General features: G+C 61.7%; 50 protein-coding genes (2 of these 50 only partly in view). 20 read left to right on the forward strand and 30 right to left on the reverse strand.

The window, feature by feature from the left end; genetic code table 11:
* On the reverse strand, positions 1 to 17 hold the 5' end (the start) of the coding sequence (gene urtB, locus NTD84_RS29335) for an urea ABC transporter permease subunit UrtB (RefSeq protein ID WP_262172550.1). The gene continues 1486 nt to the left of window position 1, outside the view; the window shows 17 of its 1503 coding nt (coding positions 1-17); the start codon lies at positions 15 to 17; its stop codon lies off the left edge, out of view.
* Between the two features lie 158 nt (positions 18 to 175).
* Entirely contained in the window at positions 176 to 1441 is a 1266-nt protein-coding gene (gene urtA, locus NTD84_RS29340) for an urea ABC transporter substrate-binding protein (RefSeq protein ID WP_059405752.1), read from the reverse strand.
* 322 nt (positions 1442 to 1763) lie between these two features.
* Between urtA and NTD84_RS29345 the strand changes: the two genes are divergently transcribed.
* Positions 1764 to 7706: a DUF4329 domain-containing protein gene (locus NTD84_RS29345; RefSeq protein ID WP_262172551.1), complete on the forward strand. Its 5943-nt coding sequence runs from the start codon at positions 1764 to 1766 to the stop codon at positions 7704 to 7706.
* Between the two features lie 224 nt (positions 7707 to 7930).
* On the opposite strand, the gene NTD84_RS29350 is transcribed toward NTD84_RS29345, so the two are convergent.
* From NTD84_RS29350 to cbiE, 13 genes are all read right to left on the reverse strand, one after another.
* The gene (locus NTD84_RS29350) at positions 7931 to 8941 is read right to left on the reverse strand and encodes a FecCD family ABC transporter permease (protein ID WP_262172552.1); all 1011 of its coding nucleotides are present in this window, start codon (positions 8939 to 8941) and stop codon (positions 7931 to 7933) included.
* On the reverse strand, positions 8938 to 9885 hold the full coding sequence (locus NTD84_RS29355) for an ABC transporter substrate-binding protein (protein ID WP_262172553.1): 948 nt from the start codon (positions 9883 to 9885) through the stop codon (positions 8938 to 8940). The genes NTD84_RS29350 and NTD84_RS29355 overlap by 4 nt, the downstream gene beginning before the upstream one ends.
* Positions 9882 to 10670, reverse strand: coding sequence for an ABC transporter ATP-binding protein (locus NTD84_RS29360; protein ID WP_262172554.1), 789 nt, complete (start codon positions 10668 to 10670; stop codon positions 9882 to 9884). The genes NTD84_RS29355 and NTD84_RS29360 overlap by 4 nt, the downstream gene beginning before the upstream one ends.
* A 109-nt stretch (positions 10671 to 10779) precedes the next feature.
* Entirely contained in the window at positions 10780 to 12159 is a 1380-nt protein-coding gene (locus NTD84_RS29365) for a PepSY-associated TM helix domain-containing protein (RefSeq protein ID WP_262172555.1), read from the reverse strand.
* A gap of 166 nt (positions 12160 to 12325) precedes the next feature.
* A complete protein-coding gene (locus NTD84_RS29370) occupies positions 12326 to 14443 on the reverse strand; it encodes a TonB-dependent copper receptor (protein ID WP_262172556.1) in 2118 nt (705 codons plus the stop codon).
* Positions 14444 to 14633: 190 nt separating this feature from the next.
* Complete coding sequence (locus NTD84_RS29375) at positions 14634 to 15083, reverse strand: DUF2946 domain-containing protein (protein WP_262172557.1); 450 nt, start codon at positions 15081 to 15083, stop codon at positions 14634 to 14636.
* A gap of 21 nt (positions 15084 to 15104) precedes the next feature.
* Positions 15105 to 15584, reverse strand: coding sequence for a copper chaperone PCu(A)C (locus NTD84_RS29380; RefSeq protein WP_262172558.1), 480 nt, complete (start codon positions 15582 to 15584; stop codon positions 15105 to 15107).
* Between the two features lie 47 nt (positions 15585 to 15631).
* Entirely contained in the window at positions 15632 to 16030 is a 399-nt protein-coding gene (locus NTD84_RS29385) for a DUF2946 domain-containing protein (protein ID WP_262172559.1), read from the reverse strand.
* A 117-nt stretch (positions 16031 to 16147) separates the two neighbouring features.
* A complete protein-coding gene (locus NTD84_RS29390) occupies positions 16148 to 16471 on the reverse strand; it encodes a DNA-binding protein (RefSeq protein ID WP_262172560.1) in 324 nt (107 codons plus the stop codon).
* 4 nt (positions 16472 to 16475) lie between these two features.
* On the reverse strand, positions 16476 to 16811 hold the full coding sequence (locus NTD84_RS29395) for a type II toxin-antitoxin system RelE/ParE family toxin (RefSeq protein ID WP_262172561.1): 336 nt from the start codon (positions 16809 to 16811) through the stop codon (positions 16476 to 16478).
* Positions 16812 to 16867: 56 nt separating this feature from the next.
* Positions 16868 to 17593, reverse strand: a complete 726-nt coding sequence (locus NTD84_RS29400) for a cobalt-precorrin-6A reductase (RefSeq protein ID WP_262172562.1) — start codon at positions 17591 to 17593, stop codon at positions 16868 to 16870.
* Complete coding sequence (locus NTD84_RS29405) at positions 17590 to 18687, reverse strand: cobalt-precorrin-5B (C(1))-methyltransferase (RefSeq protein ID WP_262172563.1); 1098 nt, start codon at positions 18685 to 18687, stop codon at positions 17590 to 17592. The genes NTD84_RS29400 and NTD84_RS29405 overlap by 4 nt, the downstream gene beginning before the upstream one ends.
* A complete protein-coding gene (gene cbiE, locus NTD84_RS29410) occupies positions 18680 to 19891 on the reverse strand; it encodes a precorrin-6y C5,15-methyltransferase (decarboxylating) subunit CbiE (protein WP_262172564.1) in 1212 nt (403 codons plus the stop codon). Before cbiE ends, NTD84_RS29405 begins: the two co-directional genes overlap by 8 nt.
* Before the next feature lie 173 nt (positions 19892 to 20064).
* Between cbiE and NTD84_RS29415 the strand changes: the two genes are divergently transcribed.
* The 7 genes from NTD84_RS29415 to NTD84_RS29445 all read left to right on the forward strand — a co-directional run bounded on the left by NTD84_RS29415 (position 20065) and on the right by NTD84_RS29445 (position 26935).
* Positions 20065 to 20742: a hypothetical protein gene (locus NTD84_RS29415; protein WP_262172565.1), complete on the forward strand. Its 678-nt coding sequence runs from the start codon at positions 20065 to 20067 to the stop codon at positions 20740 to 20742.
* A gap of 142 nt (positions 20743 to 20884) precedes the next feature.
* Positions 20885 to 22192, forward strand: coding sequence for a precorrin-3B synthase (cobG, locus tag NTD84_RS29420; protein WP_262172660.1), 1308 nt, complete (start codon positions 20885 to 20887; stop codon positions 22190 to 22192).
* Positions 22185 to 22811, forward strand: a complete 627-nt coding sequence (locus NTD84_RS29425) for a precorrin-8X methylmutase (protein ID WP_262172566.1) — start codon at positions 22185 to 22187, stop codon at positions 22809 to 22811. The genes cobG and NTD84_RS29425 overlap by 8 nt, the downstream gene beginning before the upstream one ends.
* Complete coding sequence (locus NTD84_RS29430; protein WP_262172661.1) at positions 22811 to 23542, forward strand: precorrin-2 C(20)-methyltransferase; 732 nt, start codon at positions 22811 to 22813, stop codon at positions 23540 to 23542. Before NTD84_RS29425 ends, NTD84_RS29430 begins: the two co-directional genes overlap by 1 nt.
* Positions 23542 to 25239 carry a precorrin-3B C(17)-methyltransferase gene (gene cobJ / locus NTD84_RS29435; RefSeq protein WP_262172567.1) on the forward strand — a complete coding sequence of 566 codons (1698 nt, stop codon included), beginning with the start codon at positions 23542 to 23544 and terminating at the stop codon, positions 25237 to 25239. The genes NTD84_RS29430 and cobJ overlap by 1 nt, the downstream gene beginning before the upstream one ends.
* A gap of 166 nt (positions 25240 to 25405) precedes the next feature.
* Positions 25406 to 26161, forward strand: a complete 756-nt coding sequence (locus NTD84_RS29440) for a hypothetical protein (RefSeq protein WP_262172568.1) — start codon at positions 25406 to 25408, stop codon at positions 26159 to 26161.
* Positions 26162 to 26179: 18 nt separating this feature from the next.
* The gene (locus NTD84_RS29445; protein ID WP_262172569.1) at positions 26180 to 26935 is read left to right on the forward strand and encodes a hypothetical protein; all 756 of its coding nucleotides are present in this window, start codon (positions 26180 to 26182) and stop codon (positions 26933 to 26935) included.
* Here the strand turns inward: NTD84_RS29445 and NTD84_RS29450 are convergent.
* The 14 genes from NTD84_RS29450 to gcbA form a co-directional block, all read right to left on the reverse strand.
* Entirely contained in the window at positions 26904 to 27500 is a 597-nt protein-coding gene (locus NTD84_RS29450; protein ID WP_262172570.1) for a MarC family protein, read from the reverse strand. The genes NTD84_RS29445 and NTD84_RS29450 overlap by 32 nt on opposite strands.
* A gap of 64 nt (positions 27501 to 27564) precedes the next feature.
* Positions 27565 to 30342 carry a hybrid sensor histidine kinase/response regulator gene (locus NTD84_RS29455; protein ID WP_262172571.1) on the reverse strand — a complete coding sequence of 926 codons (2778 nt, stop codon included), beginning with the start codon at positions 30340 to 30342 and terminating at the stop codon, positions 27565 to 27567.
* Positions 30343 to 30441: 99 nt separating this feature from the next.
* On the reverse strand, positions 30442 to 31737 hold the full coding sequence (gene purD, locus NTD84_RS29460) for a phosphoribosylamine--glycine ligase (protein ID WP_262172572.1): 1296 nt from the start codon (positions 31735 to 31737) through the stop codon (positions 30442 to 30444).
* A 154-nt stretch (positions 31738 to 31891) separates the two neighbouring features.
* The gene (purH, locus tag NTD84_RS29465; RefSeq protein ID WP_140669636.1) at positions 31892 to 33499 is read right to left on the reverse strand and encodes a bifunctional phosphoribosylaminoimidazolecarboxamide formyltransferase/IMP cyclohydrolase; all 1608 of its coding nucleotides are present in this window, start codon (positions 33497 to 33499) and stop codon (positions 31892 to 31894) included.
* 81 nt (positions 33500 to 33580) lie between these two features.
* Positions 33581 to 33901 (reverse strand): DNA-binding transcriptional regulator Fis, encoded by a 321-nt coding sequence (gene fis / locus NTD84_RS29470; protein WP_007907419.1) that lies wholly within the window; start codon positions 33899 to 33901, stop codon positions 33581 to 33583.
* Complete coding sequence (gene dusB, locus NTD84_RS29475) at positions 33898 to 34908, reverse strand: tRNA dihydrouridine synthase DusB (RefSeq protein ID WP_010463890.1); 1011 nt, start codon at positions 34906 to 34908, stop codon at positions 33898 to 33900. Before dusB ends, fis begins: the two co-directional genes overlap by 4 nt.
* A gap of 185 nt (positions 34909 to 35093) precedes the next feature.
* Complete coding sequence (locus NTD84_RS29480) at positions 35094 to 36314, reverse strand: DUF3426 domain-containing protein (protein WP_262172574.1); 1221 nt, start codon at positions 36312 to 36314, stop codon at positions 35094 to 35096.
* Positions 36315 to 36344: 30 nt separating this feature from the next.
* On the reverse strand, positions 36345 to 37223 hold the full coding sequence (gene prmA / locus NTD84_RS29485) for a 50S ribosomal protein L11 methyltransferase (RefSeq protein ID WP_262172575.1): 879 nt from the start codon (positions 37221 to 37223) through the stop codon (positions 36345 to 36347).
* A 210-nt stretch (positions 37224 to 37433) separates the two neighbouring features.
* On the reverse strand, positions 37434 to 38792 hold the full coding sequence (gene accC / locus NTD84_RS29490; protein ID WP_262172576.1) for an acetyl-CoA carboxylase biotin carboxylase subunit: 1359 nt from the start codon (positions 38790 to 38792) through the stop codon (positions 37434 to 37436).
* A 17-nt stretch (positions 38793 to 38809) separates the two neighbouring features.
* Positions 38810 to 39271, reverse strand: a complete 462-nt coding sequence (gene accB / locus NTD84_RS29495; RefSeq protein ID WP_262172577.1) for an acetyl-CoA carboxylase biotin carboxyl carrier protein — start codon at positions 39269 to 39271, stop codon at positions 38810 to 38812.
* Positions 39272 to 39319: 48 nt separating this feature from the next.
* The gene (gene aroQ / locus NTD84_RS29500; protein ID WP_085727425.1) at positions 39320 to 39772 is read right to left on the reverse strand and encodes a type II 3-dehydroquinate dehydratase; all 453 of its coding nucleotides are present in this window, start codon (positions 39770 to 39772) and stop codon (positions 39320 to 39322) included.
* A 131-nt stretch (positions 39773 to 39903) separates the two neighbouring features.
* On the reverse strand, positions 39904 to 41643 hold the full coding sequence (locus tag NTD84_RS29505) for a protein-disulfide reductase DsbD (RefSeq protein ID WP_262172578.1): 1740 nt from the start codon (positions 41641 to 41643) through the stop codon (positions 39904 to 39906).
* A 159-nt stretch (positions 41644 to 41802) separates the two neighbouring features.
* The gene (locus NTD84_RS29510; protein ID WP_262172579.1) at positions 41803 to 43752 is read right to left on the reverse strand and encodes a methyl-accepting chemotaxis protein; all 1950 of its coding nucleotides are present in this window, start codon (positions 43750 to 43752) and stop codon (positions 41803 to 41805) included.
* 52 nt (positions 43753 to 43804) lie between these two features.
* Positions 43805 to 45475, reverse strand: coding sequence for a diguanylate cyclase GcbA (gene gcbA / locus NTD84_RS29515; protein WP_262172580.1), 1671 nt, complete (start codon positions 45473 to 45475; stop codon positions 43805 to 43807).
* A 363-nt stretch (positions 45476 to 45838) separates the two neighbouring features.
* On the opposite strand from gcbA, the gene NTD84_RS29520 reads away from it, so the two are divergent.
* The 12 genes from NTD84_RS29520 (at position 45839) to NTD84_RS29575 (ending at position 57143) form a co-directional block, all read left to right on the forward strand.
* A complete protein-coding gene (locus NTD84_RS29520) occupies positions 45839 to 46351 on the forward strand; it encodes a hypothetical protein (RefSeq protein WP_315975583.1) in 513 nt (170 codons plus the stop codon).
* Between the two features lie 122 nt (positions 46352 to 46473).
* Complete coding sequence (locus NTD84_RS29525) at positions 46474 to 47625, forward strand: DUF2515 family protein (protein WP_262172583.1); 1152 nt, start codon at positions 46474 to 46476, stop codon at positions 47623 to 47625.
* Positions 47622 to 48308 carry a hypothetical protein gene (locus tag NTD84_RS29530; protein WP_262172584.1) on the forward strand — a complete coding sequence of 229 codons (687 nt, stop codon included), beginning with the start codon at positions 47622 to 47624 and terminating at the stop codon, positions 48306 to 48308. Before NTD84_RS29525 ends, NTD84_RS29530 begins: the two co-directional genes overlap by 4 nt.
* Before the next feature lie 12 nt (positions 48309 to 48320).
* Entirely contained in the window at positions 48321 to 48824 is a 504-nt protein-coding gene (locus tag NTD84_RS29535; RefSeq protein ID WP_262172585.1) for an Hcp family type VI secretion system effector, read from the forward strand.
* Complete coding sequence (locus tag NTD84_RS29540; RefSeq protein ID WP_262172586.1) at positions 48821 to 49297, forward strand: hypothetical protein; 477 nt, start codon at positions 48821 to 48823, stop codon at positions 49295 to 49297. Before NTD84_RS29535 ends, NTD84_RS29540 begins: the two co-directional genes overlap by 4 nt.
* A 152-nt stretch (positions 49298 to 49449) precedes the next feature.
* Positions 49450 to 50517, forward strand: coding sequence for a DUF2333 family protein (locus tag NTD84_RS29545; RefSeq protein ID WP_262172587.1), 1068 nt, complete (start codon positions 49450 to 49452; stop codon positions 50515 to 50517).
* 3 nt (positions 50518 to 50520) lie between these two features.
* Complete coding sequence (locus NTD84_RS29550) at positions 50521 to 51078, forward strand: NUDIX hydrolase (protein ID WP_262172588.1); 558 nt, start codon at positions 50521 to 50523, stop codon at positions 51076 to 51078.
* Between the two features lie 335 nt (positions 51079 to 51413).
* Positions 51414 to 51785 carry a translation initiation factor Sui1 gene (locus tag NTD84_RS29555; RefSeq protein WP_262172589.1) on the forward strand — a complete coding sequence of 124 codons (372 nt, stop codon included), beginning with the start codon at positions 51414 to 51416 and terminating at the stop codon, positions 51783 to 51785.
* A gap of 218 nt (positions 51786 to 52003) precedes the next feature.
* On the forward strand, positions 52004 to 53917 hold the full coding sequence (gene speA / locus NTD84_RS29560) for an arginine decarboxylase (protein ID WP_262172590.1): 1914 nt from the start codon (positions 52004 to 52006) through the stop codon (positions 53915 to 53917).
* A 233-nt stretch (positions 53918 to 54150) separates the two neighbouring features.
* Positions 54151 to 55458: a contractile injection system protein, VgrG/Pvc8 family gene (locus NTD84_RS29565; RefSeq protein ID WP_262172591.1), complete on the forward strand. Its 1308-nt coding sequence runs from the start codon at positions 54151 to 54153 to the stop codon at positions 55456 to 55458.
* Positions 55455 to 56237, forward strand: coding sequence for a DUF4123 domain-containing protein (locus NTD84_RS29570; protein WP_262172592.1), 783 nt, complete (start codon positions 55455 to 55457; stop codon positions 56235 to 56237). Before NTD84_RS29565 ends, NTD84_RS29570 begins: the two co-directional genes overlap by 4 nt.
* Positions 56238 to 56255: 18 nt before the next feature.
* Positions 56256 to 57143 carry an alpha/beta hydrolase gene (locus NTD84_RS29575; protein WP_262172593.1) on the forward strand — a complete coding sequence of 296 codons (888 nt, stop codon included), beginning with the start codon at positions 56256 to 56258 and terminating at the stop codon, positions 57141 to 57143.
* Here the strand turns inward: NTD84_RS29575 and NTD84_RS29580 are convergent.
* A protein-coding gene (locus NTD84_RS29580; protein WP_262172594.1) for an MATE family efflux transporter crosses the window boundary here: on the reverse strand, positions 57124 to 57671 show its end. Its footprint extends 802 nt past the window's final position; 548 of the gene's 1350 nt are visible here — the last part of the coding sequence; the start codon falls outside the window, past its right edge — the gene reads right to left on this strand; its stop codon occupies positions 57124 to 57126. The two genes, NTD84_RS29575 and NTD84_RS29580, sit on opposite strands and share 20 nt — an antisense overlap.

Genomic DNA, 57671 nt, shown 5'->3' on the forward strand with positions numbered 1-57671 from the left:
TAGAGGGCGGTGGGCATATGTTCGGCCTTGCGCGGACTAAATGTGGGAGCGGGCTTGCTCGCGAAGAGGCCAGCACATTCGATAGCTCTGCTGGCTGACACGCTGCATTCGCGAGCAAGCCCGCTCCCACAGGGATTTGTGTCGGGCCCGAGTGCCAGGCCCGACATCCAGTGGCTTAGTTGCTCTTCACCGCATACTCCGGCTTCTTGTCGTTGCCCGGGATGAACGGGCTCCACGGCTGGGCGCGGATCGGGCCTTCGGTCTGCCAGACCACGTTGAACTGACCGTCCGCCTGGATCTCGCCGATCATCACCGGCTTGTGCAGGTGGTGGTTGGTCTTGTCCATGGTCAGGGTGTAGCCGGACGGCGCGGCGAAGGTCTGGCCGGCGAGGGCTTCGCGGACTTTGTCGACGTCGGTGGACTTGGCTTTTTCCGCCGCTTGCGCCCACATGTGGATGCCGACGTAGGTGGCTTCCATCGGGTCGTTGGTCACCGCTTTGTCGGCGCCCGGCAGGTTGTGTTTCTTCGCGTAGGCTTTCCAGTCGGCGACGAACTTCTTGTTCGCCGGGTTCTCCACCGACTCAAAGTAGTTCCACGCCGCGAGGTTGCCCACCAGCGGTTTGGTGTCGATGCCGCGCAGTTCTTCTTCACCGACCGAGAACGCCACGACCGGCACGTCGGTGGCTTTCAGGCCCTGGTTGGCCAGTTCTTTGTAGAACGGCACGTTGGAGTCACCGTTGACGGTGGAGATGACCGCGGTCTTGCCGCCCGCCGAGAACTTCTTGATGTTGGCGACAATGGTTTGATAGTCGCTGTGGCCGAACGGGGTGTAGACCTCTTCGATGTCCTTGTCCGCCACGCCTTTGGAATGCAGGAACGAACGCAGGATCTTGTTGGTGGTGCGCGGGTAGACGTAGTCGGTGCCGAGCAGGAAGTAGCGCTTGGCGCTGCCGCCTTCTTCGCTCATCAAATATTCCACCGCCGGGATCGCCTGCTGGTTCGGCGCGGCACCGGTGTAGAACACGTTCGGCGACATCTCTTCGCCTTCGTATTGCACCGGGTAGAACAGCAAACCGTTGAGCTCTTCGAACACCGGCAGTACCGATTTACGCGACACCGAGGTCCAGCAACCGAACACCACTGCGACCTTGTCCTGGGTCAGCAGCTGACGACCCTTTTCCGCGAACAGCGGCCAGTTCGACGCCGGGTCGACCACCACCGGTTCGAGCATCTTGCCGTTCACGCCGCCCTTGGCGTTGATCTCGTCGATGGTCATCAACGCCATGTCTTTGAGCGAGGTCTCGGAGATCGCCATGGTGCCGGACAACGAATGCAGAATACCGACCTTGATGGTCTCGGCGGCCTGGACCGTCCAGGTCATGCCCATCGCGGCAATGGATGCCGTGAGTGTGAAAGCCTTGATCAAGCTGCGACGTTTCATTGTGCGATCTCCGTGAACGTTAGATTTTTTCTTGGTGGGCCGATACGAACGCTGAAGCAGCTTTAGCAAGGGTTGTGCCCAAGTCTTCGCGGGCAGTATTTCAAGGGCCGAAGGCCGCGTAGATCGGGGGCTACGCACCACGTTGGCGCCGAAACGGGGGGTGGGTGCGCGCGTTGCGCCGATGTGGTGCCGACGCGGAATATTTGCCGGTGAATACATATGTACCGCGGGCGCCGGCGACGAATGTCGATCATGCGCAGTGCGACGCCCTCAAGGATCAAGGGGCGTCATCAGGATTTTCTACATTCACGGAAGAGACGTTATGGATAAATTTAAGAGCCCGCCTGAGCTGCCGGAACTCAGCCCGCCATTTATCAGCGCGGACGACGCGGCGCGGTTTGCCCATGAGGCGATTGGCAATAAACGGGACAAGGAATATGGCGGGCTGATTCTGCAGGGCGAAGGCGGACGATTTTTTGCGACGCAGCCTATCGCTGGCGACGAGATGCGTTTCGACGTCAAGGCGTTGCTGGCGACCGATGCAAAAGGGCTGCTCATGCATCCTGCCGGGTTCAAGTGCCAGGGGATTTATCACTCGCACCCGGACGGGCGTGAGTATGTAAAAAAAATGAGCCCGAATTTCACTGACCGGCAAGCCGAGTTGGTGGTGAGTTTTTTCTCCGACCCCGACAAACTGTTCATGATCCGGCACCAGTATTTTTGTCCGGCCTTTTACCTTTCCGGGAGCCCGGGTTGCCTGCTCAAATACCAGCCCAGTGGCTCGCTTGCTGAGACTCAGTTGCTGCAGAGACTCGAAGAGGGCCGCGCGCCCGATTCACTTGTCTACACCGAAGAAGTTGTCGACGAACTGGCCAAAGTGGGCGTGTTGAGCCTGATCGTCCCTAATGAATTATGGGGCAACCGCCGCGGACAGTTCGACGGCGACTGGGCCATCAATCATCCGGTGAACACGTTGACGGTCGCGACCGAGCAGCCGTTCTACACGCCGATATTCGATCAGGCGACCAAGGCGATCGACGAGGTGATGAACGCCAACAGCGCCAACGCCGGTTTTGAGTTCATGGGCTTCATCCTCAAGGCGCTGGGCAAGGAAGAATACGTCGCCACCTTGCCGTGGCGAGACGGCACGTCGATGGGTTTTGGGCTCGACGAATTCCCTGCCCGAGAGACCGGCGGCCCGCGGTTGCCTTCCGGTTTACGGATTGACGGCGTTTACTCCGTGTCGCAGGCGAAACCGGCCCAGGTGCCGGCCAGGCAAGCCTGGTTGTACAAGAATTTCTTCTCCCCGGTCGAGCTGGCGGAGGTGATCGCCCAGTCGCGCAAGAACATCTATCTGCAGGACCCACAGCGCGGGTTGACCGTCTACCGCCGCACGGCAAGCAAGGCTTTGCTGAGTTACACCTGCTCCGGGTCCGCTGCCGAAACCGCGTTGATGGCGGCGGGGGGCGACACGACCCAGAAAGCCTTGAAAGCCGGCACCCTGCTGCCCTTTGAGTTCGTGCAGCAGGTCGCGGCAGCAGGCCGCCTGACCGTTCTGCAAACCGGTAATGTATGGGACAAGGTCGGGATCGTCGGGCCGGCCTGGCGACCCTTCGAACGCATCCATCAATCCTTCAGCCCGGCATTTCTGACGGCCGATGATGCGGTTCGTCATGTGCATTACCAGATGGCCGCCAATCGCGACATTGACCAACTGGGCTATGTGCTTGAACGCCACGACGGCAAGTTCTTCGCCACGGCTCCGGTCGCTGGCGACCAGTGGCGAAAAGACGGGAACCTGCCTTTCGCGGGCGGGGTTTCCGACAAGAAGGTCGAGCTTCCGGGCTACCGCTATGTCGCGATCTATGTCGCCAGGGCGGACGCCCAGGCGAAGCTGCGAGCCGAGCAGCCTGGCTGGTCGCGTGACCGTGTCACGCTGCACACCGCGGTGCCCAGCCTTCAGCACTTGGAGGTGGTCACTTCAGGGCGGGAGTCCATCACGGCGCTGTACAACTCCGGCCCCGATGAGTCGCTCGTGCGGTACGTGAGGTCGGGCTCCCAGCAAGAACGTAACTTCAGCGCCTTGCTTGCCAGCGCCCTGAAAACCGGCGAGATAAACCCGCAGTTCGACGGGTTCGATGGGCAGGCGGAAACGCTGGTGACGAAGCTCGTCAGCCTCGGCGAGTTCAAGGTCCTTATTTCCAGCCCGGTCTGGAAGGGCTCGCGCGGTAAGGTGCCGGGCAATTGGGTTGCCTATCAACCGTTTGTCCCGGCCGCCCCGGTGAACCCTGCGCTTAGCTGGGTATTCAAGGGGGCAGAGGCGGGGGCGGACTGGGCACATGACCTGATGCGGGCGAAGCCGGAGGTCAGGCAGATCGCTTTCATTCTCAAGAGTGCAAAGGCAGACGAATACGTGGTCACCGATCCCGTTGCTGTCGATTCTGGGGTCTCGTTGTTTTCGGCGATGCAGGCTTTCGCGGCGAATGACCGCGGCCACCCCGCACTGCCTGATGGCTACGAGATCCAGGGGGTGTGTTACCTGTCCTTGCCGGAGCGCGAATCTTCGCTCAAGGACAAATGGCTTCAGGAATGTTTTGTCTCACCAACGGATCTTGCTCTGGCGATCGGCACTTATCGAGCGAAAAGAACCAGCGGTTTTGAGCTGTACCTGAGCACCCGGGATGACGCGCAGTTGAAGTACGTGTTCTCCCGCTCGCCCCAGGAGAATCAACTGTATACCGTCGATCCCCTTGGCCAGGTCACGGACAACGGTGATCAGGGCGAGCTGGCCACGGGCAAGCTGGCCCCGGCCGCGTTTGTCCGGCGCGTGGCGGCGGCCGGTGCGTTGTCGGTCGTTCGCACGGGCAAGCTGTGGGATGTCGAGGGAGACGTGGGCCAGTCATGGGTGCCGTTCGCCCGTTACCCGAAACCGGTTTTGAGCCCGGCGTTTCTGACCGCGGACGATGCCGCCCGTTATGCCCATGAGCGCATCGGCCATCAGCGTGACACAGAATTCAGCGGCTACATTCTGCAGCGTGAGGATCAGCGCTTCGTCGTCACCGAACCTCTCGACAACTACGCGTTCGGGCGCTTTGCCCTGGGTCACATCTACCCTGAGGACGTCAGCGGCAGTCCGCTGTTGCCGCAGCAGCATGTGCTGCACGCGGTGTATGCCTCGCGTAAGGCGTTCTCGCTGTACGACCCGGCGCGAATGAAGCGCCACGGGTGGGACCGCGAACAGGCGAGCATCGATGCGCAGCTGTTTTCCGATCGGGATCTGCACACCGTTCTGCAGAATCGCCAGCGCGTGCCGTTGGTCTACCTGTCCAGCGCCGAAGACGCCTTGATCGCCTACGACACCAGCGGTTCGGCGGCCGAGCTCGAGCTGCTCAAGCAGGTGACCCCAGGGCCAGCGGGCAGCCAGATGGCACAGGATCTGGCCAGCGGCGCCGTGAAGCCCGAGGACGTGGTCAAGCAGTTGGCCCACGCCGGCAGTTTGCGGGTGGTGATCGCCAGCGAGCTATGGGGCGCGCGGGGAATGGTGCCGCGGCACTGGAGCGCCTATCCTGCCTCTCGCGGTTTTGAAACCCCGGAGCAAGTGGCCTTTGGTGCGGTGTTTGCCGACGCGGATGCGGCGGCTCGCGACGCCCATGAACGCGTCCGCCGTTGCGGTCCGGACCAGACCTGTTTCGGTTTTGTCCTCAAGCACCTGAGCAACGAGGAATACGTCGTCAGCGAAACGGTAGCCGCCAGCGATGAGCAGCCGCTGTTTTCGCTGGCCAGCCTGTTCCAGACCCATCACTCCGGCGAGTTCGTGTACCCGGCCTCATTCAAGCTGTTCGGCTTGTTTTACGCCCGGCAATGGATGCCGAAAAAACTCGGCGCGACCGAGCAATGGCTGGGCCGGCACTTCATTTCTTCCAAGGATTTGTACGAAGGCTTTTTCGTTGCCCGCCGTTTGCGCCCGGAAGGCAGTGCTATGGGCCTGCCGGTTTACCTGTCGACCCTGGAGCGCGCGCTGCTGAAATATCAGTCGCCCAACACAACGACGTTGTTCGACGCGCGGATTCAGCCCTCGGGCGTGGCCGAGGATGTGCACACGCGGCTGAACAGCGGTCAGTTGCTGGCCAGGGACTTCGTCACCCAAGCCATCACGCATAGCTGGTTGAACGTGGTGGTGGGCAATGAATGCTGGGGTGAGCAGAGTCTGGCCCGGCTGACGGCTGAGTGGAAACCCTATTCGGCCTTTGCCCGTCGCGCCCTGAGCCCGGCGTTCACCTGCCAGGTCGATGCCGTGCGGCATGTCGAGCGGTTGCTGGGCGCGGATCGTGAACAGATCTACGGCGGGCTGGTGCTCAAGCGCGGTGACGGTTTGTTTGTCGCCACCGAGCCGCTGCGGGTGGCAACCGAAGACTTCGATCCGAAGCAGATTCTGCCGGACGAGGAGGTCGCATCGGACCTGCTGGCCCCCGGCTGCACAATCGTCGCCCGTTACCGCTCAAGGGTGGCGAGCGAGATGCCGTTCCTGTTGCCGGGCCTGGAACGGGAGGTCTATCGCGATTGCTTTTCCAGCGAAGTGTTGTCCACAGCGTTGGCGTCGGATCATCTCTGGACCCACGAATACCTGCTCGGCGCCGAGGGCTCGATTCTTGGCTTCAGCCTGCATGACGATGACCACGATCTGTTGAGTGCGGCGCAGAAGCGCCAGTTGACGGCGGATCTCGGGTTGCTGGAAACCGAACTCGCGCCGTCCACCGACAGCCCTCATGATCCGTGGAGCAACGTGATCGAGCGACGAATCCGCAGTGGCGCGGGCACGCCCACTCAACTGGTCAATCGATTGCTCAAGGTCGGCGCGCTGCAGGTGGTGCAGAGCAGCAATCTCTGGGGGCCTGCGCGCAAGCTGAGCGGTGGCTGGATGCCGCAGAAACAGGGTTTCCTGGCCGCGGAATCGGTGCGTTTCGCCGAGGCGGATCGGGCGCTGAGCCCGGCGTTCTGTCACATGGACGATGCGGTTCGGTATGCCCATGAGCAGGCGGGCAAACGTGAGCAATGGGCCTTTGGTTTTGTCCTGACGTCGTCGCGTCTGGCTCACTCGATCACCAGCCTGCCGGTGATTGCCGACGACCTGAAGTTTCCTTACGAGCGGGTGTTCCTGAGAGGCCAGCTGCCGACCGGGTATTCGGTGCGGGGCATTTATCTGTGTGCGCCGGCCCGTCAGCCGGATGAGCTGCCCCGGTCCGAGGTGTTCCGCAGTTTCGTTCCGCCGTCGGTGCTGGCGGCGGCCCTGTCGGCGGTGGAGGTGATGGCTTCGGGGGCGGCGGCACGGTTCCAGTCGCTGTATGTGTCGTGTGCCGATGGTGCATTGCTCAAGTACGACGCCGCTGCCTGGGACAGCGATCTGCAAACCCACGCGAAATTGACGGCCTATGTGAAGACGCTGCAAGGCGATGGCAATCCTGCCGATTACATCCACAAGGTCGCGCGTAGCGGTGAGATGACGGTGCTGGTGCGCAGCGCGACATGGGCCACAGCGGGGCGCGTGGGGCCGACGTGGGCGCCCGGTAAGGTTGCGACGAGCATTGCGTCCGACGATGAGCACCTGGCGCTGGGTCCGCTGTGTGCCCATCCGGATGATGCGGCGCGGTTGATGTGGCGGCGTGTGCGCTACATTCGTGGCAACGCCTGGCTGGGGGCGATTCTGCGCGATGGTGTGGCGAATTTTGTCGCCACCGAGCCGCTGGATGACACCGGCCCTGCGCTGCCGCGCGGATTGCGCGACTACACCCCGGCCTATCGTCGGCTCTTTGCCGATGTGAAGAGCCCGGCCGTCGGTAAGTACCCGGTCGGTTTCAAGGTGATGGGCGTGCAGCAACTCTACAAAACGGATGACGAGGCGCAGCACTTCAGCAGTTCGTTTGAGGAAGCGCTTTACCGCAATTTCGTCGCCCATGAGGAGATCCGTGAACTCGTCACGATGCTTCGGGTTGCTGGCGTCGCTGACGGCCATTACTACCTGACCCCGCGCAACGGCGCCTTGCTTTCGTACGCGCCCGATTATCGTGACGCCGAAAGTCAGGCGCTGCTCAATGAATGGAACGTTGTGGAAAATGGCGTCACCCGTTCCAGGCTCGCTGAAGTGCTCACCACACTGGCCGCCACGGGCAAATTGCGGATCCTGGAGCCCGACCGCTTCTGGAACCCGCGCGGACACGTCACGGCGAAGCTGTTGCTTGAGATGAGTCGCAGGCACCCTGCTAACTAGGCGCGAGCATGCTTGCCAGGGGCTGCCTGGATCAAAGCGGCGCCTTTGCTTCCATCGCCAGCAAGCTGGCTCCTACAGGGTTTTGCGTGATCGCGATTCCGCACCGCTCTGTAGGCGCTGGCTTGCCAGCGATGGTGGCCAACGATGAAGCGTGCGGCCTGACTGAGCGCGGCGCACTGGCGTCCATCGCCAGCAAGCTGGCTCCTGCAGGATTGAGGCTGATCTCAACGTTTGCGCATCAGCCCGATGAAGAACAATCCGCCGATGGCGGCTGTGGCGACGCCGATCGGCAAGTCTTCCGGGGCGATCAGGGTGCGGGCTGCGACGTCGACCCAGACCAGTAAAAGGCTGCCCAGCAATACGCACACCGGCAGCAGCCGACGGTGCTCGGCGCCGACCAGGCGCCGGGCAATGTGCGGCACCATCAACCCGACGAAACCGATGGAGCCACTGATCGACACCAGCACCCCGGTCATCAGCGACGCTATCAAAAACACCCGCAAGCGCACGCTGCGCGCGTTCAGCCCGAGGGTCACCGCGGTCTGTTCTCCAGCCATCAATGCATTCAACGGCCGCGCCATCCCCAGCAGCCACACCAGCCCAAGCAACACGCTGGCGGCAGGCACCGCCAGCAATTCCCAGCGGGCCAGCCCGAGCCCGCCGAGCATCCAGAACATCACCGCCGAACTGGCGCGGTGATCGCCCATGAACAACAGCAGATTGGCGATCGCCATCATCACGAATGACACCGCCACACCGCATAACAACAGGCGATCACTGTCGAGACGGCCATTGCGATGGGCGATCAACAGCACCATCAACATGCTCGACAGCGCACCGATAAACGCGGCGATGGGCAAGGTCAGCAGGCCGACGATTTCACCGATATGCAGCACCACGATCACGGCGCCAAGGGTCGCGCCGGACGTCACCCCGAGCAGATGCGGATCGGCCAGCGGATTGCGCGTCACCGCTTGCAGCACCGCGCCGATCAACGCCAGGCCGGCGCCGACCAACGCACCGAGCAACAGGCGCGGCACGCGGATCAACCAGACGATGTGTTCCTGGCCGGCGCTCCAGTCCACTTCGCCGATGCCGAGCGCTTTGTACTGCAAGATCCGCCACACCACGTCCACCGGCACCCGCGCCGGGCCGAAGCCTAGCGACACCACGCACGACACCAGGAGCAAAGCGCCAAGGACGAGCAGCAACAGGGCGTAGCGGCGGATGATCATTCGCGGTGGAAACCCTTGGCCAGGGTTTCAACCGCCAGCACGTTATCGATGCCCGGCGTGGCCTGCACATACGGGATGACGATGAAGCGCTGGTGCCTGATCGCGTCCACCGATTGCAGTGCCGGGTTGCCCAGCAGGAACTGAATCTTCTGTTCCGCGGTGACCTCGCCATAGTCGACGATCACGATGACCTGCGGATTGCGCTCGACCACGTTCTCCCAGTTGACCCGGGTCCAGCTCGCGTCGACGTCATCCAGAATATTGCGCCCGCCCGCCGCGTCGATCAGCGCTTGCGGCATGCCCAGGCGGCCAGAGGTCATGGCGCGGTCTTCGCCGCTGTCGTAGAGAAACACCCGCGGCTTGTTGGCCGGCAAATCCTTGCGCACCTCAGCGACTTGCGCCTGCATCCCGGCGATCAAGGCGTTGGCGCGGTCCTGCACGTCGAAGATCCTGCCGAGGTTGCGCAGGTCGTTGTAAGTGTCTTCCAGCGTGGCTGGCGGACGCTTCATCACGAAGGCGCAAGATTCGGTGAGTTCGTAGACATTGATGCCCAGCGGCTGCAACGTCTGCGGCGTGAGATCGCCGCCGACGCGCAGGCCGTAATCCCAACCGGCAAAGAAGAAATCGACGTTGGCGTTGAGCAGGGTTTCCACCGACGGGTACTTGGCCGCCAGCTCTGGCAGGCCGTCGAGGATAGTGCGCATGTCGGGCGTCACCGACTTCCAGCCGCTGACGCCGCTGTAGCCGGCCATGCGCGGTTTCAGGCCGAGGGCGAGCATCATCTGGGTCATGTTGATGTCGTGACTGACGGCGTGCTTCGGCGCCTGGGTGAAGGTCACGTCGCGGTTGCAGCTGTGGATCGTCAACGGGTAACGGCTGGCTTCGGCGCAAGCCTGGGCACTGCCCAGCAGCAGCGTGACGCACAGCAGGGAACGCAAAGTCATGGTTGGGTTATCCAGGTGATTCGTGGGTAGCCGTGCAACGGGTGGTCGTCGATCAACGCCTCGACGCCGAATACCTCGCGCAGCAGCGGGGCGGTCAGGACGTCTTTGGGCGTGCCACTGGCGACAATGCGGCCGTGATCGATCACGTACAGGCGGTCGCAGAATGCAGCGGCGAGATTGAGGTCGTGGATGCTCGCCAGGGTGCCGATCCGCAGGCGCCGGACCAACTGCAACAGCTCCAGTTGATAGCGCGGATCGAGGTGGTTGGTCGGCTCGTCGAGGATCAGCAGTTGCGGCTGCTGGGCCAAGGCACGGGCGAGGATCACCCGCTGTTTTTCACCGCCGGAGAGGGTGGCGAACGCGTGGTCTTCGAAACCTGCGAGGCCTACGGATTGCAGGGCCTGAGTCGCCAGGTCGCGGTCTTCGCGGGTGTCGCCGTCGAACAGGCCTTTGTGTGGTGTGCGGCCCATGGCGACGACTTCATCGACCGTCAGGCCGAAGGCGTCGGGAAACTCCTGCAACACCACGGCGATCCGTTGTGCGCACCAGCGCGAGGACTGTTTCCAGACGTTGTGGTGGTCGAGGCTGACCTCGCCGCGTTCCGGTTTGCTGAAGCGATAGGCGCAGCGCAGCAGGCTGGTCTTGCCGCTGCCGTTGGGGCCGATCAACCCGACAAACTCACCGGTGGCCACGTGCAGCGAGGCATCACGCAGCTGGAACTGGTGATGGCAGTGGCCATGGCCCAACGGTGTCCAGGCGAGGTTTGTGAGGTTCAGCGAGGTCATGCAGTGACTCTGAAAGTGAGGGGGCCGCTGATGGCGAACCGCGACGAAAACCACCGCGTGATGGGGCACGAAGTTTACAGATCCCACCCCATCGCGCATCTCTCCTGTTTCACGATGAAGATGAGGCCGATTCAGTTTCCCGGCTGAATCGCGAAAACAACAGGCGATCCAGCAGCCACACGACAACCAGCGAAGCGCCCACCAATGGAAACGCCACCGCCAACGCGAACATGATGACCATCGCGGTTTTCCATTTCGGCAGGTCGTGGCGCAGCGGCGGGACCCCCAGCTTGCCTTGCGGGCGACGCTTCCACCAGATCACCACGCCGCTGACGGCGCTGAGCAGAATCATCAGGCAGATCAGCAACACGATGATCTGGTTGAACACGCCGAACATCTTGCCTTCGTGCAACATCACGCCGGCTTCCGTCGCGCGCGCCACAGCGCCGTAATGCTCCCAGCGAACATCGGCCAGCACCTTTGCGGTGTACTGATCGACATGCAGCGTGGCGTCATTGCGTGGGTCATCGGCGAACACCGCGATGGTGAACACGCCCGTCGCCGTGGTCGGCAAGGTGATGCTGTAACCTGGCTCGACCTGGCGTTGCTCGGCGATGTTCTGCACGTCTTGCAGGCTGATGGTCGGCGCGGCGGGGCCGGCATCCGCGCCACCGTGGGCCATGTGTTCGGCGTGGTCGCCGGACATCGGCATCGGCGTGTTTTCCATGGCCCACGGCACGGTCTGGCGCGTGGCGCTGTTGAGGCTGCGGGCCTCGACGTCGGACTTGGGCATGTCGTTCCACATGGCGTCCGGGAACACGTTCCAGACACCGGCGTACTGTTTGCCCCAGAACCCGGTCCAGGTCATGCCGCTGAGCAGCATCACCAGCAGGAACGCGGCGCCCCAGAAACCGGTGACCGCATGCAGGTCGCGCCACAACACGCGGCCGCGACTGCTCAGGCGTGGCCACAAAATCCCCGCGGCCTGGCCTCGTGGCCACCACAGGAACACGCCGGACACCACCAGCACGATGCCCCAGCCAGCGGCCAGTTCGACCAGGCGGTCGCCGACCGTGCCGATCATCAGTTCACCATGAATCGCCCGGGCGACGGCCTGCAGATTCTTCTTGGCGTCTTGCTTGCCGAGGATGTCGCCGTGGTACGGATCGATAAACACGTTCAGTTCGGTATCGCCGTTGAGCACGACAAATTGTGCGCTGCGTTCGGCGTTGACCGGCGGCAGGTACTGTTTGATCGTGGCCTGCGGATAGGCCGCTTTCACCCGCTTGAGCAGTTCGTCGGCCGGGACGCTGTGATGACCGGCCGGGACGTTCAGCAGGCTGCCGTACATCAGCGGATCGAGTTGCGGCTTGAACAGGTAGATGACGCCGGTCAGGGCCAGCATCACCATGAAGGGCGCGACGAACAGGCCGGCATAGAAATGCCAGCGCCAGGCCAGGTTGTAGAAATTCACTTTGGGCTGTTTCATCGGTTTTGCTCCGCTTGGCGTGAGGCTGTTTTATTTGTTTTACGGGGACCTGTAGGAGCGAGCTTGCTCGCGATGGTCGTGAACGATGACGCTGTCTGTCTGATTCCCAGCGGCGTTCTGTCGTTCTTCGCGAGCAAGCTCGCTCCTACAGGGGTCGTTGTTGTGTTTAAAAACTCATGTCCACCTTGGTCCAGAGCGTTCGCCCCGGTTCCTTGATGGCCTGCGGGTCATTGGCCGGGTAGCCAAAACCGGCGTTGCCGGCCAGGTTCAAATGCTCGGCGTATGCCTTGCCGAACAGGTTGTCGACGCCGCTGCTGACCTTCCAGTGCTTGTTGATCCGGTACGCACCATTGAGCGAGAACACGCCGAACCCGGAGGTCTTGTCGAAGTCCTTGCCAACCACGTTGCCCTTGTTCTGGTCGATACGGTTTTGCGCCGCGACGACTCGCCACAAGGCGCCGGCGCTCCAGTTGTCTTCGCTGTAGGTCAGGCCGAAGCGCGCGTCCAGCGGTGGCATTTGCGGTAACGCGCTGCCGTCGCTGCTGTTCTTGCCCCAGGCATAAGCCAGGGTCGCGTCGGCCTTCCAGTTGGACGTCAGCTTGTAGGCTGCACCCAGTTCGCCACCCATGATTCGCGCGTCGATGTTCTCGGCCTGGGACGTCATTCCCATCATTCCGGGGGTGTAGTTGAACAGGATGTAATCACGCACCTGGCCGACGTAGCCCGAGGCCCAGGCTTCGAGGTCGTTGGTTTTGTATTGCAGGCCAACATCGAGCTGGGTAGTTTTTTCCGGCTTGATCGAATCGAAGGCATTCACCGAGCCGACGGGCCCCGAGTCGGGGGAGAACAGCTCCCAGTAATCCGGGAAGCGCTGGGTGTGGCCGAGGCCCGCGTACAGGGTGGTCGGGCTGTCGGCCAGGTCGTGTTCGTAGCGAATGAAACCGCTCGGCAGGGTGTCGGCGCGGGTGTCGTCAGCGGTCGGGTTCGGGCGGGTCATCATTCCGGAGCCGGTGGTTGGCCGGAAATCCTTGGCCGACGCCCGATCGAACCGGGCGCCGCCGATCAGGCGATCGCGGTCGGCGGCGTACCAGGTCAGTTCGCTGAACACACCGTAGTTGTGGAAGTTGGCGTCCTTGCTGTACGGCAAGTCCTTGTAGGTGTCGATGCCCATGCTGCTGCGTTCGCGGTGTTCGTTGGTCTGCGCATCGAGGCCGCTGATCAGCTGCACATCGGCCCAACGCCAGGTGGCCTTGATCCGCGCGCCAAGGGTGCGACGGTCGACATTGGACGCCATCGGCCCTGCCATCATTCCGGTGCCGGAGGGCGTGCGCAGGGTGTAGTTGTCCATCACATGATCGGCGTAGTTGTAGTAGATCTGCGCTTCGACCTTGTCCAGCACCTCGCCGATGCCGGATTTCTCGAAGCGCAGGCCGAGGCTTTCGCGCTTGAATTGCGAACCGTCCATGCCGCGTCCGGCGTACCGCGCTTCGCCATCACCCTTGCCGGCAGTGAGTTCCAGCAGGGTGTCGGCGTCCGGTGTCCAGCCGACGGCGACGTCGCCGTTCCACTTGTCGTAGCGTGAGGCCACGGTGTCGTTGTTGCCGTCCCGGTAATCGTCGGAATGCGCGGTGTTGCCGATCACCCGTACGTAACCCTGCGGGCCGCCAGCAGCAGCATCCACCACCTTATCGAAACGGCCGTGGGAGCCGGCCAGTACGCTGGCGTTCAGCCGTGTGCCCAGTTCGCCGAAGCTTTCCGGCTCACGCTCGAACAGGACGGTGCCCGCGGACGCGCCGGGTCCCCAAAGCACGGTTTGCGGACCTTTGATAACGGTGAGTTTGTCGTAGGTTTCCGGAGAGATGTAGGAGGTCGGTGCGTCCATCCGGCCGGGGCAGGCGCCGAGCATCTGGCCGCCGTTGGTGAGGATGTTCAGCCGCGAGCCGAACATTCCACGCAGCACCGGGTCGCCGTTGGTGCCGCCGTTGCGCACCAGCGCGAAGCCGGGAATGGTCTTCAGGTAATCACCACCGTCGCTGGCCGGCACCGGTTGGCGCGGGTCCTTGGGGTCGGTGACGATGGTCAGCGGAGAGCTCGGCGCGATGGCGGTGATCACCGTCGGGCTCAGCTCTTCAGGGTGGCCGGCGTGGTCATCGGCCAGCGCCATGGGGGTCAGCAATACGCCGCAAAGGACGGCGGTGGCGTGCCTGAAACGCACGCGCGTTTCGTTGAGGGCAAAAGTGGCCTGGGCTGTGCTCAAGCCTGTGTCAGCAGAAAAACGGGACATGACAATTTCCATCGAACAGTCGTAAACGACACGGCCGGCAGCCGACGCATCTCCTGTGGGAGCGGACTTGCTCGCGAATGTTGCATGTCATTCAGCGTTGATGTCGGCTGATGCACCGCATTCGCGAGCAAGCCCGCTCCCACAGTTGGCTGTGGCTGTCTTGCGGACCGTGTGAGATCGGGCTAGGTGTTTACGCGACGGTCGGTGGGGCGCGGGTGCGGGCGCCGGGGAAAAAGGTGGGCCGGGCGTGGCCCAGGCGGATGGCGGGGGTGTTGAAGGTGCTGGTTGTTGGCGTATCGAACGCAACGAAAGACTGGCCGCCGGTCAGCGCCGGGCAATTGAACAGCAGGCTGCAATAGCCGCATTTCTCCCACATCGCGTGATGGGCGGGCTGGGGAGGGCAGTGCTCGGCGGCGGGTTGTGCTTCATGGCTGCCATGGGACATCCCCGGCATGTCCATGCTCATGTCCATCGACAGGCTCATGGCCATCGAGGACGCGCGCTGATCCATCGGCATCGACTGGGAAATCAGCGGACCGATGAAGATCATCAACATGGCGAACAGGCTGATCCAGCTGCCGCGGGTCAGGCTCAAGGGCTGACGACTGCGGGCGGAAGGCCTGGCGCTAAGCGGGCGCATGGACGTATTCGACTCTGGCAATTACGGGTTGTGCGCGTGGGCTTGCTGACCGTCGGGCGCGGTTTTTTGCACCGCGACGTCGACGGTCACGTCACCGGACTTTTCGAAATGCAGGGTCAGCGGAAAACGCTTGCCGTCGCTCAGCAGGCTGCGGTCTTTCAGCTCCAGCAGCATGACGTGATAGGCCATCGGCGCGAACGTGACATTGCCACCGGGCGGGATCTCGACCGTCGACACCTGCTGCATTTTCATCAGGTCGTTCTGCATCACGTGCTCATGCAACTGGGCAATGCCGGCAATGGGCGAGTCGACGCTGAGCAGTTTGTCCGCCGTTTTACCGTTGTTGTGAATCACGAAGTACGCCGCCACAGTCGGCGCGTTGGGTGGCAGTTCCTGCGACCAGGGATGCGCGATTTCCAGCGCGCCCGCCTGGTATTCATGGGCATTGGCAAAACAGGCAGGCAACAGCAGCGCAGCCAGAACGATGAGTTTGTTCAACATGGCAGTTCTCCGGGAGATTCAAAACGCAGGTCAATTGCGAGAAGGAATCACACCAGAGGGGACGCGCGGGGATTGAGGCTCGGCCATTGCTGGCGCGGCGTGGGTGTGTCGAGCGTGGTGGCGGGCAGGTTTCTGTTGGCCTCGAAACGTGCGACATACAGCTGCGGTACATGCCCGGGCAACGCCACCAGCGGCGCGGAACCGGAGCAGCACCAGCAATGCTGCATGTTGGAGTGTTCGTCGCTCTGCGGCGCCTTCTGCTCGATATCGCCCAGCGAAATCGCCACCATCCTGGTGCCGCTGGACGTACAAAAGCTGCCCCACAACAGCTGTTCCGCGGGCGCTTTCGCCGTCTGCGCCATCGCTCCGGTCATCGGCATGGCGAGCATGTTGAACAGCACTGCGAAGCAGGCGATCCAGGCAATTGCGAGCCGTTGTCGGGACATGGGGCGGATCCGGTTGAGTGGGCGATCAGGCGCGGCTATTTAGCCTGATCAGTGCCGATAAGTAAAAAGGCTGCGTGCGGTGTGGTGTCGCAGCGCGAGGTCCGATTGCTCCTGCGTTTAACTCGCACGTACCGCATGAACTTCCATATTTACTCCAAGCGTAGCCCGAATTACGGCGAAGATTGCTGCCAGGTTATCCATGCTTGGGTTGCCTTTGGCGGACAACATTCGATGCAGGCTTTTACTGGGTCTTGCCGTTTCCTTTGCCAGCTCTTCGAAACCAACAGTGGCGTTGACCAGATCACGCAGGATGATCCTCGCCATTTCAGGCTCACCGTTAAGAAACAGAGTAGCAGCCTCATCCAGCAGTGCCTGAGCGAACTCGGGGTCCCGCTGGGCGCGCTCGGCAATGGTGTGTTTGTAGCTTCGGGTGAGTGCCATAACTTTACCTTCGATTGCGCTCGGCTTTTTTTCGGGTACGGAATTCGCTTATGAGGGACTTTGCTTGTTTGATGTCGGATTTTTGGGTGGACTTGTCGCCTCCGCCAAAAAGGATGATTAAGCGCTTGCCCTCCTGAACCAGGTAGATTCGGTAGCCCGGCCCCCAATTTATTCGATACTCGCCAAGGCCTTCGGACCACTTGATGTTAGAAGTGTTGCCTGACTCCAGTCTTAACAGCGCGTTAGACACCTTAACGGCTGCCTGCGCATCCAACGTGGAAAACCAGTGTCCAAACGGACTTGTTTCGTTTTCCCGCAAATATTCTTCGAGTGTTATCACAGGCGGCCCTGAAGGTAACAAATAGGTTACTGTTCATGCAAGCCAGTGATCTTGCCTCATAGCGCCGTAGTCGCCAACGCGGCAAATGTTTCTTCTAGCGTCAGAAACTCCCGATCCACCCCCGGCAAAATCGGCCGCCTCAATACCAACACCGGCACCCCACGCTCCCGCGCCACTTCCAGCTTCGGCTCAGTGGCGGTACTGCCGCTGTTTTTGCTGATCAGCACATCGATTTGCCGACGCTCAAACAATGCGCGCTCATCGTCGATCAGGAACGGCCCGCGGGCGCCGATCACTTCGCAGCGCCCGTTGCCCGGGTACACGTCCAACGCACGCAAGGTCCAGAATTGCTCCGGGGGGATTTCGTGCAGGTGTTGCAGGGGTTCGCGGCCGAGGGTGAACAGCGGGCGACGGAACGGTTTCAGTGCTTCGATCAGCTCGGCCCAGCCGTTGACGTCGCGCCAGTCATCCCCGGCCTGCGGTTGCCAGGCCGGGCGCCGGAGTGCCCAGCAGGGAATGCCGGTCAATTGCGCGGCGGTTGCGGCGTTCTGGCTGATTTGTGCGGCGTAGGGATGCGTGGCGTCCAGCAGCAGATCAACGCCTTCATCGCGAATGAACTGCGCCAAACCTTCAGCGCCACCGTAACCACCGACGCGAACCTGGCAGGCCAGATCGCTCGGCACGCGACCGACACCGGCCAGGCTGTAGATGTGCTCCGGCCCCAGCGTGCGGGCAATCGCCAGTGCTTCCGTTACACCACCGAGCAGCAATATGCGTTTCATTGAAAAACGCCCGCCTGGCCGACGATTCCGCCCTGGCGATCGATCGCGAAGACCTCGACCTGCACCTGCGCCGGCACCACGCTGCGTGCAAATGCCAGGGCGTGCTGACACACCGCATCACCGAGGGCGATGCCGGCCGCGCTGGCCATCGCCAGGGCTTGCTGGCTGGTGTTGGCCTCGCGGATCGCCCGTTGCAAGGCTTGATCGGCACCCACCGTTGCGGCCCATTCGGCCAGTTGCGGCAGGTCGATGCTCGAATGCCGGCTGTGCAAATCCATGTGCCCGGCCGCCAGTTTGCTGATCTTGCCAAAGCCGCCGCACAGGCTGAGTTTATCCACAGGTACTTTGCGCAAGTGCTTGAGCACGGCGCCGACGAAGTCACCCATTTCTATCAGGGCGATTTCCGGCAGGTCGTACACCCGGCGCATGGTGTCTTCGCTGGCATTGCCGGTGCACGCGGCGATGTGCCGGTAACCGTTGGTTTTCGCCACATCGATACCTTGGTGGATCGAGGCGATGTACGCCGCGCAGGAGAAGGGCCGGACGATGCCGCTGGTGCCGAGAATCGACAAACCGCCGAGAATGCCGAGCCTTGGGTTCATGGTTTTCAGCGCCAGTGCTTCGCCGCCCTCGACGTTGATCGTTACCTCGAAGCCGCCTTCATAGCCAAGCGCCTGCGCCAGCGCGGTCAGGTGGTCGGTGATCATCTTGCGCGGCACCGGGTTGATCGCCGGCTCGCCGACACCCAACACCAGCCCCGGCCGGGTGACCGTGCCCACGCCTCGACCGGCAATGAAGCGGATGCCCGGCCCGGCGCACAATCGCACCTGGGAAAACAGCAGCGCGCCGTGGGTCACGTCGGGGTCGTCGCCGGCATCCTTGATCGTGCCGGCCTCGGCGCCGTCCGCCAGCAGGCGACAGAATTCCAGGCGCATCTGCACGTGCTTGCCTTTGGGCAGGACGATGTCCACGGCATCCGCGCTCGCGCCGCCGAGCAGCAAGCGCGCGGCGGCGAGGCTGGTGGCGGTGGCGCAGCTGCCGGTGGTCAGGCCGCTGCGCAGGGGCGCGGGTTGTTCGGCGGTTTCGTCACGCATCGAAGGGCTTGACCACGTCCAGCAGGCTAATCGGCAGCGCCTGGCGCCAGGTGTCGAAGTCGCCCAGCGGTTGCGCCTGGGCGATGTGGATCCGCGTCAACTCACCGCCATGTTGCTCGCGCCAGGCCATCAGGGTCATCTCGCTTTGCAGCGTCACGGCGTTGGCGACCAGCCGGCCGCCGGGTTTCAACTCAGCCCAGCAAGTGTCCAGGACACCCTCGCGGGTCACACCGCCGCCGATGAAAATTGCATCCGGGCGTTCAAGTCCGGCGAGGGCCTGCGGCGCCTGGCCACGAATCAGTTGCAGGCCGGGTACGCCGAGTGCGTCGCGGTTGTGCTCGATCAACCGTTGCCGTCCCTCATCGGCCTCGATGGCCAGCGCCCGGCAACTGGGATGGGCGCGCATCCACTCGATACCGATCGAACCGCTGCCGGCGCCGACATCCCACAGCAACTCACCGGGAGTCGGCGCCAGACGCGCGAGGGTGATTGCACGCACATCGCGTTTGGTCAGTTGGCCGTCGTGCCTGAAGGCCGAATCCGGCAGGCCGGCCAGTCGCGACAGGCGCGGTGTATGGGCGTCGGCGATGCATTCGATGGCGACCAGGTTCAGGTCCGCAACCGGCGGATCGGCCCAGTCCCTGGCGACACCCTCGATGCGCCGCTCGGCGGCACCGCCCAGATGTTCCAGCACGCTCAGGCGGCTGGGGCCGAACCCGCGCTCGCGCAACAGCGCGGCAATCGCGGCCGGACTCTGGCCGTCGTTGCTGAGCACCAGCAAGCGCACCCCGCTGAACAATTGCGCGTTGAGCGCTGCCACCGGCCGCGCGACGACCGACAGCGTGACCACCTCCTGCAACGGCCAGCCCATTCGCGCGGCGGCCAAAGAGCAGGAGGAGGGCGCCGGCAGGATCAGCATGTCGTCGCTGGGCAGTTGCCGCGCGAGGCTGGCGCCGACGCCGAAAAACATCGGATCCCCGCTGGCCAGTACGCACACCGGCTCGCCGCGCAGTGCCAACAGTGGATCGAGGCAAAACGGGCTCGGCCAGCGTTCACGCTCGCCGCGAATGCACGGCGGCAACAGGTCGAGTTGCCGCTGGCCGCCGAAGATCCGCGTTGCACGCAACAGGGCGTGCCGGGCGTTCTTGCCCAGGCCTTTGAAACCGTCTTCACCGATGCCAATGATTGTCAGCCAGGGCGTCATGCCTGCTCCTCGAAAAAACGACCCACAGCATGAAGTGCAACCGGGTTCGGGCCTGGGCGGGATGATACCGCGCGGCGTTAAATATCTTGAGTCATATCGTTGATTGTTGGTCGGGCGGGTATCCGCTTAGGTTGAGCGGCGGTTAACCCGTCAACCTCTGAAAAAGGAATTTTATGTTCGAGACCTCTGTGACGTTTCCCCCACGCAAGCCGAGCGGTGATACCCATGCAGCGCTGGCCGGAAGCACGCTTGTGGCGGTCGCCGCCGGTGTATCGGAAGACGATGAGCAAATCGCCCTGGATTGCGCGCTTTACCTGGAGCAGTACACCGACACCCGCTATGACCGCGAAACCCAGTGGTATGAGTGGTTGCAGCATTACACGCTGGGGTTGTGGAATCTGGGCTGGATTCACCAGCGCCCGAAGATGCTCGAAAGCCGCAAGGTGGTGTTGTCGGAACCGATTACCCGGGAAATTCTGCAAACCCTCAGGCCCCAGGCGAGTTCTGACCTGTACAGCGCCGCCCTGCACGCGTTCGAGATGCTGAAAGACAACGTACAGGCGTCCAGGTTACTGGCGCAGAACAGTGGACGAATCCGCGGGCGACAGTTTCAAACCATGCCCTGCGCCTATGACGCCAAGGGCCGGCTGACGCTCATGCTGGTCCACGCCTGGTACGTGGCGGCGGTGAACCCGGAGCAGTTTCTGTTCATCAAGTGGAAGGATCACGACGCGACGCTGATTCAACACTACGGGACGTTCACCCTGGACCGGCAGCGCTTCGACAAGGTGGCCGCGACGATGCGGGCGAAAATCAGCGAACGCAGCCGCGACTATCTGCTGCGGATATAGGCAGCGCCGCGCAAGTGGGGCGATTAACGCTGGTCGTCCGACAGGCTTTTCATCCGTTGTTGCAAAGCAGGCATAATACCGCCGCTTCGCCCGCGAAGTGCCTCGCCACCTGAACGGGTCATGCCCCTTGAACGAACGCCCGCTGTCCAGCGCTTTACGCCCCTCGGCCTGCCCGGGGTTGCTGCGTATCGTCCCGGCGCTGGACGGTGGTATCTGTCGAATCAAGTTGACCGGCGGCGTCATCAGCAGCGCCCAGGCCGAAGCGGTGGCCAGTGCGGCCCAACGCTTCGCCAGCGGCGCGATTGAAGCGACCAACCGCGCCAACCTGCAGATCCGCGGGATCGGTAACGAACAGTCGGCCCTGATCGAGCAATTACTCGCTGCAGGCCTTGGCCCGCAAAGCGCCGCGGGTGACGACGTGCGCAACCTGATGCTCAGCCCGAGCGCGGGCATCGATTGGCGCAGTCTGTTCGACACCCGGCCGCTAGCCGAGCAGATGCTGGCCACCGTCCAGCAACACGAACATTTTCATGACCTCAGTGCCAAATTCGCCGTGCAACTCGACGGCGGTGAAGCGTTGTCGATGCTCGAACACCCGCATGATCTGTGGCTCTCGGCCTTCGAGCGGGACGGCGAATGCCGCTTGGCGTTCGGCCTGGCAGGCTGTCCCACGGACACCCCGACCGGTTCGGTGGCACTGGAAGATGGTCATGCTCTGGTGGTCGCGGTGCTGGAGTTGTTTCTCGACATGGCCTGTCCCGAACAGACGCGGATGCGTCATTTGCTGGCTGACGTTCCGGTCGCCGAATTCCTCGCTCGGCTGGCCGGGCGCGTGTCCTTCAAACCTGTCGCAAACTGGCAACGCGAACGGCCTTCATCGGTTCTGCACATCGGCGCGCACGCCCAGGCGCAAGCGGATCATGTCTATGTCGGCGCCGTGCCACCCTTGGGGCGGCTCGATGGCGCCATGCTCCGGGGCGCTGCCCGGCTGGCCCGGGAATACGGTGATGCGACCCTGCGGTTCACGCCCTGGCAAAGCCTGCTGTTGCCAAATGTTCGCAACACAGACGCCGACGAAGTCGTGCGCCGTCTGCATGCGTTGGGCCTGCTGTGCGACGCCGGCCAGGCCTTGTCCCGGTTGATCGCGTGCACCGGTTCCACGGGGTGTGGCAAAGGCCTCGCCGATACCAAGGGCGACGCGCGGCAACTGGCCGCGATGCAGCAACGCCACGGCATGGCGCCAAGCGTGCACCTGAGCGGCTGCCCGCGCTCCTGCGCCGCCGCCCATGTCTCGCCGATCACGTTACTGGCCGTCAGCCCCGGTCGCTACGACCTCTATTTTCGCGAAGCGGGACAGCCGGATTTCGGCGCCCTGCACGCACGCAACCTTACTATTGAAGCGGTCGACGCCTTGCTCGCCGCCCGCTCACGGAGCCCCCTTGATGCTTGATTACATTCGCGACGGTCAGGAGATCTATCGCAACTCCTTCGCGATCATTCGTGCCGAGGCCAACCTCGAGCGCATCCCGGCCGATCTGGAAAAACTCGCGGTACGGGTGATTCACGCCTGCGGCATGGTCGAGGCGATCGATGGCCTGCATTTTTCCGAAGGCGCAGGCAAGGCCGGGCGCGAGGCGCTGGCCGCGGGTGCGCCGATCCTGTGCGACGCGCGAATGGTCTCCGAGGGCGTGACTCGCACCCGTTTGCCGGCGAATAACCAGGTCATCTGCACCCTTCGCGATGAAAGCGTCCCGCAGCTGGCCCGTGAGTTGGGCAACACCCGCTCTGCTGCCGCACTGGAACTGTGGCGCCCGCACCTGGCAGGCAGCGTCGTGGTGATCGGCAACGCGCCGACCGCGTTGTTTTATCTGCTGGAAATGCTCGATGCGGGCGCCCCGAAGCCGGCGCTGATTCTCGGCTTTCCGGTGGGCTTCGTCGGCGCCGCGGAATCCAAGGCTGCGCTCGCGGCAGACAGCCGTGGCGTGCCGTTCGTCATCATGCAAGGCCGGCTGGGCGGCAGCGCCATGGCCGCCGCCGCCGTCAATGCCCTCGCCACGGAGATCGAATGATGCAGCAACCTGGACGCTTGATCGGCCTGGGCGTGGGGCCCGGCGATCCCGAACTGATCACCGTCAAGGCCCTGCGCCTGCTGCGCGAATCGCCGGTGGTGGCGTACTTCGTCGCCAAGGGCAAAAAGGGCAACGCATTCGGCATCATCGAGGCGCACCTGCAGGACGCGCAAACCTTGCTGCCGCTGGTGTATCCGGTGACCACCGAGGCCTTGCCGGCACCGCTCTCCTATGAACAGGTCATCAGCGATTTCTACGATGCGGCCGGCGAAGAGCTGGCGGCGCATCTGGATGCAGGCCGGGACGTGGCGGTGATCTGCGAAGGCGATCCGTTCTTCTACGGTTCCTACATGTACCTGCACGATCGCCTGGCCGAGCGCTATGAGGCTGAAGTCGTGCCGGGTGTCTGCTCGATGCTCGGTGGCGCTTCGGTGCTCGGTGCGCCACTGGTGTATCGCAATCAGAGTTTGTCGGTACTGTCGGGCGTGCTGCCTCACGACGAACTCAAACGCCGCCTCGCCGACGCCGATGCAGCGGTGATCATGAAACTGGGGCGCAATTTCCCCAAGGTCCGTCAGGTGCTGGAAGAACTCGGCCTGGCCGAGCGTGCGCTCTACGTCGAACGCGCGACCATGGCCAATCAGAAGATCGTGCCGCTGGACCAGGTTGAACCGATGTCGTCGCCGTACTTCTCGCTGATCATCGTTCCGGGCGAAAGGTGGCAAGGCTGATGACTCGTCCAGCTCCGGCGATTGTCGTTCTCGGCAATGGCAGCCTCGCCACCGCACGCAAAATTCAACAGCTGTTCCCCGACGCCCTGATCCACGGCCTGACCGAACGGGTCGAGGGCGCGGACCGCGTTTATCACGAATTCGGCGCTACCCTGCGCGAGCTGTATCAGCAGGACACGCCGATCATCGCCCTGTGCGCGGCCGGCATCGTGATTCGCACGCTGGCGCCGTTGCTCCTGGAAAAAGGCGCCGAGCCGCCCGTGCTGGCGGTTGCCGAAGATGGCAGCGCGGTGGTGCCGTTGCTCGGCGGTCTGGGCGGGGTGAACGTGCTGGCGCGGGAAATTGCCGCCGCGCTGGAGGTGGCTGCGGCGATCACCACCAGTGGTGAACTGCGTTTTGGCACCTGCCTGCTCAACCCGCCCAGTGGTTTTGCCCTCGGCGATCTGGAACTGGGCAAGCGTTTCGTTTCCGATTTGCTGGCCGGTGAAACGGTGCGTATCGAAGGTTCGGCGCCGTGGCTGGCGCAAGCACAGTTGCCTGAGGACCCCAGCGCGCGACTCGCCGTTCATGTCGGGCATGCCGAGCGTACGCCGGCGGCCAATGAACTGCTGATCTATCCGCGTAACGTGGCGGTGGCGGTCAGCGCTGGCGTGGTCGACATGCAGCAGTCGATTCGCGATGCGTTGCATCGGGAAAAAATCGCCGTGCAATCGGTGGCGCTGCTGCTGGCGGCCGAGCGTGAAATGGCTAATCCGGCGTTGCGCGAAGCGGCACTTGAGCTGGGTGTGCCGCTGCGATTTGCCAGCGGTGCTGATGCGGTGGGCGAACTGGCGCGCAATGCTATCGCCGAACCCGTATCGATCTTCGGCGATGAGACGATTGCTTTCGCGGTCGCTGAGCAACCGCTGGACCCACTGTCGATTGGCCGTCCTCGCGGCCGTCTGGCGGTGATCGGTCTGGGGCCAGGCGCCGCCGAGTTGATGGTGCCGGCAGTCAAGGCTGAGCTGGCGCGGGCGAATGATGTACTCGGTTATGAAACCTACGTGCGCATGGCCGGGCCATTCCGTGCCGATCAAGTGCTGCATTGCACCGACAACCGCGAAGAGATGCAGCGGGCGCGGCATGCGTTCGAACTGGCGGCTCAGGGACGATCGGTCGTGGTGGTTTCATCGGGCGATCCGGGCGTGTTCGCCATGGCGGCGGCGGTGCTCGAAGCGCTGCACGAGTCCAGCGATGCGGCCTGGCACAACGTCGATCTGGACATTCTGCCGGGTGTCTCTGCGTCCCTGGCGACAGCCGCCCAGGCGGGTGCGCCGCTGGGGCATGACTTCTGCGTCATGTCGCTGTCGGACAACCTCAAGCCGTGGTCGATTATCGAGAAACGCCTGGACCTCGCCGCACAAGCCGATCTGGCGTTGGCGTTCTACAACCCGATCTCCCGTTCCCGCCCGTGGCAGCTGGGCCGTGCGCTGGAAATCGTCGCGCAGCATCGCCTTCCCGAGACGCCTGTCGTATTGGGTCGCGATATCGGCCGTCCCGGGCAGACCTTGCGGGTGACAACGCTGGGGCAGCTCACGCCCGATCAAGTGGACATGCGAACCATGGTCCTCGTGGGTTCCTCCACTACGTGTGTGTTCCCTCGCGTTGATGGCGGGGTTTGGGTGTACACGCCACGCTGGTACGACAACAAGCCCTGACGGATAAGTAGCCGGTGCAATGCCGGCTACTTTGTTCTTTATTTGTAGTTGTTGAAATAATTTAAACAACATTGAAGTGATGTTGGTTTGACTGCAGTTAATTCGGTTGTTAGTTTTTTATTGCCTGCAAGATGCAAGGGTAATTAATAACTAAGGAGTTAATATAATGTCAGAAGCAAGTTTCGATTATGCGGCGCAAATGGACTACTTTGGCCTATCGCCTGCGCCTGCCAGTTTCGCACGCATGGCGTTGATGAGTAAGGTTTCGTTGAACACTGAAGATGCGCCAGCCGCTCTCCTCGGTTCGACGGTCGCTGCTTACGATGAAGCGCTGTCGGAGCAGGATCGAGAGGCCTTCGACGACACCATTTTGTATGCGGAGATCCGTGCCGACAAACTGTTCAATCGCGAAACCCAGCGGCGCCAGTGGTACGGCGAATACAGCAGAGCCCTGACCAATTGCGGCTGGCCGACCGTAAACGATCCCTATAAGGAGTACATCAGTCAGGAGCTGGACTTCACCATGGATGAGGCGGCGTTGCAGATTATCGCGTTGGTTGCCGGCGCGGATAAGCTGAAAATCCTGCCGCTGATTTCTTCCGCCTTCAATTCCCTGGAGAAGAATGAAGGTGCGATAAAACTGGTTGAACTGAAAAGTAAAAAGAACAGGGCCGCTAACTTTCAAATTGTTCCGTGTATTTCGCTGGGCGGCCGACCCACCATGATCGCTTGCGCCATGCAAATGGAATCCAGGGATATTCTGACCAAAGTATTATTCTTCAAGTTTCGAAGAGAAGACATCAAGTTATACAGCGCCGCCACTCGCCGCACATTGAATCGCCGCGCTTATAACGTGGTCAAACACATTGTTCAGGCCGAAGTTGACCGGAGTCGCCTGGAATACTTTAAAACCCCGCTATGAATGATTAATAGGTGAGACATGGATAGTCATCAGGAATCGTTTGTCGATTCAGGTGTGCTCAGCGTGTTATACGCTGGACTGGACGCAGTAATAAAGTGCGACATCCTGTACTCGTTGCTCGCCTCGCGACTGATGGCGTCGAGCAGGTTCCCGGATACCGCCGATACTGCTCAATGGGTCGATGCGTTTGTTCATGCGCTGGAGCGATGCGCCTGGACGCGCAGGCAAGAGCGACAGTTGCAGCCCTCGTTTGAGCGCCAGTCCGGCGTCACGCTTGATGAGGTGATCACTGAGGTCCTGGCAAATCTGGCGCTGCACGATCATGGTGAGCTGGCCCGCGAGGCGTTCGCTGGAGTGGCCCGTCTGCCGTTGGATTCGCCCATAAGAATGCAGCTTCGGGAGCGGCAGGTCAGTGAACGTACCGTCAGTTTGCCGGACGGTAGCGAAGAGCGGCATTTTAGCGTGCACCTTGTGTTTGCCGTGAGCACACGCAATGCCCGGATCGACGTGTTTTACCTGACGTTTGAAACCGCCCAGCACGTAGAAGAAGACTGGCTGCAGACCGTGTTTCTGACTCGTCGCTTCACCTCTGCGGTGCAGGTGAAGCATCACTCGTTCGAACGGGCGGCCAGGGCATTTGCCAGCAGCCGGAAGCAGATCGTGGCGTTTGTGGGTGAGCACAAGATGCTGGCGGCCGGCCCTGGCACCGAGCTGTCGACGGAACGCTGGGCCTGTGGCGGCGTCATGGCACCAGATAACCCTTCACGCCGGTAAAAATGATCTGCGCCGCCAGGGCACAGACGAACAAGCCCATCAGCCGGCTGACAATCTGCAGGCCCTGGTCACCGAGAATGCGCTCGATGCGGTTCGACAGATAAAGCACCACGCCAACGGTGAAGCTGGCCAGGGCAATGCTGACGATGGCAGTGAGTTTGTCGTCCCAGTGCGGCTGGCTGACGCCCATCACCAACAAGGCGCCGATGGTGCCAGGGCCGACGGTCAGGGGGATGGTCAGCGGGACGATGGTGACGTCCTGCTGCACATTGTCGGTTTGTACCGCCGATTTGCCTTGGGCCATGCCCAGCGCGGAGATGAACAGCACGCTGCCGGCGCCGATACGGAATGCGTCTACGGTGATGCCAAAGACGCTGAAAATGACGCGGCCGAACAGGTACAGCAGGACGCTGGAGACCAACGTGGCAGTCGCCACTTTCCAGGCGAGCCGGCGTTGTTCCTTGCGCGAATAACCGCGGGTCAGGCTGATGAAACAGGACAAGACGAAGAACGGGCTGTAGAGCACCAGCATCTTCAAGTAAACGCTGAACAACACGTGGAGCATGGTGCAAGCTCACTGGCGAGGGTAGTGGTGGGGGAGTCTATCAGGCGTTGCCGGGTCTGTCGGCTCAGGACGTTTGAGTCGCCGCGCGGTTCTGCTGATCGCGCTGCGCCACCCAATGTTCGATCAGTTCGCGCAACTGCGACAGCTCGACCGGTTTGGCCATATGCCCATCCATGCCGGCTTGACGCGCGCGCTCCTTGTGTTCGGCGAGGATGTGCGCGGTCAATGCCACGACCGGAGTGCGAACCCGCTGGTTGCTGACTTCCCAGGCGCGCAATTGCTGGGTGGCGGAGAAGCCGTCGAGGATCGGCATCTCGCAATCCATCAGCACCAGGTCGTAACGCTGCGCCTTCATGGCCTGCAAGGCCTCTTCGCCATTGCTGGCGGTGTCCGGTTGCAGGTTGAGCTTGCCCAGCATGCCGCGAATGACCTTGGTCGAAATGCTGTTGTCCTCGGCGACCAGAATACGGAAGTCGCTGGGGACCTTGACCGGCGGGGTTGGCCCCGTGGGCTGCTGTGGCGACACGGCGAGCCCCTTGTTGCGCTGGTTCAGTTCGTCCGCCAGTGTGGTCTTGAGGGTGTAGCCGGCCACTGGTTTGGCGAGGATGCGCTTGATCCCGGAGTTGCGGGCGATGATCTTGCTCGGCGCATTGCTGATGCCGGCGAGCATGATCAGCAGGATGTCGTGGTTGAGGCTCGGGTCTTCCTTGATCTTGGCCGCCAGTTGCATGCCGGTCATACCGGGCATGTTCTGGTCCAGCAGGACCACATCAAAATAGTCGCGCAGGTGCGCTTTGGTTCGCAGCAGGGCCAGTGCTTCTTTGCCGGACGGTACGGCACTGACATTCAGGCCCCAGGCACTGCACTGTTGCACCAGCACTTTGCGACAGGTGTCATTGTCGTCCACCACCAGCACCCGTGCACCCTGTAGCGGGCCATCGAGGTCGGACGTCGGGTGTTCGAGGCGGTCAGGGTCCAGGGGCAAGGTCAGCCACAACGTGCTGCCCTGGTTGGCGCCACTCTTGACGCCGAATTCGCCGTGCATCAACCGGATCAACTGGCGGGCAATTACCAACCCGAGGTTGCCGCCCAGGCGATTGGCCGAGAGGAAGTTCTTGCTATGCAGTTCGGCGTGCATCAGCGCATCACGTTCTTCGGCGTCCATCGGCTCGCCGCTGTCCTGCACGGCAATGCGCAGGCGTGGCCGGGCGCTACGTTCGTCGAGGGCGACGACGATCAGGATCTCGCCTTCGTCGGTTTTCTTCAGGGCGTTTTCCAGCAGGCTCAGCAGGGTCTGGCGCAGACGCGTGGGGTCACCGCTGATAACCCGCGGCACTTGTGGCTGGATGAAGCTGATCAGCTCGACGTTCTGCTGCTCGGCCTTGGCGCGGAAGATGCTCAGGCAATCTTCGATCAGAGCGTTGAGATCGAACTGCACATCGTCCAGCTCGATCTGGCCGGATTCGAGTTTGGAGATGTCGAGAATCTCGTTGATCAGGGTCAGCAGTTCATTCCCGGCACTGTGGATGGTCTGCACGTAGTCGCGTTGTTTGACCGAGAGCGGTGTGCCCAGCAACAGTTCGGTCATGCCCAGCACGCCATTCATCGGGGTGCGGATTTCGTGGCTGATTTTCGCCAGGAATTCGGCCTTGGCGTTGATCTCGGCGTTACTCGCGGCGAGATCGCGGCTGATGCTGAAACGGTCTTCGGTGATGCTGCGCTGACGTTCGCTCAGCGCAATGCTCATCAACAGGCCGCTGATGCAGATGAACACCAGCAGGGCGATGATCAGGCCTTGCGGCTCTATCAGTGTCAGCCCCAGCAAGGCCGGGAGGATGATCAGCGTGCCGACGTTGAACACCACCATGGCGGCGACGAACAGGCGCGCCGGGCGATAGCCTTTTTGCCAGTGCCAGGCGCTGACGAACAACATGGTCAGGCCGGCGAGGGCGACCAGCGTGTAGGTGATGATGTTCAGCGGCAGTGTATTGACGAACAACAGCACCAGGCCGCAAGCGGTGATGAGCACGATGTCGCCGAGCAGCAGCTTGTTCAGCGGATGCGGGCCGAGCGGGGCAAAGAAGCGATAGGCAAACATCAGCCCGCACGGTGCGGTCAGCAGCAAGGCGAGGTAGGCACCGGGTGTTTGCACCGCGTGCCAGTCCGGTAGCCATGGCCCGGCGAGGTTCAGCAGCAGCGCCAGGCTGAGCATCAACAACGCTTCACAGCCTGCCAGCCAAAGGCTGCTGCGCGAGCGGGTGTACGCGTAGCGAATCAGGTTGTGCAGGATCAGCATGCCGATGCAGCCGAACAGCAGGCCGTAGATCAGCGTCTGACTTTGGTTGGCCGCGGTCATGATCGCTGACTGCAGGGTAATGTAAGGCCGCATCTGGTGTTCGGACACCAGGCGCAGGTAAACGTCGAGGGGTTTGTCACTTTGCGGCAACGGCAACATGAAGTCGCTGTTGGGGAGTGGCCGTTCAGCCTGGGGCTGTTCGGTTCCGGTGTTGAGCTGGTCGATCAGGTTGTCGCCGTCCAGCACATACAGATTGAGGTGCGAAAGGTCGGGTGCGAACACCCGCAACAGCTGCTCGTGTTTACCGGGTGCCAGCCTGAAGCGAAGCCAGAGTGCACCGCCGGGCTCGGCCGCGTTGAGGCGTTTGAGTTCGGTGGGGCTGAATTGATTGGTGAAGCGGGCGGAACGGATGTCGCTCAGTTGCAGGTCGCCCTGTTCGTCGAGCAATACCGCCCAACCACTGCCTTGCGCGGCCTGGGCCGGAAGCATGCAGAGCAAGGTCAGCAACGTGACAGTGAGACCTATGGCAATCCTGAGCCAGCGCACGGCGAAATCCCTTCGTAGGTTGATGCCAGAATATAACTATGCGCGGCGCCGGAATAGTCCGGCAAGGGTATGACACCCTTGCCCGACCGAATGAAGCGCTTATTCCTGATTTTCGCCACGCTCGCGGGCAATGGCGCGGTAGCCAATGTCCTTGCGATAGAAACAGCCTTCCCAGTCAATCTTGGCCGCCAGCCTGTAAGCCTGCTGCTGGGCAGCGTCGACACTGGCACCCATGGCGGTGGCGCACAGCACCCGGCCTCCGGCGGTTACCACTTGACCATCCTTCAGCGCAGTCCCGGCATGGAATACTTTGCCTTCCAGCGCAGCGGCGGCATCCAGCCCGTTGATGGCGACGCCTTTAGCGTAGTCGCCAGGATAGCCGCCCGCCGCCAACACAATGCCGACGCTCGGACGTGGATCCCACTGCGCTTCGACTTTGTCCAGGGCTTGCGCCATGGCGGCTTCGACCAGCAACACCAGGCTCGACTGCAGGCGCAGCATAACCGGTTGGGTCTCAGGGTCGCCGAAACGGCAGTTGAATTCGATAACTTTTGGGTTACCAGCCTTGTCGATCATCAGGCCCGCGTACAGGAAACCGGTGTAGACGTTGCCTTCATCGGCCATGCCGCGCACGGTCGGCCAGATCACCAGGTCCATGACCCGCTGGTGCACTTCGCTGGTGACGACAGGAGCCGGGGAGTAAGCCCCCATGCCACCCGTGTTCGGGCCGGTGTCGCCGTCGCCGACGCGCTTGTGATCCTGGCTGGTGGCCATCGGCAGTACGTTCTTGCCATCGACCATGACGATAAAGCTGGCTTCTTCGCCATCGAGGAACTCTTCGATGACCACGCGCGAACCGGCATCGCCGAACGCGTTGCCGGCGAGCATGTCGCGCACGGCGTCTTCGGCTTCGGCCAGGGTCATGGCGACGATCACGCCTTTACCGGCGGCCAGGCCGTCGGCCTTGATCACGATCGGTGCGCCTTTTTCACGCAAGTAAGCCAGGGCCGGCTCGATCTCGGTGAAGTTCTGGTAATCGGCGGTCGGGATTTTATGGCGTGCGAGGAAATCCTTGGTGAACGCTTTCGAACCTTCCAGCTGGGCCGCGCCAGCAGTCGGACCGAAGCAATCCAGGCCGCGGGAGCGGAACAGGTCGACGACGCCAGCCACCAGCGGCACTTCCGGGCCGACGATGGTCAGGGCAACGTTCTTCTCGGCAAAGTCCGCCAGTTGCTCAAGGGCCAGCACGTCGATGGCGACGTTTTCGCACTTGGCTTCAATGGCGGTGCCGGCATTGCCCGGTGCCACGAACACCTTCTGCACGCGCGGATCCTGAGCCACTTTCCAGGCCAGGGCGTGTTCACGGCCACCGCTGCCAATGATCAAAACATTCATTTCAAAAACCTCGGATGACGCTGATTCTGTGGAGCACCGCAGAGATGCTTTGCTGTGGGAGCTGGCCTGCCGGCGATGCAGGCAACTCGGTTCATCAGCGAAACCGAGGTGATGCTATCGCTGGCAGGCCAGCTCCCACAGTGGATCGTCGTACTTAGTGACGGAAGTGGCGCATGCCGGTGAATACCATGGCGATGCCCGCCTCGTCGGCTGCAGCAATCACTTCCGCATCACGCATCGAGCCGCCTGGCTGGATCACTGCGGTAATACCGACCTTCGCGGCATTGTCCAGGCCGTCGCGGAACGGGAAGAATGCATCGGAAGCCATCACCGAGCCGGCGACCTGCAACCCGGCGTGTTCCGCCTTGATCGCTGCGATGCGCGCGGAGTTCACGCGGCTCATCTGGCCAGCGCCGACACCGATGGTCTGGCGGTTCTTGGCGTAGACGATGGCGTTGGACTTGACGTACTTGGCCACTTTCCAGGCGAAGATCAGGTCGTTGATTTCCTGTTCGGTCGGTGCACGCTTGGTCACGACTTTCAGGTCATCGGCGCCGATCATGCCGATGTCGCGGCTCTGCACCAGCAGGCCGCCGTTGACGCGTTTGTAGTCCCACGCGGCGGCGCGGTCAGCCGACCATTCGCCGCAGGCCAGCAGGCGCACGTTGGCTTTGGCCGCGACGATGGCGCGGGCTTCTGCGCTGACGCTTGGGGCGATGATGACTTCGACGAACTGACGCTCGACGATGGCCTTGGCGGTTTCAGCATCCAGCTCGCGGTTGAACGCGATGATGCCGCCGAACGCCGACTCGGTGTCAGTGGCGTAGGCCAGTTCGTAGGCCTGACGGATGCCGCCTTCGGCGTCCGGGCTTACCGCGACGCCGCACGGGTTGGCGTGCTTGACGATCACACAGGCCGGCTTGACGAAGCTCTTCACGCACTCCAGCGCGGCGTCGGTATCGGCCACGTTGTTGTACGACAGCTCTTTGCCTTGCAGTTGGGTCGCGGTGGCGATGCCGACTTCGGCCGGCTTGGCTTCAACGTAGAACGCCGCACTTTGGTGCGGGTTCTCGCCGTAGCGCATTTCCTGAGCCTTGACGAACTGGCTGTTGAAGGTCCGCGGGAATTCGCTGCGACCTTCAGTGCTGAGGGTGTCAGCGGCCTGGTTCACGGTGCCCATGTAGTTGGCGATCATGCCGTCGTAGGCCGCCGTGTGTTCGAAAGCCTTGAGCATCAGGTCGAAACGCTGGGCGTAGGTCAGGCCACCGGCCTTGAGTCCTTCGAGCACGCTGGCGTAGTCACTGGCGTTGACCACGATGGCCACGTCTTTGTGGTTCTTGGCAGCGGAGCGGACCATGGTCGGGCCGCCGATGTCGATGTTCTCGATGGCGGTCGGCAGGTCGCAACCTGGCTTGTTGATGGTGGCTTCGAACGGGTAGAGGTTGACCGCGACCAGGTCGATCGGCTTGATGCCGTGTTCGTTCATGATGGCGTCGTCGATACCACGACGACCGAGGATCCCGCCGTGGATTTTCGGATGCAGGGTTTTCACCCGACCGTCCATCATTTCTGCGAAACCGGTGTAATCCGCGACTTCCACTGCGGCAACACCGTTGTCGCGCAGCAGCTTGAACGTTCCGCCGGTGGAGAGGATCTCGACGCCCAGGGCTTCAAGCTCTTTGGCGAATTCGAGGATCCCGGTCTTGTCGGAGACGCTGATCAAGGCGCGGCGGATCGGCAGGCGGGTAGTCTGGTCGGTCATTTCAATTTCCATCAAAAGCAAAGGAGTCAGCAAAAAAGGCGACCGTTTTTACGCGGGCGCCTTTCTGGTTTGATTGAATGCTTACAGCAAATCGTACTGCTTGAGTTTCTTGCGCAGGGTGCCTCGGTTGAGTCCGAGCAGCTCGCTGGCCTTGGTCTGGTTGCCCTTGACGTAGTTCATCACGCACTCGAGCAGGGGCGCCTCGACTTCGGAGAGCACCAGGTTGTACACATCCGTGACGGCAGCGCCCTCAAGGTGGGCGAAATAATTGTGCAGCGCCTTCTCGACACTCCCGCGAAGGGTCTGACCTTCTTCGCTCGGCGTATTGAGGTGCTGTTTCAAATTCACGTTGTCGCTCACGGGTGTTGTTCCACTCACTAAAGTCTCGGTCATCATCGTCATGCGGCCACCCCCTCTCCGTCCCCTGTCAGGCTCTTGTAACGCTCAGCGAAGAAGCCCTGAACGTTGGCGCATTGTGCTTCCGTATCTTCCAAACGATTGAAGTGGGCGCGAAACTCCCTGGCGCCCGGCAAGGTTGCGAGATACCAGCCCACATGCTTGCGGGCGATCCGGACACCCATGACGTCTCCATAGAAGACGTGCAGCGCAGCCAGATGCTCTAGCAGAATGCGTTCCACCTCGATCAATTCCAGCGCCGGGAGTTTTTCGCCGGTACGCAAGAAATGGTCGATCTCACGAAAAATCCACGGCCGCCCCTGGGCAGCCCGTCCAACCAGCAGTCCATCGGCACCGGTCGCGTCGAGCACGTACCGCGCCTTTTCCGGCGAGTCGATGTCGCCATTGGCGAAGACCGGCATCGACACCGCCTGCTTGATCGCGGCGATGGTGTCGTACTCGGCTTCACCGGTGTAAAGGTCCGCGCGGGTGCGGCCATGCACCGCCAGCGCCGTAATGCCTGCCTGCTCGGCGATCTTCGCCACCGTCAGGCCGTTCTTGTTGTCCCGGTCCCAGCCGGTACGGATCTTCAGCGTGACCGGCACATCCACCGCAGCCACCACGGCCTGCAGGATCTCGGTCACCAGTGCTTCGTCCTTCAACAACGCGGAACCGGCGGCCTTGTTGCAGACCTTCTTCGCCGGACAGCCCATGTTGATGTCAATAATCTGTGCGCCCAGTTCGACGTTGGCCCGGGCCGCATCCGCCAGCATCTGCGCGTCACCACCGGCGATCTGCACCGAGCGTGGCTCGGGATCACCTTCGTGGATCATGCGCATGCGCGATTTGCGGGTGTTCCACAAACTCATGTCGCTGGTGACCATTTCCGAGACTACAAGTCCTGCGCCCAGTCGCTTGCACAGCTGACGAAAGGGCTGGTCGGTGACGCCCGCCATGGGGGCGAGAATCAAGCCGTTGTGCAATGTGTATGGACCGATGCGTACCGCCGACATAGGACTTCCCTGTTGTGGGGCCGGATCATGAGAGTTCGAAAAAGGGTTGGCATGATACCCGCTCTCGATGACTGGATAAAGGCTGAATTGAACAAAATCTGAACAGTTATTCCGTTATCGCCAGCAGTTTGGTATGAGCGGTCTCTGTCAGAAATGTGCCGCCAAACCCGTAGCACTGAAGCGTTTCACTCGGGCGAGTGGAAGCTCAGGCTGTAGTTCACGGCTTTGGCACCTGGATCGAGGATATCCAGGGCGATGTGGATCGGCGTTTGTGGGGGCATTTCCACCATGCCTTCGAGATCACCGTTGAGGTATTCGCCGGGTTTGAAGCGACGGCTGGCGATCAGGTGCCCATTGAGGTCGGCGAAACGCAGCTCCAGCAGCGGGAAAGGCTGGGAAAAGGGCGCGCGGTTGTAGATGATCGCATCGACCACCAGCGCACCGTTGAAATCCGGATGGCTGCGCACCACCAGGTTGCTGCTCTTGATTTTGGCGATGTCGACTTTGGAGGGCACGGTGCAACCGATTTGCGGGCACAGCTGCTGGAACCACGGGCGGTACTGATCCTGGCGCGCCAGCTCATCGAAATGGTAAGCCACGTATTGGCCGAGGAGCGCGCCGGCACCGAGCAGAATCAGCAGCAGCCAGAGCAACCGTCGACCCCAGGGCGAGCGACGCTTCTGCCAGTCGAGCTGCAATGGGTCGTCGTCCAGGTCCCGCAGGATCTCGGCCCGCGTCGGCGCTTCGTGACGTTTGCGCAAGGGAGCGATGGACGGCAGGCTGTCATCCGGTTCGTCATCGGTCGCCGACAGGCGTTCGTGATGAGGCGGTGCGTCGAGCGGATCGTTCAGGCGCAGTTGCGGAGGTAGCGGTTCGTCATCCAGCTCCACCGGTTCCAGCGACAGCGACAGCGAGGGCTCGGTGCGCGTGAATCTGCTCGGCTCGATGTCCGGTTCTGGCGTGATCCTGGGATCGACCGCTTCCGCGCGGTCGGCGGCCGACTCGCTGAACAGGCTGTCGGACCAGGCTTCGTCGTCGTGCCCGGCGATATCCCGACGGGCGCTCAGGCTGTCTTCGCGGTGGCGGCCGAACTCGGTGGTCGGCTGGATTTCCCGCTGTTCGAGCCGGGCGAGTTCTTCGTCCAGATCGAGGCTGTCCAGATCAAGTTCAGCAGCGGACCATTGTTTCTGACTGATGGCCCGCGGCTCCGGTTCGGGCGCTTCGGCGATTGCCGGGGCCACCGTGACCGCTTCCTTGCCGGCCTGCTCGAGCAGTTGCTTGGCAGCGTTGAACACCTGTAGGCACGAGCCGCAACGAACCACCCCACGGGCCACGCTCAACTGAGCATGGCTGACGCGGAAACTGGTTTGGCAATGCGGGCACTGAGTGACGAAGCTGTCGGTCATGCGGCGTTCCGGATTATGCAGGCGTTCATTCTAGCGCCGACGGCCAGTGATGCGCACCCAGCCATCACGATTGGCGATCGGGTCCAGATCGAAGTCCTGGGCGTAGGCGGCAGCCACTTCGTCGCCCTGTTCGGCGAGGATCCCTGACAGCGCCAGGCGACCGCCTGACTTGACCAGGCTGGACAGTTGCGGCGCGAGGGACACCAGCGGGCCGGCGAGAATGTTGGCGACCAGCACGTCGGCCTGAACCTGTGGCAGGTCTTCCGGCAGGTACAGCGGGAAAAGCGCTTCGGCGATGTTGTTGCGACCGGCGTTGTCGCGGGAAGCCTCCAGCGCCTGCACATCGATGTCAGTGCCGACGGCCTCCCTAGCGCCCAGCAGCAGGGCGGCAATCGCCAGGATCCCGGAGCCGCAACCGAAGTCCAGTACGTTGCAGTCTTTCAAGTCCTGGCCGTCGAGCCATTCCAGGCACAGCGCGGTGGTCGGGTGGGTCCCGGTGCCAAACGCGAGGCCCGGATCGAGCAACAGGTTCACCGCGTCGGGTTCAGGCGCAGCGTGCCAGCTCGGCACGATCCATAGGCGCTGGCCGAAACGCATGGGCTGGAAACCGTCCATCCAGCTGCGCTCCCAGTCCTGGTCTTCGATGACTTCACTGTGATGTTCCGGCAGTGGGCTGCCGGTCAACAGCTCAAGATGGGCCAGTACCGTGGCAGCTTCGGTGCCACCTTCGAACAGGGCCAGCAAATGCGTGTGCGACCACAGCGGCGTGGTATTGAGTTCCGGTTCGAAGATCGGCTGATCTTCGGCGTCCATGAAGGTCACCGACACGGCGCCCACTTCGAGGAAAGCGTCTTCATAGGTTTCGGCTTGTTCTGGGCTGATGGCGAGACGGACTTGCAGCCAAGGCATGGCGGGCACCTTTGAAAAATATTGATTGCAGCCTAGCGGGCTGCGAGAAGCGCGCAAGTTTACGCGAGCGCGCGGTGTTTGTGGGAGCGGCTTGCGCCTGGCTATTGCTGAATACCACTGCACCCTGTGGGGGCGAGCAGGCTCGCTCCCACAGGGAGATGAAAACAACAAAGCCGCCCGAAGGCGGCTTTGTTGAAGTCCGGTTAAAGCTTAGTGCTTGTCGCCAGCCAGCTTGTGTTCCAGGTAGTGGATGTTGATTCCACCTTTGCAGAAGCCTTCATCGCGGACCAGGTCGCGGTGCAGCGGGATGTTGGTCTTGATCCCGTCGACAACGATTTCGTCCAGCGCATTGCGCATGCGCGCCAGGGCTTCGTCACGGGTTGCGCCGTAGGTGATCAGCTTGCCGATCAACGAATCGTAGTTCGGCGGAACGGCATAACCGCTGTACAGGTGCGAATCGACGCGAACGCCGTTGCCGCCTGGAGCGTGGAAATGCTTGACCGTGCCAGGGCTTGGCATGAAGGTTTTCGGGTCTTCGGCATTGATCCGGCATTCCAGCGCGTGACCGCGGATAACCACGTCATCCTGGGTGTACGACAGCTTGTTGCCAGCGGCGATGCTGAGCATCTCCTTGACGATGTCGATGCCGGTGACCATTTCCGAAACCGGGTGCTCAACCTGAACGCGGGTGTTCATTTCGATGAAATAGAACGCGCCGTTTTCGTACAGGAATTCGAACGTGCCCGCGCCACGGTAGTTGATGTCGATGCACGCCTTGACACAGCGAGCGAGGACTTCAGCGCGTGCCTTCTCGTCGATGCCCGGTGCCGGCGCTTCTTCGAGTACTTTCTGGTGACGACGTTGCAGCGAGCAATCGCGGTCGCCCAGATGGATGGCGTTGCCCTGGCCGTCGGAAAGCACCTGGACTTCCACGTGACGCGGGTTGGTCAGGAATTTTTCCAGGTAGACCATCGGGTTGCCGAACGCCGCGCCCGCTTCGGAGCGGGTCAGTTTCGCCGAGGAGATCAGGTCTTCTTCTTTATGCACAACGCGCATGCCGCGACCACCACCGCCGCCAGCGGCTTTGATGATCACCGGGTAACCGACTTCGCGACCGATGCGCAGAGCGGTTTCTTCGTCTTCCGGCAGCGGGCCGTCGGAACCCGGAACGGTTGGAACACCGGCGGCAATCATGGCGTGCTTGGCCGACACCTTGTCGCCCATCAGGCGAATGGTGTCGGCTTTCGGACCGATGAAGGCGAAGCCGGAGTTCTCGACCTGCTCAGCGAAATCGGCGTTTTCCGCAAGGAAGCCGTAGCCGGGGTGAATGGCGGTAGCGCCGGTCACTTCAGCCGCAGCGATGATTGCCGGAATGTGCAGATAGGATTGGGCGGCCGAGGCCGGGCCGATGCAGACGGATTCGTCTGCCAGACCCAGGTGCATCAGCTCTTTGTCGGCCTTGGAGTAAACGGCGACGGTCTTGATGCCCATCTCTTTGCAGGCACGCAGAATCCGCAGCGCGATCTCACCGCGGTTGGCGATCAGAACTTTTTCCAACTTCGCAGTCATCAAAGTTTCTCCGCGGTTCAAACGATGGTGAACAGCGGTTGGTCGTACTCAACCGGCTGGCCGTCTTCGACGAGGATGGATTCGATCACACCGCTGGTTTCGGCTTCGATGTGGTTCATCATCTTCATGGCTTCGACGATGCACAGGGTGTCGCCTTTCTTCACGGTCTGGCCGACTTCAACGAAGGACGGCGAGCTTGGCGAAGACTTGCGATAGAAGGTGCCGACCATTGGCGAACGGGCAACGGTGCCGTTCAGGACAGGGGCGGACGGAGCAGCAGGCGCGGCGGCGGCAGCCGGGGCAGCAGCGGCAGGCGCTGGAGCCGGAGCGGCCATTGGAGCCGGTGCGTAATACTGTTGAGCCGGGGTTTTGCTGTGACGGCTGATGCGAACGGACTCTTCGCCTTCCTTGATCTCGAGCTCGTCGATACCGGACTCTTCCAGCAATTCGATCAGTTTCTTAACTTTACGGATATCCATGAATCATCAACTCCCAAGGGTCGGTCAGGGGCGTTTAACGCTTGTTGTTCAAGCTTTAGCCTGTGTTTCAAGCTGCTCTAGGGCGGCCTCCAGGGCCAGCCGATAACCGCTGGCGCCAAGGCCGCAGATCACTCCCACCGCTACATCGGAGAAATAAGAGTGATGGCGGAAAGGTTCGCGTTTGTGCACGTTGGACAAATGCACTTCGATGAATGGGATGCTCACCGCCAGCAGCGCGTCACGTAATGCGACACTTGTGTGCGTAAAAGCTGCTGGGTTGATCAGAATGAAGTCCACACCTTCGCTGCGGGCGGCGTGGATGCGGTCAATCAATTCGTACTCGGCGTTGCTTTGCAGGTGCAGCAAGTGGTGGCCGGCTTCACGGGCACGACGCTCCAGGTCCTGATTGATCTGCGCCAGCGTCGTAGCGCCGTAGGTGCCCGGTTCGCGGGTGCCGAGCAGGTTCAGGTTGGGGCCGTGCAGAACCAATAGGGTCGCCATCTGCTGTTCCTTGTTATCCGTGTGCAATGATCAGAACCCGGCGACTATGCCGCAAAGCCTTTGTGACTGTCCAGTTCTATGCAATAGCCAGCACGATGGCCGATGTTTGCGCGAAATATGTGACCGGGTGATTAAATCCGGTCATTTGCTTTGGCAACACGTTCGGCGAAGTCCGTGGCGTTGATCTCGCCGATCACCCGCACATCGGCGCGCTCGATGCCGTCCTTGCCGAAAAACATCAGCGCCGGAGGCCCGAACAATTGGTAGCGGTCGAGCAGGGTGCGTTGTTCGGCATTGCTGGCGCTGATGTCGAAGCGGATCAGCCGATAACCCTTGAGCCGTTCGGTGACGGTGCTGTCGTTGAGCACCTCATGCTCGATGACTTTGCAGCTGATGCACCAGTCGGCGTACCAGTCGAGCAGCAGTGGCGTGCCGGACAATTGGGCGTCGGCCAGCACACGATCGAGATCGGCCGGGGTAGTGACGGTTTGCCAATCACGGGTGCTTTGCGGCGTCTGGCCGTTCGTAACGACGCGCGGCTGGCCGATCGGGTTGAGGGGGTCGGTCTGGCCGCTGAAAGCGCCGTACCAGCACGCCAGCGCGTAAAACAGCAGAAACAGGCCGAGCAGTTGGCCTACGCGTTTGCGCGGTGGTTTGTAGACGAACTCCAGCGCACCCATGAACAGGCCGACGCCACCCGCCAGCAAGCCGATCAGCAGCAAGGTGATCTGACCCGGCAACACCCGACTGAGCAAACCGATGGCCAGCCCCAGCAGCAACACGCCGATCGCGTTTTTCACGTAGACCAGCCATGGCCCGCTCTTCGGCAGCCAGGCGGCGCCGCCGGTGGCGACCAGCAGCAATGGCGCGCCCATGCCGAGGCCGAGCATGAACAGCTTCAACCCTCCGCCCAGGGCGTCACCGCTGGCGCTGATGTACAACAACGCGCCGGCCAGCGGGGCCGAAACGCAGGGCGAAACCAACAGGCTGGAAACCACGCCCAGCACCGCCGCGCCCCACAATGAGCCACCCTCGGTGCGACCGGCGATGCGATCCAGTCGGCTGCTGATCGCGTGCGGTAACTTCAGTTCGAAGACGCCGAACATCGCCAGGGCAAACAGCGCAAAAAACATCGCGAACGGCACCAGCACCCAGGCCGATTGCAGGCGTGCCTGAAGATTCAGCTGTGCGCCGAACATCCCCATCAACGCGCCGAGCAGGGCGAAACAGGCGGCCATCGGCAGCACATAAGCGAGGGAAAGATTGAACCCGCGTAACCCGCCGACCTGACCGCGCAACACCACGCCCGACAGGATTGGCAGCATCGGCAGCACGCAGGGGGTGAAGGTCAGGCCCAGGCCCGCGAGGAAGAACAGCGCGAGTCCCCGCCAGCCCCAACTCGCGGTCGTGCCGCCGGTGCCTTCGATGCTCAGGCGCTCGGTCTCGGGCGGATAGCACAGGCCTTTGTCGGCGCAGCCCTGATAGGTGACGGCAAGCGTGAAGGCGCGTTGATCGCTGCGCGGCAGTTCGACATCGAGGATGCCGTGGTAGACCTCGACATCGCCGAAGTACTCATCGTGCTTTTGTTCACCTTTGGGCAGTTGCGCCGCGCCGAGTGCAACATCGACCGGATCGGCGCGAAACTGAAAGCGATGGCGATAGAGGTAATAACCCTCGGTGGCGACGAAGCGCAGCTTGATGGACTGCGGCGTGCTCTCCACCAGGCTCAGCTGAAAGGCTTCGCGCACCGGCAGGAAGTCGGCACTGTTGTTGATCGAACCCAGCGTCGCGCTGGGCCGGCTTTCCAGCAGGCCGGCGGCACTGGCCGGCAGGGCGAGCACTAAAAACAGCAGGCAGAGCAAGCGGCGCATGACGGTCTCGCGTATCGGAGGTGCGGGCATGATAGCGGACAGTAGCGGGGTGTGCAGGGCTGGGAGTTCTGCGGTGATTGTGCGGACGCCCCCGCGGGCAAGCCCGCTCCCACAGGTTATTCGCTGTCCTTGTGGGAGCGGGCTTGCCCGAATGGCGGTTTATCTGACGCGGAATGCTTGAACGGCCGTGTGCAACCGTCCACCGAGCACCAACAAATGCTCACCTTGCTCGCGCCCCTCACCAATGCGCATCAAGTTATCCCCACCCAATTGGTGAATCCTCTCACTGTGATCGCGGATTTCGCTGACAGCGCCGCTCTGTTGCGCGGTGACATCGGCGATGCGGATGGCGGTGTCGGAAATGGTCTGGATCGCCCCGACGATTTTATCCAGCGCGCCGTCCGCCGCCTGTGCCTGATTGGCGGTGGCTCTGGCGTGTCCAACCTGGGCGCGCATGCCTTCCACCGATTGCCGGGCCGCGGTTTGCAGCCCGGCGATCAAGGTCTGGATCTCTGCCGTCGCGCCGGCGGTGCGTTGCGCCAGCGAGCGAACCTCTTCGGCGACGACGGCAAAACCGCGACCCATTTCCCCGGCGCGGGCCGCTTCAATAGCCGCGTTCAACGCCAGCAGGTTGGTCTGGTCGGCAATCGAACGGATGACCGTCAATACGCCGCCAATGGTCGCCGACTCCTCGGCCAGGTGCTCGATCATTTGCGCATTGCCCTGCACTTCGTCGACCAGTGCGTGCAGGCCGGTCAGGCTCAGGCCAATGACTTTCTGCCCGTGCTCCACCGCCAGCCCGGCATGGCGGCTGGCGTCGGCGGCCTGGCTGGCATCGCCGGCGACCTGCTGGATGGTCGCCTCCAGTTCACTCAGTGAGTCGCGAATCATCGCGGTATCGCCGGCCTGATGTTCGGCGCCGCCGTGCAGGTCATTACTCAACTCGGCCAGGGTGCGGCTGCTGCCGGCGACTTGTTCGGCGTTGAGGCGGATGGTCCCGACCAAGTCGACGAGGTAGGCACGCAGGCGGTTGAGCGAGGCTTGAATGTCATGCAACTCGCGGTTGGTCTTGCCCAGTTCAATGTCCCGGCTGAAGTCACCCTCGGCCCAGGTCGAGAGCGCTGGCGCAAGGTTGGTCAGCGTCCGGGCCAGACGTCGCTGCAGCGTGTCGATGAGCAAGGCGATCAGCAGGATCAGACCGATCATCACCCCTTGCATCAGCCGCACTTCGCCCTGGATTTGCCCGTGCTGGGCGCGAACCACCGGTTCCAGCCCGGCGATGGCCTGCTGCACCGCGGCGATTTTCAGGTGAGTCGCGGCGCTGAGGTCGGCACGTTTCTGAATCTGCTCGCGGGTGCGCGCCAGCTCGGCAGGGTAGCGGGTGAGCAGGCTGTTGAGTTCGCGTTTGAGTCCTACGCCGGCGTCTTCGACCTCGGTTTTTTCAATGTTCTCAAGGCCCATCATGGCCGCGAAATCGTCGGTGCCCGATTCGGTTTTGCTCGTCACCCCGAGCAGCGGCAGGGCGTTCAGCAGCTCGGCCTGCGCGCGGATGTTGGTGACTTCACGTTCGACGTCCGCCGCCAGTTCGCTGCGACCGCTGCTGACCAGTTTGTCCCGGGCCAGCGACAGTTTGCCCAGGTGTTGTGACGCGCCGAGCAGCGGTGTCAGATAGGTTGCGTTGCTGCTGGCGTATTGGCTGAGCTGATCAAGACTGGCGCCGAGTTCGCGTTCGGCTTGCAGCAGCAGCGCTTGTGGATCGCCCGCGAGTTTGCCGGCGGCCAGCAGGTCGGTTTTGCTGAATTCATCAAGGTTCGCCAGGCTCGGGCGCAAGGTGTCGGCCAAGGAGGGCGGCAAATCCTTGAGTTCTTGTTGCAGAGTGTCGATGGCCTGGCTGGCACTGCTCAGGCGCAAGGCATCGCCGCTGGCGAGGTAATCCTCGACATTGCGCGCCACTTCATTCTGAAATTGCTGAGACAAGCCGAGGTAACGCTCCATCAATAAATACGGGCGTTCCAGGGCTCTTTGCGACCACCAGAGCGTGGCGCCGAGGGCAACACACACGGCCACTAAAAGAAGGGTGTTGAAATTGGTCAGCAGCTTCAGGCGCATTGCGGGACTACCAACGGCAGAATGGTAAGTCGCTGAAGTTATTGCGTTTCTGTTACAGAGTGATGACGGACTGGGTCGATTCCGATGAAAAGGTGGCACTTTGCTTTGACGCCCGTGCCGCCTGTACGCGGTTGCGCCCGGCGTGCTTGGCGCGGTACAGCGCCTCGTCCGCCTGACTGGCCATCATCAGGCCGTCGGAGTCTTCGCACAGCTCGACCACCCCGGCGCTGAAGGTGCACCAGAGATCCTGGGGCTGAGCCGGGTAATGAATTTCCGCGAAGCGTTGACGGATTTCGTCGAGAACGTTGTAGGCCGCTTCGATATCGGTGTCGGGCATGACGATGGCGAATTCTTCGCCACCGTAACGGCCGATGAAGTCGGTCTTGCGCAGACGTTGCTTGAGGAACAGCGCCAGGCTCTTGATCACGCGGTCGCCCATGGGGTGGCCGTGGCTGTCGTTGACCCGTTTGAAGTGATCGATGTCGAGCATCGCAAAGCTCAACGGCTTGCTCTCGCGACGGGCGCGGAAGCTGCAGTCTTCGAGCAGTTGCAGGATGTGCGTGTGGTTGTACAGGCCAGTGAGGCTGTCACGCACCATCCGCGCCTTCAGGTTGCGCGCCCGTGCCGCGCGGTTGCGCACGGTGGTGATCAGGTGCCGCGGCTTGATCGGTTTGGTCAGGAAGTCGTCGCCGCCTTCGCTCATGGCGTCGAGCTGCTTGTCCAGGTCGTCTTCGGCGGACAGGTAAATGATCGGCACGCTGACGTAACGATCGTTGTGGCGAATGACCTTGGCCAGCTCCGTGCCGGTGCAGGTCGGCATGTACATGTCGAGGATGATCAGGTCGGGCTGGAAGTCCGCCAGTTCGGCCATGGCCTGGATCGGATCGATCAATGTCCGGGTGACGATTCCGGCACTGTTGAGCAGGCGCTCGGTGTGCAGGGCCTGGGCGCGGGAGTCATCGATGATCAGCACTTTATAAGGTTCGTACTGCGCGACGCAGGTCAGGACCTCGATTTTTTCCAGCAGGCTCGACGCTTCGAGGGTGCCGGTCAGAAATTCCTGGCCGCCGGCACGCACGGCGGCGAGACGGGTCGGGGTGTCAGTTTCAAGCAGGCTGAAAAACAGCAGCGGCAACGGTTCATCCAGGCCGACCTGGGCTTCCGCGGCGAGTTTCAGGCCAATGCCCGGACCGCTGAAGTCCACGTCCATGACGATCGCGGCAGGCAAGCGTTCGATCATCGACGAGCGGAACGCGGCCACGCTGTCGAGGGATTGGGCGCTGAGGCCGAAGAATTCCAGCTGCTTGGCCAGGCGCTCGGCACGGTCGTGATCCTGCAGCATCACGTAGATCGGTTTGCGCAGTGGCGGCAGAAAGGTTTGTTCGAGTTGATCGCCGTGACGCAGGCCGGTGCGCGACAGGCGCTGCATCAGGCGATTGAGGTCAGTGATCAGCCCACTGTTCAGGCGCCCGCGGTTGGCGTCGACGGCTTCCAGCGACAGGCCGATATGGCGCGCCAGCTGGCTGTGTTCCGGTTGTTCGAAGCGCTCGGCGAAACGCAGCAGGCGCAGGTTGGCCTCGCTGAGTTCCGACAGGTCGGTGAGCGACCATTCACTGCGTTGCAGGCGCTGCCAGATCTCAAGAATTTGACGTGCCTGATGAATTACCCGCTGGGCAAAGTGGTGCTTGAGGCGCTCACGGCTGGGGTCTTCTGGCTCGGTCATATCCTGACTACTAGTTAGGGGGCATGCTGAGGTTGAGTGGTGGCTCTATGCTAGCACCTCTTTTCAGTTACATGAGTGTCGTGCGTCAATAAACTGCAAAGCGACGTCATTCAGTTTCTGACTGCCTGGTCTGAAAATGTCTGATGATTATTTGGAAAGGCCCGCAGATCGGGTACTTCAGGGCGCTTTCGGGCTGTTTGTGCGAAGGATCCTTCATCCTGGTGAGATTTATTTGTCAGGGGATTCTGGTTTTTCGCGTGCTGGATTTGCACGGGAGTTCGGCTGTTAGGGTGTCAGGGAAACCCTTAGTTAGATGACTGCGTGAGTCCGGAAATACGCGGGCACGTTTGGTTCGGTATTCCCATGACCGACGCGAGATTGCGATTCGACGATCCGCAATTTGGATTTACCACGCCTGCAGCGCGATTCTTTACCGTCGACTTTGACGACAATGTCATTTTCGGTATCCGCATGTCGCCGCAGATCGAGCCGCTGTTGCTCGATGACGCTTTAAAGGTAGCGCTGGATTTGCAAAACCAGTGGCGCGAAGGCGGATGGAGAATGGCCGGCAGGACACGGTATCCGCCCTTTGCCGATACGCCTGAATGGCGCGCACAGTTGCGCGACGTGAATAGAGGCGGATCGGTCTACTGGAAGGCTGGCAAAAAACATCAAGTCACCATGCACATGTACCGTTTCAAATACGACAGACGACCCGACGAAGAGCGCTACCTCATCACACTGTCGATCAGCAAGCCATGGACGCCATTCGCAGAAGATGGCGACGAAGGTGATCTCATTGAGCTGGATCCATCCATTCCGCTAACCCTCTTGTTTCCGAGTGGGACGAGGCGCACAGATAAGGTCAATTTGTAAGAAGTATCTGAAACCCCATTGGAGCATTGCCCATCAGGGAATTCTGATTTTCTGTTTGCTGGGTTCGCCTGATTTCGATGGTTGGTAGGGTGTAAGGAAGCCCTTAGATAGCCATATGAATCATGACCCAGTGTTTCAAAGAGCACCCCAGTGACAAGCAACGCCTCAACCACAACATCACACCCATCGCCGACTGTGAATGCAAAGAGGAGATGCTCTATGGCGTCAAGGCTCAAATTACCGAGGTGCCGATTCTTACCTGCGACTGCCTATGGCGGCACTACCAGCGCGCGGCGGAAGAGATCGTCGCGCCGGGCGGTGTGCTGATTGCCGACCCGGTCGAGCGCAATCGCGTGATCAACGCGGCCTATGCTCGCTTATGGCTGCACGATTCGCGGTTCCAATGGGCTGGGCTGGCGGCATTTGCTTCCAAGCAGGTCGGCTGCGGGTTGCTGCATGCGGCGGACAGTATTGAACTCATTCGCGAGGAACGTGAGGCTCGACAACGCACGCTCGGCCAGCGCCGTGGTCTCGGTCTGTATACGCCCGGCAGGCAGTCTGAGCATGCCGAGGCGATGCGCGACTATAAGGAAACGGCTGCCCGCAATCCTGTTCCCTCGGCGGACTTCCATTCAGTGGGGGAGGAGTTGTCGCTGGTGCAACAGCAGTTCCGTTATGTATACGACATGATGGCGTTGGGGAATACCACGCTGTTTCTGGATGTTTTTCCGTTGCATGAGTTTTATGCGAAGCGTGGTTTGAAAGAGTTGGAGAAGTGTTTAGGAGCGCGGGCGGGAATATTTGGGCATCCAAAGTTCCCAGTGCTTTGGCCGGTGGGGAGGGACAAGCTCGAATTCGGACAGGTTTACATCGAGATTTTGCTTGGCTTTGGGGCTATAGAAAACGGGGATATTGCCGGAAGTGTTGAGCATTTGGCGCGGCATGAGCAGATCAACATCCTCCAGCCGACGATTTACCAAGACCGTCAATTGGTGGCTTTATTGCGTGGCAACCATGCTTCCTATGTGACTGGTTTCCCCTCTGGCGTAGCCCAAGCGATTGAGTTGACCCTCACCAGTCAATGTGAGCGCGTCAAGGACGACCGCACCATCGGTTTCAGCAATAACCCTCTGGCGGACTTGTCGGATATACAGCAGCGCATGGCATTCGTGCTTAAGGCCGCAGCGCGTTTTGATCAAATGCTCGGTGATCAAAACCGTTCTGCGTTAGAACGTTCAATCAACGAAATCGCCATGAACGGTCTAGGGTTATGAGCCAGCGACCACGGTTATTCGGCTGGCGCTGCTGTGCGTGCCTTCTACTTATCGTTGCCTTGATATGGGCTGCCGTACATCAGTTGAGGCAACCGCTGTGGGATGAGCCTGAAATCGTTCTTGAGATGGGCGGAACGTATGAAGGCTTGCGCAAAAAATCTTCAGCACCCTTTAGTCCGGAAATACGCGGGCACATCTGGTCTGGTATTCCCATGACCGACGCAAAATTGCGATTCGTCGACTCGCAATTCGGGTTCACCACGCCTGCCGCGCGCTTCTTTAGCGTCGGATTCGACGACAACGTCATTTACAGCGTTCGCATGTCCCCGCAGATCGAGCCGCTACTGATCGATGACGCCCTTAAGGTAGTTCTCGACCTGCAAAACCAATGGCGTGAAAGAGGCTGGGTGGCCAAGGGGCTACGAGAAAATCCCACCATCGCGGACACCCCTGAGTGGCGGGCTTACTTGAGGAAAGGAATTCTTTCCGGGAGATCCTTTTGGCAGGCAGGCGATAAGTATCAGGCCATGCTGTTACTTGGGCGCTTCGAGGACTACCGGAATCCGACCGAAGAGCGCTACCTCATCACCCTTGCGCTCGCGAAACCCTGGGTGCCCTTCGATGAAATCGAAGACCTGTACAACGAGCCCAGCCACTTCCCCGCCCCACAACCCCGACAATAAAGGAGCTCCACCATGCCAACTCCCGCCTTCATGACCCTCCGGGGCGAGCGACAGGGCCTGATCAGCGGTGGCGCTTTCACCGAAGCCTCGGTGGGCAACACCTATCAAGTGGGACGTGAGGACAAGATCATGATCCAGGCCCTCAGCCATGGCATTTTCGTACCGAAAGGCGCTGGCGCCGGGCGTCGGATGCACAAGCCGCTGATCATCACCAAGGCCATCGACAGGGCGTCGCCGCTGATCAACGTCGCGTTGTGTGCCGGAGAATTGCTCAGCCAGTGCCGGGTCGAGTGGTATCGCACGTCGGCTCGCGGCGTGCAGGAGCATTTCTACACGATGGAGTTGGAGGACGCGCTGATCATCGGCGCCGAAGTGCTGATGCCGCATTGCCAGGATCCCGGCACCGCTCACCTCACTCAGTTGGAGAAGGTTCATTTCAGTTACCGGCGAATCTATTGGCGGCATGAAGTCAGTCGAACCATGGGTTGCGACGAGTGGCAAGAGGCTCAAGAATGAGGCTGGTTAATGAATTCGAGCTGACCGATCAGGAGCGCCAACATACCTGGCCCCGTGAAGAGGCGCTGGTGCTCGTGCGCCAGGCTTTGCAGGATCGCGAGCCCATTGAAGGACTGGTTCAGTTGCGTGCCGGCCTGCTGATCGATATCGACAGCGAGGTGCTGGATCTGATTGAACGGGGGGAGTGGCGCTTGATCAAGCCGGACGCTGACTACGCTGAATGGATAATGCCGAATCGTGCGTTTGACCCAAAGGTCATGGCGCTGATGCGAAATCCGCCCGTCCAGCCCTCAAGATCACCCACGCTCTTTCGCCTCTTGAACAGCGCGACGGGGGAGCCCTTGACCCATCGGAATTACACCGCGGCGGTGGATGGGGTCACTGCGCCGCGCAGAACCGACGGCGCCGGCATCGCTCATCTGTTTCTATCGCCTGGAGTCCAGCGAATTTCAATGGTGATCATCGGCGGTTGACAGCCGACCTTGCTCGAGTTCATGACCGGCGATCAGCGCCGTCACCTGACGCTAATTTATCCGGATAACCCGACGACGGGTGCCGGGCAAAGGCACGTTGTTGTATGGTTGTGGTCGAACCGATGAACTCAAGTGATTGAAAGGATATCGCCATGCTGGACTGGAAGAACCGCGCGGGCAGCGCGCCTGAACGTGCCGCTGAACCGAAATCGGCCACCCGCAGTTACATCGGTGGCCTGTTGTTCAGCCGGGCGCTGGCGACATTGATCGGCCTCTACCTGATTGTGACCATTGCGCTGGGCTGGTACTGGAGCCAGGAGCCGGCGCTGTTCCCGGTTCAACAAAATGCCCAGATGGCTGCCGAGCGGGAAGGCAAGCAGATGGTCGTTGGCTACACCACGGTGGAAACCCTCAAGACGGTCGCCGATACCTTGCTCACCAAACCGGGTGGCTACATCTCCAACGACCGTTTTCCGCCGGGCTTGTGGATGGATAACATGCCGAGCTGGGAATATGGGGTGCTGGTCCAGGTTCGCGACCTGACGCGTGCCTTGCGTAAAGACTTCGCCCGTTCGCAATCGCAATCGGCGGAAGATTCCGATCTGGCCAAGGCCGAGCCGCGTTTCAACTTCGACAATAAAAGCTGGGTGCTGCCATCCAGTGAGTCCGAATACCAGGAAGGCATCAACTCCCTGAGCCGTTACCAGGCGCGCCTGTCCGATCCGTCGCAGAAAAACGCGCTGTTTTACGCGCGCGCCGACAACCTGAACAACTGGCTGGGCGATGTGGGCACCCGTCTGGGCTCGCTGTCGCAGCGCCTGTCGGCCAGCGTCGGCCGGGTCAAGTTGAACACCGCGCTGAAGACCGAAGTCGTCACGCCAGGCCAGGTGCCGCAGGTGGACGAAGAAATCGTTGAAACCCCGTGGATGCAGATCGACAACGTGTTCTACGAGGCTCGCGGCCAGGCCTGGGCGCTGTCCCACTTGTTGCGCGCGATCGAAGTCGACTTCGCCGATGTGCTGGCGAAGAAGAACGCGACGGTCAGCGTTCGCCAGATCATTCGTGAGCTGGAGGCCTCGCAAGAGCCGGTGTGGAGCCCGATGATCCTGAACGGCAGCGGCTTCGGCGTGCTGGCCAACCACTCGCTGGTCATGGCCAACTATATTTCCCGGGCCAACGCGGCGGTGATCGATTTGCGTCAACTGCTCAATCAGGGCTGAGTCATGGTCGATAACGCCAGAGAGGCCGCCCACCGCGCGGCCTCCGATGCCGAACAGATTGCCTGGGTCGACGAGCAGGACAAGCTGCTCGGCGCCCTGGTCCGTTCCGATTTGCGCGAACGCGGGCTGATCGGACGCGGCACGTACATCATGCTGTTCAACTCCGCCGGGGAGCTGTGTGTGCACCGGCGCACGCTGAGCAAGGCGATTTATCCGGGTTACTGGGACGTGGCGGCGGGCGGCATGGTGCTCGCCACCGAGACGTACGCCGAATCCGCGGCTCGGGAGCTGGAAGAAGAGTTGGGCGTGAGCGGCGTGGAGCTGACCGCCCATGATCACTTTTTCTTCGAAGACACCGGGAATCGACTCTGGTGTTCGGCCTTTTCCGCGGTGTGGGACGGTCCGCTGATCCTGCAACCGGAGGAGGTGCTCGAAGCGCGCTTTATCCCCATCGATCAGGTGATGCTGGAAATCCAGCAAAAGCCTTACTGTCCGGACTCTTTGGCTGCGTTGAAGCGCTATCTCCGGGCTCGCGGGGAAGACGTCGCAAAAGAGGCATAAATTGGCGCCGATTGGCTCTTAGCAATCGGCGTTTTTGCCGTTACACTGCGCGACCTTTTCAAACTGAACCGGTATTGCTGTAACTGTAGGAGCGAGCTCGCTCGCGATGGACCTCAACGATAATGCGGGCATCCAGAATGAACGCGTCGTCCTTGAGTTCATCGCCAGCAAGCTCGCTCCTGCAGAGAAGATGCGTTTTGTCCGATGGACGTTAGCGTGTTTCGACAAAGCTCTGCCGTTTCAGTAGCGCTGCCCCTGCCTGAGTGGGGCTTCGCGGTCGATGGCACCTGCCCAGGTTGCCGCGACCAGTCTTTGTCCTCCCAAGAGGATTGCCGGTGGCCAAAAAAGCCGCATCCTTCGCCGCCCTTGGTGGCCTGGTATTTTCCACCGACGCAGGTCGTCATTGCCCGGGTTGCAGTCAACCGGTGGACGCCTGCATCTGCAAACAGACCGTTATCCCGGCCGGCGACGGCATCGCTCGCGTGCGTCGCGAGAGCAAGGGCCGTGGCGGCAAGACGGTGACGACCATCACCGGCGTGCCGCTGGCCGAAGACGCGCTCAAGGACTTGGCCACTACGTTGAAGAAACGCTGTGGCACCGGCGGCGCGTTGAAAGACGGCATCATTGAGATCCAGGGCGATCATGTCGAGCTACTCTTGGCCGAACTGATCAAGCTGGGTTTCAAGGCAAAGAAGTCCGGCGGCTAGCAGCCTCTGTGAAAACCACCCCCGGCTCGATCCGGTCCCGATGCAACCCGGGTCCGGCGTCGCCTACATGGTTTTCACAGAGCCTGTTCCTGACCGGTTTCTAAACTCACTGCGGTCAGCGAGGTCTATCCCTCGTTGACGAACCGTCATTTTCATCCTTTAGACTGCGCCGGCCTGAACCCAGGCGACGCTCTATGACTTCTTTATAGGGGACTTCAATGTCCGTACGACGCACACGCAAAGACGATGGCAGCCAATGGACAGTTGCGGACAGCCGCAGTGTTTACGGGATTCGCCATTGGGGGGCCGGGTATTTCGCGATCAATGACGCCGGTCGCGTCGAGGTTCGTCCGAACGGTCCGACCAGTTCGCCTATCGACCTGTTCGAGCAAGTCGACCAGCTGCGCAAAAGCGGCCTGTCCTTGCCGTTGCTGGTGCGCTTCCCCGACATTTTGCAAGACCGCGTGCGTCAGCTGACCGGCGCCTTCGACGCCAACATCGAGCGCCTGGAATACCAGAGCAAATACACAGCGCTGTACCCGATCAAGGTCAACCAGCAGGAAGCGGTGATCGAAAACATCATCGCCACGCAGAACGTGTCCATCGGCCTGGAGGCCGGCTCCAAGCCCGAGCTGCTGGCCGTGCTGGCCCTGGCACCGAAGGGCGGCACCATCGTCTGCAACGGTTACAAGGACCGTGAGTTCATCCGTCTGGCGCTGATGGGCCAGAAGCTGGGTCACAACGTGTTCATCGTGATCGAGAAAGAATCCGAAGTGGAGCTGGTGATCGAAGAAGCCGCCTCCCTCAAGGTCAAGCCTCAGGTCGGTCTGCGTGTGCGTCTGTCGTCGTTGGCCTCGTCCAAATGGGCGGACACTGGCGGCGAAAAATCCAAGTTCGGTCTGTCAGCGGCGCAACTGCTGTCGGTGGTCGAGCGTTTCCGCGCGGCAGGCCTGGATCAGGGCATTCGCCTGCTGCACTTCCACATGGGTTCGCAGATCGCCAATCTGGCGGACTACCAGCATGGCTTCAAGGAAGCGATTCGTTATTACGGCGAACTGCGCAACCTCGGCCTGCCGGTGGACCACATCGACGTCGGTGGCGGTCTGGGTGTCGACTACGACGGTACCCACTCGCGCAACGCCAGTTCGATCAACTACGACATGGACGATTACGCCGGTGTCGTGGTCGGGATGCTCAAGGAGTTCTGCGACGCGCAGAGCCTGCCGCACCCGAACATCTTCTCCGAAAGCGGCCGCTCGCTGACCGCGCACCACGCCATGCTGGTGGTGCAGGTGACCGACGTCGAGAAACACAACGACGACGTGCCGCAGATCGACAACAAGGAAGCGCTGCCGGAAACCGTGCAGTGGCTGGTGGACCTGCTCGGCCCGACCGACATCGAAATGGTCACCGAAACCTACTGGCGTGCCACGCACTACATGAGCGATGTCGCCACCCAGTACGCCGACGGCAAGCTGACCCTGGCGGAAAAAGCCCTGGCCGAGCAATGCTACTTCGCCGTGTGCCGTCGCCTGCACAACTCGTTGAAGGCGCGTCAGCGTTCGCACCGCCAGGTGCTCGACGAACTCAATGACAAACTGGCCGACAAGTACATCTGCAACTTCTCGGTGTTCCAGAGCCTGCCGGACACCTGGGCCATCGGCCAGGTCCTGCCGATCCTGCCGCTGCACCGTCTCGACGAAGAGCCGCTGCGTCGCGCGGTGCTGCAGGACTTGACCTGTGACTCCGACGGCAAGATCAAGCAATACGTCGACGAGCAGAGCATCGAAACCAGTCTGCCGGTACACGCCCTGAATGAAGGCGAGGACTACCTGCTGGGGATCTTCCTGGTCGGCGCCTATCAGGAAATTCTCGGCGACATGCACAACCTGTTCGGTGACACCGACTCGGTGAACATCTACCAGAATGCCGACGGCAGCGTGTACCACGCGGGTATCGAAACCCACGACACCATCGAAGACATGCTGCGTTACGTGCATTTGTCGCCGGAAGAGCTGATGACCCACTACCGCGACAAGTGCGCCAGCGCCCGCATCACCGCCGCCGAACGTACCCAGTTCCTCGACGCCCTGCGCCTGGGCCTGACCCGTTCGTCTTACCTGTCTTCCTGAGGTCAGTCGCCGTTCTCATCAGGTTGTCTGAAAATGTACCGCGAGCTGCGGAAATTTCGGATGACCTGGTGCGTCGGTTCTCTATTTTTCCGCGAAGTTGCCCTCAGTCCTGCCTATCAAAGTCATATCGTCTTCTTTTCTCGTAGGCCATTTCCTAAGTTGTACTTCGGCACTCTACTCGGCCATGTCTCTCGGCGAGAATCCCCGGCCGCCCCTCCTGTAGAGAATCGCCGATGTTCGAGCCAGCCAACGAACCGTCATTTCGTCTGGATGTAGCCGGTCTGCCTGACCCTTTCGAAGTCCTGGCCTTTACCGGTAGAGAAGCGATCAGCGAGCCCTTCGTGTTCGACGTGGATCTGCTGATCAATGACCCGACGCTCGACCTTGCCAGCCTGCTGTACCGTTCGGCCGTTTTGCACTTGGCGTCGGACGGCAGCGCAGTGCAGGGTCAATTGCATGAACTCGTCCAGCGTGACCACGGCCCGACCGTCAGGCTGTGCCACGTGCGCCTGGGGCCCCGGCTGGCTTGCCTGGCCCAGCGTTTCAGCCAGCGGATCTTCAATGCGCTGTCGGTGCCTGAGATCATCAGTCAGGTGCTCAGGGAGCACGGCATTGTCGGCAGACATCGGCGTTTCGAGCTGAGTGGCGATTACCCGCCCCGAAATTTCTGTACGCAATATCGGGAATCGGATTTGCAGTTTCTCCAGCGCCTGTGTGCCCAGGAGCGCCTGCACTACCACTTCGAGCACGATGTGCACGGACACTGCGTGGTGTTTGGTGATGGTCACGGGCGTTTCCGTCCTGGCGCGAGCGCACCGTTCCGGGTCGATGGCGGGCCACCCGCGGTGCGGCAATTCCAGCGGCAAGCGGGGCAACGTACCGCGCCGAGTGCCGAAGGGCGCAGCGACCTGCCGATGCTGCGCAGCGGCCAGCTGATGTCCTTGCACGACCATCCGGTCGCCGACTGGAATCACCTGTGGCTGCTGACCCATGTCGAACATCAGGGCAGGCAGGACCCCCTGGTGCCCTACAGCAACCAGATCCGCGCGATTCATTGGGAGGCTGCCTTCGTCCCGCCCCAGTGTGCGGTGAAGCCGCGGATGCACAGCCTGCAGCGCGCCTGGGTGGTCGATGTCGACGAGCCTCGGCCGGATCCTTCGAGGCCGGTGGCGGTGCAGTTTGACTGGCTCTATCAGGGCGAGGGCGCGGCCCCCAGCTATTGCTGGCTGCCGCTGGCCGCCGAGCTGGAAGAGCCGGCGCTGACGGAGGGCACCGAGGTGGTGGTGAGTTTCATCGAGGGCGATCCGGACCAGCCGCTGATTTGCGGATTTCTGCCCAACCCGACGACGGCGGCCGAGGACGAGGTGCCCGGGCCGACCGAAGACGGCTCGCCCGAGGCCGGGTTGCTGGAACTCCTGCGCACGGGCGAGCCCTTGATATTGTTGTGCCTGTTGCCCGGCGGCGGCAGCTTCAGCCATTGCACCGAGGCGCTGTGCACCTGTCGGGCGCTGTCGGGGTTTGGCCAGAGCGGTGCGGCATGATCGGCGCGCCACCGCAATGGCTGTTGCTGGATGTACCGGGCGCGCCTCAAGCGAAAGCACTGCTGCAACAGACGTTCCCCCAGGCCCGGTGTTTCTGGTTGTTCGAGGACACGGAGCTGCAGGCGTTGCGCGAAGACGGTCCGGCGCTGATCGACCTGCGCACCTGCCCGGCCCTGGCGGAGTCATGCTACAGCCAGACGCAGGTCTGGCGGGGTCTGTTGATCGTCAGCGAAGCGTCGTCCTCGCAGTTGCTGGAGCATTTGCGCCGCATGCTCACCGTCACGATCGGGCTGCATCATCGGGCCGTACTGAGCTATTACAACCCCAACACGGCCAGTTACTTTTTCGATGCCTGCGATGCGCTGGAGTTGAGCCGCTGGCTGGGGCCTATCAACCGGTTGCACTGGTTCGGCGGAACTTGGGCCGACCGGGCGATTGGCAGCCAGGGCTGGCAGCACTTGCTCAACCCGGAACTCGCGGTCAGTCCGCTGGCTGTCGAAGAAAGCCTCAGCCCGCGCCAGCGGGAAAAGCTGCAAACCTGCCTGCTGGAACAGCATGCCTGGCACTGGAACCAGGCCACCGGAACCGATTACCACCGCTTGTGGGCCCATGTGCAGGAAGGGCTGATGCTGGGCTTTCGCGAACGACCGGTGCTCGATGGCTGGTTGTGGCTACGCTTGCAGTACCCGCGGGCTTCGCTGGTGCAGCCGTTGTCGGGACGCACGCAGCAGGAACGCCTCGAAAACCTGCGCAATCGCTGGCAGAACGATCAACCTTGAACACGGGAATCAATATCAATGGCCAGCACGCTCCGGCGCCTGTTCAGCCTGGCAATCGGCGGGTGTTTGCTGTTCGCGATGACGGCATGCTCGCCCCTGAAAATGCTGAATGCCTTGACCCCCGACGGCAGTTTCGACAAGACCGAAGGCATTGCCTACGGGAGCGATCCGCGGCAAAAACTCGATGTGTATGTGCCGCGCCATCCCATGGAAGGCGCTCCGGTGGTGGTATTTTTCTATGGTGGCAGCTGGAACAGCGGCTCGCGCAGCGATTACGGTTTTGTTGGTGAGGCGTTGGCGTCCCGGGGGATGGTGGCGGTGCTGGCGGATTATCGGTTGTACCCGCAGGTGCGTTACCCGCTGTTCCTGGAAGATAACGCGCAGGCCGTCGCCTGGACGCACGAGCACATTCGCCAGTTTTCCGGAAATCCGCAGCGGTTGTACCTGATGGGGCACAGCTCCGGGGCGTACAACGCAGCGATGCTGGCGCTGGACCCCGGTTTGCTGGGGGCGGTGGGCCTGTCACCGCACAATCTCAGCGGCTGGATCGGCCTGGCCGGACCGTACGATTTTCTGCCGATCGAAAATCGGCAAGTGCGCCCGGTGTTTTTCTGGCCGGATTCCCCGCCGCAGTCACAGCCGATCAATCACATCAGTCGCGGCGCGCCACCGGCCTTGTTGATGGCGGCGACGGACGACGATCTGGTCAACCCGACGCGCAACACCGGTGGCCTGGCGCGCAAGTTGCGCGAGGCCGGCGTGCCGGTGCAGGACCTGTATTTCTCGCGCCCCGGCCATGCCACGCTGGTGGCGACGCTGTCACGACCGATGCGTGGTCTGGCGCCGGTGCTGGATCAGGTTACGGCATTCGTGAAGGCGACGCCGGTCAGTGAACCCGCCCTGTGAACCAGCCGTCGTTACGACGCAACAGCCAGGCAATCACGCCGAGGGTCAGGCTGCGCAGGACCATGAACAACAGGAACGTTATCCACAGCCCGTGATTGCCCAACCCTTGCAGGGCCCAGGCAAACGGCAACAACAGCAATACCGTGAGCAACATGCCGTTGCGCATTTCCCGGGCGCGGGTCGCGCCGATGAACAGGCCGTCGAGCAGGTAGCTCCACACCGCAATCAACGGCAGGGCCGCCAGGTAAGGCAGGTAAATGAAGGCCGTGTCGCGCACGCTCTGGATATCGGTCTGCATCTCGATAAACAGGTGCCCGGCGAACAGAAACAGCACGGCAAAACCCAGGCTCGCCAGCAACGACCAGCCACAGGCAACCACCAGTGAACGGCGCAGGGCATCCCGGTCGCGCGCGCCAATCGCGTGCCCGCACAGCGCCTCCACGGCGTGGGCCAGGCCATCGAGTGCGTGAGCGGTCAGCAGCAGTCCGTTGAGCAGCAAGGCATTGGCGGCGACGGTGGCATCCCCCA

It is taken from the genome of Pseudomonas sp. 14P_8.1_Bac3, assembly GCF_025466085.1.
Lineage (GTDB): Bacteria > Pseudomonadota > Gammaproteobacteria > Pseudomonadales > Pseudomonadaceae > Aquipseudomonas.

Bases quoted from the DNA above. Each gene is read 5' to 3' on its own strand.
- NTD84_RS29450 (WP_262172570.1), bottom strand. From the start codon at position 27,500: ATGCTCCACGTGTTGTTCAGCGTTTACTTGAAGATGCTGGTGCTCTAC.
- prmA (WP_262172575.1), bottom strand. From the start codon at position 37,223: ATGCCTTGGCTGCAAGTCCGTCTCGCCATCAGCCCAGAACAAGCCGAA.
- NTD84_RS29350 (WP_262172552.1), bottom strand. From the start codon at position 8,941: ATGATCATCCGCCGCTACGCCCTGTTGCTGCTCGTCCTTGGCGCTTTG.
- NTD84_RS29415 (WP_262172565.1), top strand. From the start codon at position 20,065: ATGTTCGAGACCTCTGTGACGTTTCCCCCACGCAAGCCGAGCGGTGAT.
- NTD84_RS29575 (WP_262172593.1), top strand. From the start codon at position 56,256: ATGGCCAGCACGCTCCGGCGCCTGTTCAGCCTGGCAATCGGCGGGTGT.
- NTD84_RS29380 (WP_262172558.1), bottom strand. From the start codon at position 15,584: ATGTTGAACAAACTCATCGTTCTGGCTGCGCTGCTGTTGCCTGCCTGT.
- NTD84_RS29375 (WP_262172557.1), bottom strand. From the start codon at position 15,083: ATGCGCCCGCTTAGCGCCAGGCCTTCCGCCCGCAGTCGTCAGCCCTTG.
- speA (WP_262172590.1), top strand. From the start codon at position 52,004: ATGTCCGTACGACGCACACGCAAAGACGATGGCAGCCAATGGACAGTT.
- NTD84_RS29365 (WP_262172555.1), bottom strand. From the start codon at position 12,159: ATGAAACAGCCCAAAGTGAATTTCTACAACCTGGCCTGGCGCTGGCAT.
- accB (WP_262172577.1), bottom strand. From the start codon at position 39,271: ATGGATATCCGTAAAGTTAAGAAACTGATCGAATTGCTGGAAGAGTCC.
- NTD84_RS29405 (WP_262172563.1), bottom strand. From the start codon at position 18,687: ATGCGTGACGAAACCGCCGAACAACCCGCGCCCCTGCGCAGCGGCCTG.
- NTD84_RS29370 (WP_262172556.1), bottom strand. From the start codon at position 14,443: ATGTCCCGTTTTTCTGCTGACACAGGCTTGAGCACAGCCCAGGCCACT.
- NTD84_RS29445 (WP_262172569.1), top strand. From the start codon at position 26,180: ATGGATAGTCATCAGGAATCGTTTGTCGATTCAGGTGTGCTCAGCGTG.
- NTD84_RS29425 (WP_262172566.1), top strand. From the start codon at position 22,185: ATGCTTGATTACATTCGCGACGGTCAGGAGATCTATCGCAACTCCTTC.
- NTD84_RS29400 (WP_262172562.1), bottom strand. From the start codon at position 17,593: ATGAAACGCATATTGCTGCTCGGTGGTGTAACGGAAGCACTGGCGATT.
- gcbA (WP_262172580.1), bottom strand. From the start codon at position 45,475: ATGACCGAGCCAGAAGACCCCAGCCGTGAGCGCCTCAAGCACCACTTT.
- dusB (WP_010463890.1), bottom strand. From the start codon at position 34,908: ATGTCGGCGGTACGCATCGGTCCATACACATTGCACAACGGCTTGATT.
- NTD84_RS29345 (WP_262172551.1), top strand. From the start codon at position 1,764: ATGGATAAATTTAAGAGCCCGCCTGAGCTGCCGGAACTCAGCCCGCCA.
- NTD84_RS29520 (WP_315975583.1), top strand. From the start codon at position 45,839: ATGACCGACGCGAGATTGCGATTCGACGATCCGCAATTTGGATTTACC.
- NTD84_RS29540 (WP_262172586.1), top strand. From the start codon at position 48,821: ATGAGGCTGGTTAATGAATTCGAGCTGACCGATCAGGAGCGCCAACAT.
- aroQ (WP_085727425.1), bottom strand. From the start codon at position 39,772: ATGGCGACCCTATTGGTTCTGCACGGCCCCAACCTGAACCTGCTCGGC.
- NTD84_RS29565 (WP_262172591.1), top strand. From the start codon at position 54,151: ATGTTCGAGCCAGCCAACGAACCGTCATTTCGTCTGGATGTAGCCGGT.
- NTD84_RS29390 (WP_262172560.1), bottom strand. From the start codon at position 16,471: ATGGCACTCACCCGAAGCTACAAACACACCATTGCCGAGCGCGCCCAG.
- NTD84_RS29355 (WP_262172553.1), bottom strand. From the start codon at position 9,885: ATGACTTTGCGTTCCCTGCTGTGCGTCACGCTGCTGCTGGGCAGTGCC.
- NTD84_RS29440 (WP_262172568.1), top strand. From the start codon at position 25,406: ATGTCAGAAGCAAGTTTCGATTATGCGGCGCAAATGGACTACTTTGGC.
- cbiE (WP_262172564.1), bottom strand. From the start codon at position 19,891: ATGACGCCCTGGCTGACAATCATTGGCATCGGTGAAGACGGTTTCAAA.
- NTD84_RS29510 (WP_262172579.1), bottom strand. From the start codon at position 43,752: ATGCGCCTGAAGCTGCTGACCAATTTCAACACCCTTCTTTTAGTGGCC.
- purH (WP_140669636.1), bottom strand. From the start codon at position 33,499: ATGACCGACCAGACTACCCGCCTGCCGATCCGCCGCGCCTTGATCAGC.
- NTD84_RS29480 (WP_262172574.1), bottom strand. From the start codon at position 36,314: ATGACCGACAGCTTCGTCACTCAGTGCCCGCATTGCCAAACCAGTTTC.
- accC (WP_262172576.1), bottom strand. From the start codon at position 38,792: ATGACTGCGAAGTTGGAAAAAGTTCTGATCGCCAACCGCGGTGAGATC.
- NTD84_RS29530 (WP_262172584.1), top strand. From the start codon at position 47,622: ATGAGCCAGCGACCACGGTTATTCGGCTGGCGCTGCTGTGCGTGCCTT.
- NTD84_RS29430 (WP_262172661.1), top strand. From the start codon at position 22,811: ATGCAGCAACCTGGACGCTTGATCGGCCTGGGCGTGGGGCCCGGCGAT.
- NTD84_RS29570 (WP_262172592.1), top strand. From the start codon at position 55,455: ATGATCGGCGCGCCACCGCAATGGCTGTTGCTGGATGTACCGGGCGCG.
- NTD84_RS29535 (WP_262172585.1), top strand. From the start codon at position 48,321: ATGCCAACTCCCGCCTTCATGACCCTCCGGGGCGAGCGACAGGGCCTG.
- NTD84_RS29545 (WP_262172587.1), top strand. From the start codon at position 49,450: ATGCTGGACTGGAAGAACCGCGCGGGCAGCGCGCCTGAACGTGCCGCT.
- NTD84_RS29550 (WP_262172588.1), top strand. From the start codon at position 50,521: ATGGTCGATAACGCCAGAGAGGCCGCCCACCGCGCGGCCTCCGATGCC.
- NTD84_RS29505 (WP_262172578.1), bottom strand. From the start codon at position 41,643: ATGCGCCGCTTGCTCTGCCTGCTGTTTTTAGTGCTCGCCCTGCCGGCC.
- NTD84_RS29360 (WP_262172554.1), bottom strand. From the start codon at position 10,670: ATGACCTCGCTGAACCTCACAAACCTCGCCTGGACACCGTTGGGCCAT.
- cobJ (WP_262172567.1), top strand. From the start codon at position 23,542: ATGACTCGTCCAGCTCCGGCGATTGTCGTTCTCGGCAATGGCAGCCTC.
- urtA (WP_059405752.1), bottom strand. From the start codon at position 1,441: ATGAAACGTCGCAGCTTGATCAAGGCTTTCACACTCACGGCATCCATT.
- fis (WP_007907419.1), bottom strand. From the start codon at position 33,901: ATGACGATGATGACCGAGACTTTAGTGAGTGGAACAACACCCGTGAGC.
- NTD84_RS29525 (WP_262172583.1), top strand. From the start codon at position 46,474: ATGACCCAGTGTTTCAAAGAGCACCCCAGTGACAAGCAACGCCTCAAC.
- purD (WP_262172572.1), bottom strand. From the start codon at position 31,737: ATGAATGTTTTGATCATTGGCAGCGGTGGCCGTGAACACGCCCTGGCC.
- NTD84_RS29385 (WP_262172559.1), bottom strand. From the start codon at position 16,030: ATGTCCCGACAACGGCTCGCAATTGCCTGGATCGCCTGCTTCGCAGTG.